The sequence below is a fragment of the Pseudomonas sp. CG7 genome (assembly GCF_023701885.1).
Lineage (GTDB): Bacteria > Pseudomonadota > Gammaproteobacteria > Pseudomonadales > Pseudomonadaceae > Aquipseudomonas > Aquipseudomonas zanjanensis.
On record NZ_JABAEE010000013.1, the window covers coordinates 25843 to 82129 of the forward strand.

General features: G+C 61.2%; 57 protein-coding genes (1 of these 57 cut by a window edge). 49 read left to right on the plus strand and 8 right to left on the minus strand.

Annotated features, from left to right (window positions below; translation table 11 throughout):
* Positions 1-1025: 1025 nt before the first annotated feature.
* Positions 1026-4223 (minus strand): ribonuclease E, encoded by a 3198-nt coding sequence (rne, locus tag HGO40_RS07730; protein WP_250962541.1) that lies wholly within the window; start codon positions 4221-4223, stop codon positions 1026-1028.
* Positions 4224-4922: 699 nt separating this feature from the next.
* Between rne and rluC the strand changes: the two genes are divergently transcribed.
* Genes rluC through HGO40_RS07745 form a run of 3 tightly spaced genes read left to right on the plus strand, consistent with a single transcriptional unit; the run spans position 4923 to position 7540 of the window.
* Complete coding sequence (rluC, locus tag HGO40_RS07735) at positions 4923-5879, plus strand: 23S rRNA pseudouridine(955/2504/2580) synthase RluC (protein WP_250962542.1); 957 nt, start codon at positions 4923-4925, stop codon at positions 5877-5879.
* Complete coding sequence (locus HGO40_RS07740; protein ID WP_186707189.1) at positions 5869-6531, plus strand: HAD-IA family hydrolase; 663 nt, start codon at positions 5869-5871, stop codon at positions 6529-6531. The genes rluC and HGO40_RS07740 overlap by 11 nt, the downstream gene beginning before the upstream one ends.
* A 19-nt stretch (positions 6532-6550) precedes the next feature.
* A complete protein-coding gene (locus HGO40_RS07745; protein WP_250962543.1) occupies positions 6551-7540 on the plus strand; it encodes a S49 family peptidase in 990 nt (329 codons plus the stop codon).
* 135 nt (positions 7541-7675) lie between these two features.
* Here the strand turns inward: HGO40_RS07745 and HGO40_RS07750 are convergent, their stop codons facing one another.
* Positions 7676-8254 carry a Maf family protein gene (locus HGO40_RS07750; protein ID WP_250962544.1) on the minus strand — a complete coding sequence of 193 codons (579 nt, stop codon included), beginning with the start codon at positions 8252-8254 and terminating at the stop codon, positions 7676-7678.
* A gap of 105 nt (positions 8255-8359) precedes the next feature.
* Between HGO40_RS07750 and HGO40_RS07755 the strand changes: the two genes are divergently transcribed.
* The 23 genes from HGO40_RS07755 to araH all read left to right on the plus strand — a co-directional run bounded on the left by HGO40_RS07755 (position 8360) and on the right by araH (position 28919).
* Positions 8360-8887, plus strand: coding sequence for a YceD family protein (locus HGO40_RS07755; protein ID WP_003204262.1), 528 nt, complete (start codon positions 8360-8362; stop codon positions 8885-8887).
* A 13-nt stretch (positions 8888-8900) separates the two neighbouring features.
* Positions 8901-9083 (plus strand): 50S ribosomal protein L32, encoded by a 183-nt coding sequence (gene rpmF / locus HGO40_RS07760; protein ID WP_003179396.1) that lies wholly within the window; start codon positions 8901-8903, stop codon positions 9081-9083.
* 4 nt (positions 9084-9087) lie between these two features.
* Positions 9088-10098 carry a phosphate acyltransferase PlsX gene (gene plsX / locus HGO40_RS07765; protein ID WP_284739030.1) on the plus strand — a complete coding sequence of 337 codons (1011 nt, stop codon included), beginning with the start codon at positions 9088-9090 and terminating at the stop codon, positions 10096-10098.
* A 124-nt stretch (positions 10099-10222) separates the two neighbouring features.
* Positions 10223-11161: an ACP S-malonyltransferase gene (gene fabD / locus HGO40_RS07770; protein WP_250962545.1), complete on the plus strand. Its 939-nt coding sequence runs from the start codon at positions 10223-10225 to the stop codon at positions 11159-11161.
* A gap of 15 nt (positions 11162-11176) precedes the next feature.
* Entirely contained in the window at positions 11177-11920 is a 744-nt protein-coding gene (gene fabG, locus HGO40_RS07775) for a 3-oxoacyl-ACP reductase FabG (protein WP_186707194.1), read from the plus strand.
* A 191-nt stretch (positions 11921-12111) separates the two neighbouring features.
* Entirely contained in the window at positions 12112-12348 is a 237-nt protein-coding gene (gene acpP / locus HGO40_RS07780; RefSeq protein ID WP_003175607.1) for an acyl carrier protein, read from the plus strand.
* Positions 12349-12456: 108 nt separating this feature from the next.
* Positions 12457-13701 (plus strand): beta-ketoacyl-ACP synthase II, encoded by a 1245-nt coding sequence (gene fabF / locus HGO40_RS07785; RefSeq protein ID WP_018613569.1) that lies wholly within the window; start codon positions 12457-12459, stop codon positions 13699-13701.
* A complete protein-coding gene (pabC, locus tag HGO40_RS07790; protein ID WP_250962546.1) occupies positions 13701-14516 on the plus strand; it encodes an aminodeoxychorismate lyase in 816 nt (271 codons plus the stop codon). The genes fabF and pabC overlap by 1 nt, the downstream gene beginning before the upstream one ends.
* A 3-nt stretch (positions 14517-14519) precedes the next feature.
* The gene (gene mltG / locus HGO40_RS07795) at positions 14520-15680 is read left to right on the plus strand and encodes an endolytic transglycosylase MltG (RefSeq protein WP_250962547.1); all 1161 of its coding nucleotides are present in this window, start codon (positions 14520-14522) and stop codon (positions 15678-15680) included.
* A 20-nt stretch (positions 15681-15700) separates the two neighbouring features.
* Positions 15701-16333: a dTMP kinase gene (gene tmk, locus HGO40_RS07800; protein WP_250962595.1), complete on the plus strand. Its 633-nt coding sequence runs from the start codon at positions 15701-15703 to the stop codon at positions 16331-16333.
* On the plus strand, positions 16326-17312 hold the full coding sequence (locus HGO40_RS07805) for a DNA polymerase III subunit delta' (protein ID WP_250962548.1): 987 nt from the start codon (positions 16326-16328) through the stop codon (positions 17310-17312). Before tmk ends, HGO40_RS07805 begins: the two co-directional genes overlap by 8 nt.
* 42 nt (positions 17313-17354) lie before the next feature.
* Positions 17355-17711: a PilZ domain-containing protein gene (locus HGO40_RS07810; protein ID WP_186707199.1), complete on the plus strand. Its 357-nt coding sequence runs from the start codon at positions 17355-17357 to the stop codon at positions 17709-17711.
* Between the two features lie 11 nt (positions 17712-17722).
* Complete coding sequence (locus HGO40_RS07815; RefSeq protein WP_250962549.1) at positions 17723-18517, plus strand: TatD family hydrolase; 795 nt, start codon at positions 17723-17725, stop codon at positions 18515-18517.
* Between the two features lie 384 nt (positions 18518-18901).
* On the plus strand, positions 18902-19540 hold the full coding sequence (locus HGO40_RS07820; RefSeq protein ID WP_186707201.1) for a TetR/AcrR family transcriptional regulator: 639 nt from the start codon (positions 18902-18904) through the stop codon (positions 19538-19540).
* 155 nt (positions 19541-19695) lie between these two features.
* Positions 19696-20664, plus strand: coding sequence for a GTP 3',8-cyclase MoaA (locus tag HGO40_RS07825; protein ID WP_003204238.1), 969 nt, complete (start codon positions 19696-19698; stop codon positions 20662-20664).
* Positions 20665-20928: 264 nt separating this feature from the next.
* Positions 20929-21534 (plus strand): DUF4823 domain-containing protein, encoded by a 606-nt coding sequence (locus tag HGO40_RS07830; protein WP_250962550.1) that lies wholly within the window; start codon positions 20929-20931, stop codon positions 21532-21534.
* 15 nt (positions 21535-21549) lie between these two features.
* Positions 21550-22110: a DUF1285 domain-containing protein gene (locus HGO40_RS07835; protein WP_250962551.1), complete on the plus strand. Its 561-nt coding sequence runs from the start codon at positions 21550-21552 to the stop codon at positions 22108-22110.
* Between the two features lie 358 nt (positions 22111-22468).
* Positions 22469-23215, plus strand: a complete 747-nt coding sequence (locus HGO40_RS07840; protein WP_250962552.1) for a FadR/GntR family transcriptional regulator — start codon at positions 22469-22471, stop codon at positions 23213-23215.
* Positions 23212-24087, plus strand: a complete 876-nt coding sequence (locus tag HGO40_RS07845; RefSeq protein ID WP_250962553.1) for an SMP-30/gluconolactonase/LRE family protein — start codon at positions 23212-23214, stop codon at positions 24085-24087. Before HGO40_RS07840 ends, HGO40_RS07845 begins: the two co-directional genes overlap by 4 nt.
* A 235-nt stretch (positions 24088-24322) precedes the next feature.
* Positions 24323-25141: an SDR family oxidoreductase gene (locus HGO40_RS07850; protein WP_186707205.1), complete on the plus strand. Its 819-nt coding sequence runs from the start codon at positions 24323-24325 to the stop codon at positions 25139-25141.
* A 174-nt stretch (positions 25142-25315) separates the two neighbouring features.
* Positions 25316-26320 carry a substrate-binding domain-containing protein gene (locus HGO40_RS07855; RefSeq protein ID WP_250962554.1) on the plus strand — a complete coding sequence of 335 codons (1005 nt, stop codon included), beginning with the start codon at positions 25316-25318 and terminating at the stop codon, positions 26318-26320.
* 75 nt (positions 26321-26395) lie between these two features.
* Positions 26396-27940 carry an L-arabinose ABC transporter ATP-binding protein AraG gene (araG, locus tag HGO40_RS07860; protein WP_250962555.1) on the plus strand — a complete coding sequence of 515 codons (1545 nt, stop codon included), beginning with the start codon at positions 26396-26398 and terminating at the stop codon, positions 27938-27940.
* Between the two features lie 10 nt (positions 27941-27950).
* Positions 27951-28919: an L-arabinose ABC transporter permease AraH gene (gene araH, locus HGO40_RS07865; protein WP_250962556.1), complete on the plus strand. Its 969-nt coding sequence runs from the start codon at positions 27951-27953 to the stop codon at positions 28917-28919.
* A gap of 283 nt (positions 28920-29202) precedes the next feature.
* On the opposite strand, the gene HGO40_RS07870 is transcribed toward araH, so the two are convergent.
* A complete protein-coding gene (locus HGO40_RS07870; RefSeq protein ID WP_250962557.1) occupies positions 29203-29583 on the minus strand; it encodes a Rho termination factor N-terminal domain-containing protein in 381 nt (126 codons plus the stop codon).
* Positions 29584-29615: 32 nt separating this feature from the next.
* Positions 29616-29963, minus strand: coding sequence for a hypothetical protein (locus tag HGO40_RS07875; RefSeq protein WP_250962558.1), 348 nt, complete (start codon positions 29961-29963; stop codon positions 29616-29618).
* A 191-nt stretch (positions 29964-30154) separates the two neighbouring features.
* On the opposite strand from HGO40_RS07875, the gene HGO40_RS07880 reads away from it, so the two are divergent.
* Positions 30155-30637, plus strand: a complete 483-nt coding sequence (locus HGO40_RS07880; RefSeq protein ID WP_030137727.1) for a GNAT family N-acetyltransferase — start codon at positions 30155-30157, stop codon at positions 30635-30637.
* Between the two features lie 3 nt (positions 30638-30640).
* On the opposite strand, the gene HGO40_RS07885 is transcribed toward HGO40_RS07880, so the two are convergent.
* Positions 30641-31273, minus strand: a complete 633-nt coding sequence (locus HGO40_RS07885; RefSeq protein WP_250962559.1) for a glutathione S-transferase family protein — start codon at positions 31271-31273, stop codon at positions 30641-30643.
* A gap of 188 nt (positions 31274-31461) precedes the next feature.
* On the opposite strand from HGO40_RS07885, the gene HGO40_RS07890 reads away from it, so the two are divergent.
* The 5 genes from HGO40_RS07890 to HGO40_RS07910 all read left to right on the plus strand — a co-directional run bounded on the left by HGO40_RS07890 (position 31462) and on the right by HGO40_RS07910 (position 36686).
* Positions 31462-32442, plus strand: a complete 981-nt coding sequence (locus HGO40_RS07890) for a 2-dehydro-3-deoxygalactonokinase (protein WP_250962560.1) — start codon at positions 31462-31464, stop codon at positions 32440-32442.
* Positions 32443-32461: 19 nt separating this feature from the next.
* Positions 32462-33082 (plus strand): 2-dehydro-3-deoxy-6-phosphogalactonate aldolase, encoded by a 621-nt coding sequence (locus tag HGO40_RS07895; RefSeq protein ID WP_250962561.1) that lies wholly within the window; start codon positions 32462-32464, stop codon positions 33080-33082.
* A gap of 49 nt (positions 33083-33131) precedes the next feature.
* Positions 33132-34280, plus strand: a complete 1149-nt coding sequence (gene dgoD, locus HGO40_RS07900) for a galactonate dehydratase (RefSeq protein ID WP_186707213.1) — start codon at positions 33132-33134, stop codon at positions 34278-34280.
* A gap of 232 nt (positions 34281-34512) precedes the next feature.
* A complete protein-coding gene (locus tag HGO40_RS07905; RefSeq protein ID WP_250962562.1) occupies positions 34513-35823 on the plus strand; it encodes an MFS transporter in 1311 nt (436 codons plus the stop codon).
* A gap of 59 nt (positions 35824-35882) precedes the next feature.
* A complete protein-coding gene (locus HGO40_RS07910) occupies positions 35883-36686 on the plus strand; it encodes an IclR family transcriptional regulator (protein ID WP_250962563.1) in 804 nt (267 codons plus the stop codon).
* Between the two features lie 6 nt (positions 36687-36692).
* Here the strand turns inward: HGO40_RS07910 and HGO40_RS07915 are convergent, their stop codons facing one another.
* Positions 36693-37745, minus strand: coding sequence for an NAD(P)-dependent alcohol dehydrogenase (locus HGO40_RS07915; RefSeq protein ID WP_186707215.1), 1053 nt, complete (start codon positions 37743-37745; stop codon positions 36693-36695).
* Positions 37746-37925: 180 nt separating this feature from the next.
* On the opposite strand from HGO40_RS07915, the gene HGO40_RS07920 reads away from it, so the two are divergent.
* Positions 37926-38816, plus strand: coding sequence for an AraC family transcriptional regulator (locus HGO40_RS07920; protein ID WP_250962564.1), 891 nt, complete (start codon positions 37926-37928; stop codon positions 38814-38816).
* A 183-nt stretch (positions 38817-38999) separates the two neighbouring features.
* Here the strand turns inward: HGO40_RS07920 and HGO40_RS07925 are convergent, their stop codons facing one another.
* Entirely contained in the window at positions 39000-40664 is a 1665-nt protein-coding gene (locus HGO40_RS07925; protein ID WP_186707217.1) for a 4Fe-4S dicluster domain-containing protein, read from the minus strand.
* A 544-nt stretch (positions 40665-41208) separates the two neighbouring features.
* On the opposite strand from HGO40_RS07925, the gene HGO40_RS07930 reads away from it, so the two are divergent.
* From HGO40_RS07930 to HGO40_RS07995, 14 genes are all read left to right on the plus strand, one after another.
* Positions 41209-41958, plus strand: a complete 750-nt coding sequence (locus HGO40_RS07930; protein WP_250962565.1) for an electron transfer flavoprotein subunit beta/FixA family protein — start codon at positions 41209-41211, stop codon at positions 41956-41958.
* A 2-nt stretch (positions 41959-41960) separates the two neighbouring features.
* Positions 41961-42890 (plus strand): electron transfer flavoprotein subunit alpha/FixB family protein, encoded by a 930-nt coding sequence (locus HGO40_RS07935; RefSeq protein WP_053123770.1) that lies wholly within the window; start codon positions 41961-41963, stop codon positions 42888-42890.
* 76 nt (positions 42891-42966) lie between these two features.
* A complete protein-coding gene (locus tag HGO40_RS07940) occupies positions 42967-43791 on the plus strand; it encodes a substrate-binding periplasmic protein (RefSeq protein ID WP_250962566.1) in 825 nt (274 codons plus the stop codon).
* A gap of 9 nt (positions 43792-43800) precedes the next feature.
* The gene (locus HGO40_RS07945; RefSeq protein ID WP_186707219.1) at positions 43801-44160 is read left to right on the plus strand and encodes a DUF4398 domain-containing protein; all 360 of its coding nucleotides are present in this window, start codon (positions 43801-43803) and stop codon (positions 44158-44160) included.
* The gene (locus tag HGO40_RS07950; RefSeq protein ID WP_250962567.1) at positions 44157-44966 is read left to right on the plus strand and encodes an OmpA family protein; all 810 of its coding nucleotides are present in this window, start codon (positions 44157-44159) and stop codon (positions 44964-44966) included. Before HGO40_RS07945 ends, HGO40_RS07950 begins: the two co-directional genes overlap by 4 nt.
* Before the next feature lie 200 nt (positions 44967-45166).
* Positions 45167-46609 carry an aminotransferase-like domain-containing protein gene (locus HGO40_RS07955; protein WP_014339472.1) on the plus strand — a complete coding sequence of 481 codons (1443 nt, stop codon included), beginning with the start codon at positions 45167-45169 and terminating at the stop codon, positions 46607-46609.
* Positions 46610-46694: 85 nt separating this feature from the next.
* Positions 46695-47171, plus strand: a complete 477-nt coding sequence (locus HGO40_RS07960; RefSeq protein ID WP_250962568.1) for a translation initiation factor 2 — start codon at positions 46695-46697, stop codon at positions 47169-47171.
* Between the two features lie 147 nt (positions 47172-47318).
* Positions 47319-47573: a YkgJ family cysteine cluster protein gene (locus HGO40_RS07965; RefSeq protein WP_250962569.1), complete on the plus strand. Its 255-nt coding sequence runs from the start codon at positions 47319-47321 to the stop codon at positions 47571-47573.
* Between the two features lie 53 nt (positions 47574-47626).
* A complete protein-coding gene (locus tag HGO40_RS07970) occupies positions 47627-48235 on the plus strand; it encodes an START domain-containing protein (protein WP_250962570.1) in 609 nt (202 codons plus the stop codon).
* 138 nt (positions 48236-48373) lie between these two features.
* Positions 48374-48610: a hypothetical protein gene (locus HGO40_RS07975; protein ID WP_186730199.1), complete on the plus strand. Its 237-nt coding sequence runs from the start codon at positions 48374-48376 to the stop codon at positions 48608-48610.
* A gap of 201 nt (positions 48611-48811) precedes the next feature.
* The gene (locus HGO40_RS07980) at positions 48812-49153 is read left to right on the plus strand and encodes a ribonuclease E inhibitor RraB (RefSeq protein WP_250962571.1); all 342 of its coding nucleotides are present in this window, start codon (positions 48812-48814) and stop codon (positions 49151-49153) included.
* A 501-nt stretch (positions 49154-49654) separates the two neighbouring features.
* The gene (locus tag HGO40_RS07985) at positions 49655-51064 is read left to right on the plus strand and encodes a circularly permuted type 2 ATP-grasp protein (protein ID WP_250962572.1); all 1410 of its coding nucleotides are present in this window, start codon (positions 49655-49657) and stop codon (positions 51062-51064) included.
* A gap of 9 nt (positions 51065-51073) precedes the next feature.
* Positions 51074-52024, plus strand: coding sequence for an alpha-E domain-containing protein (locus HGO40_RS07990; protein WP_250962573.1), 951 nt, complete (start codon positions 51074-51076; stop codon positions 52022-52024).
* On the plus strand, positions 52021-52824 hold the full coding sequence (locus tag HGO40_RS07995) for a transglutaminase family protein (protein WP_250962574.1): 804 nt from the start codon (positions 52021-52023) through the stop codon (positions 52822-52824). Before HGO40_RS07990 ends, HGO40_RS07995 begins: the two co-directional genes overlap by 4 nt.
* A 128-nt stretch (positions 52825-52952) precedes the next feature.
* Here HGO40_RS07995 and HGO40_RS08000 read toward each other — a convergent pair whose 3' ends face one another.
* Positions 52953-53765 (minus strand): c-type cytochrome, encoded by an 813-nt coding sequence (locus HGO40_RS08000; RefSeq protein WP_250962575.1) that lies wholly within the window; start codon positions 53763-53765, stop codon positions 52953-52955.
* 609 nt (positions 53766-54374) lie between these two features.
* Between HGO40_RS08000 and HGO40_RS08005 the strand changes: the two genes are divergently transcribed.
* A complete protein-coding gene (locus HGO40_RS08005; protein ID WP_250962576.1) occupies positions 54375-55580 on the plus strand; it encodes an acetyl-CoA C-acetyltransferase in 1206 nt (401 codons plus the stop codon).
* Positions 55581-55604: 24 nt separating this feature from the next.
* On the plus strand, positions 55605-56287 hold the 5' end (the start) of the coding sequence (locus HGO40_RS08010; RefSeq protein WP_250962577.1) for a 3-hydroxyacyl-CoA dehydrogenase NAD-binding domain-containing protein. Its footprint extends 1462 nt past the window's final position; the window shows 683 of its 2145 coding nt (coding positions 1-683); it begins with the start codon at positions 55605-55607; its stop codon lies off the right edge, out of view.

Consider the following 56287-nt stretch of genomic DNA (forward strand, 5'->3'; position numbering starts at 1 on the left):
TCTGGGAGCAGCACGGTCCTGTGGCGAGGGAGCTTGCTCCCGCTGGGTCGCGCAGCGGACCCCAGAAAGCGATGAGCGCTGCGCACTGGAGCGCCAGCCCGGTCAAGCGGGAGCAAGCTCCCTCGCCACAAAAGCTTCCCAGCCATCACGGCACAGATTGATCAACAGTAAACATTGTGAGCGAGCTTGCTCGGGCGCGAAAGCGGTTTGGCATTCAACATTGATGCTGGCTGAGCCGACGCTATCGCGAGCAAGCTCGGCTCCCACATTGGATCTCCAGTGGAAATAAGCCTTGTGCCGGGCCCCGGCCTCCCGTGGGAGCGAGCGAGGGTGGAGGGTCAATTTGCAGTGATGTTGGATACCCACAAGGTTTCTGGGAGCAGCACGGTCCTGTGGCGAGGGAGCTTGCTCCCGCTGGGTCGCGCAGCGGCCCCCAGAAAGCGATGAGCGCTGCGCACTGGAGCGCCAGCCCGGTCAAGCGGGAGCAAGCTCCCTCGCCACAAAAGCGTCCCAGCCATCACGGCACAGATTGATCAACAATAAACATTGCGGGAGCGAGCTTGCTCGCGAAAGCGGTTTGGCATTCAACATTGATGCAGGCTGAGCCGACGCTATCGCGAGCAAGCTCGGCTCCCACATTGGATCTCAGTGGATATAAGCCTTGTGCCGGGCCCCGGCCTCCTGTGGGAGCGAGCCTGCTCGCGATAGCGGCCTGGCATTTACCATTGATGCAAGCTGAGCCGGCGCCTTCGCGAGCAGGCTCGCTCCCACATTTTTTCCGAGTTGCTCTCAGGTATCGTGCTCGCCACGAGTCCATTGTGGGAGCGAGCTTGCTCGCGAAAGCGGTTTGGCATTCAACATTGATGCAGGCTGAGACGACGCTATCGCGAGCAAGCTCGCTCCCACATTGGAGCTTCGGCGGATATAAGTCTTGTGTCCGGCCCAGTTCCCCTGTGGATAAGTCTGCAGGCATAAAAAAGCCCCGCCTGGCGTTACCAGGCGGGGCTTTTTACTGGGCGGTGGAATCAGGCGTGAGGTTTAGGCTCGTGCTCTTTTTCCAGGGCTTCAGTGTGACGCGGTGCGATTTCTTCAGCGACGTGCTGAGGTTCGTCGAACGTCGGAGTCGATTCAACCGGGGCCTCTGCGACCGGGGCAGGGGCTGCCTCGGCGACTTCTTCCACGACTGGAGCTGGCTCGGCGGCAGGCGCTTGAGCGGCGGCAGCGGCAGCTTGTTCGGCTTCCTTCTGCAGACGCTCGGCTTCACGCTTGCGACGACGCACTTCACGTGGATCGTTCGGCGCGCGGCCATTCGCGGTCAGGGCACTGGCCGGTGCAGGCTCTTCCAGCGGGGCAGGGGCTTCGGCAACCACCGGCGCTTCGACCACTGGAGCAGGCTCGACCACTTCTGGCTCGACCGCTTTCACGGGCTCTGGTGCCGGCGCAGGCTCGACAACCGGTGCCGGTGCGGCAGGCTCGGCGGTCCAGTTGAACGCCGTCTGCTCTTCGCGGACAGGCTCGGGTGCCTTTTCCTCGGCCGGTGCTTCGACGACCGGTTCGGCAGCCACCACTGGCGTCTCGACGACCGGTGCAGGCTCGGCGGCGACTTCAGCTTCAGCTTCAGGCTGGGCTTCAGACGTCGGTGCGAGTTCCACTTCTGGCGAAGCGGTGGCTTCTACCGGGGTGGTGGCTTCGACCGCAGGCGCTTCAACCGGCGCGCTTTCCACCGCAGCGGTGGCACGTTCGGCTTGTTCGTGCGCCTGGGCTTCGGCCGGAGCGCTGATCGCGCTGCTGGCAACGGCCGCCGTCACGGCCAGGCCGGCAGCCAGGTCCGCAGCGCTTGGCGCTTCGGCGTTTTCGCTGGACTCGGACTCTTCCGAACCTTCGATCACGTTGCCGTTGGCGTCGCGTTGACGCTCACGACGGTTGCTGCGACGACGCTGGCCACGGGAGCGGCGGCGTGGACGATCACCTTCGGCGGTGTCCTGGCCGGCTTCCTGCAACTGCTCTTCGGCGTTCAGCACTTCTTCTTCGCTGGCAGCGGCGGCTGCCTGCTCAGCGCGAGGCTGGCGCTCCTCACGTGGCGGACGCGGCGCGCGTTCTTCACGAGGCGGGCGAGCCGGACGCTCTTCAGCAGTGGCAGCAGCCACGGCCGGGGCGGCATCCAGTGGCTCGCGCAGTTCGCGAACACGCTCTTCACGCTCGCCACGTGGCTTGCGATCTTCACGCGGTGCGCGCGGCTGGCGTTCTTCACGCGGCGGACGCGGTGCGCGTTCTTCGCGGGCTACGGCTGGCGCTTCCTCACGGGCTTCGCGCGGTTGGCGTTCTTCACGCGGCGCACGTGGCGCGCGCTCTTCACGCGGTGCACGTTCTTCGCGAGGCTTGCGCTCTTCGTCGCGACGACCGTTGCGGTTGCGGGTTTGCTGGCGACCGTTGCGGCGTTCTTCGTTGCGGGCCGGACGCTCGGTAGCGGCAGGCTTGGCGCCGGCGGCCGGGGCAGCAGGCTCTTCCTTGATTGCAAACAGGCTGTCCAGCGACTTCACCAGGCCTTTGAACAGGCTGGGCTCCGGGGCTGCGGCCGGGGCGGCAACCGGGGCAACCACTTCGGTCGGAACCGGAGCGTTGGCGCGGGCCGGTGCGGTCTTGACCGCGGCTTCCTGGCGAACCAGGGTGCGAGTGGCGGCGGCCGGCTGGACTTCTTCCACTTCGGCAGCGGCAGCAGCGATTTCATAGCTGGACTGGTTGGTGTGGGCTTCCGGGCTGTCATCGCGCAGGCGCTGCACTTCGAAGTGCGGCGTCTCGAGGTGATCGTTCGGCAGGATGACGATACGGGCGCGGGTGCGCAGTTCGATCTTGGTGATCGAGTTGCGTTTTTCGTTGAGCAGGAACGCGGCCACCGGGATCGGCACTTGGGCGCGAACTTCGGCGGTGCGGTCTTTCAGGGCTTCTTCTTCGATCAGGCGCAGGATCGCCAGGGACAGCGACTCGACGTCGCGGATGATGCCGGTGCCGTTGCAACGCGGGCAAACGATGCCGCTGCTTTCGCCCAAGGATGGACGCAGGCGCTGACGGGACATTTCCAGCAGGCCGAAGCGCGAGATACGACCGACCTGTACGCGGGCGCGGTCGGCTTCCAGGCATTCACGGACCTTTTCTTCCACGGCGCGCTGGTTCTTGGCCGGGGTCATGTCGATGAAGTCGATGACAATCAGGCCGCCAATGTCGCGCAGGCGCAACTGCCGGGCGATTTCCTCGGCCGCTTCTAGATTGGTCTGCAGGGCGGTTTCTTCGATGTCGCTGCCTTTGGTGGCGCGCGCCGAGTTGATGTCGATGGACACCAGGGCTTCGGTCGGGGCGATGACGCTGGAGCCGCCGGACGGCAGTTCGACGACGCGCTGGAAGGCGGTCTCGATCTGGCTTTCGATCTGGAAACGGTTGAACAGCGGAACGCTGTCTTCGTAGAGCTTGATCTTGCTGGCGTACTGCGGCATCACCTGGCGAATGAAGGTCAGGGCTTCGTCCTGGGCTTCGACGCTGTCGATCAGCACTTCGCCGATGTCCTGGCGCAGGTAATCGCGGATGGCACGGATGATCACGTTGCTTTCCTGGTAGATCAGGAACGGCGCGGAGCGATCCAGCGAGGCTTCTTTGATGGCGGTCCACAGTTGCAGCAGGTAATCGAGGTCCCACTGCATTTCTTCGCTGCTGCGACCCAGGCCTGCAGTGCGCACGATCAGGCCCATGTCGGCCGGTGCGACCAAGCCATTGAGGGCTTCACGCAGTTCGTTGCGCTCTTCGCCTTCGATGCGACGGGAGATGCCGCCGGCACGCGGGTTGTTCGGCATCAGGACCAGGTAACGGCCGGCCAGGCTGATGAAGGTGGTCAGGGCGGCGCCCTTGTTGCCACGTTCTTCTTTTTCGACCTGGACGATGACTTCCTGGCCTTCGCTCAGGACGTCCTTGATGTTGACGCGGCCTTCAGGGGCCTTCTTGAAGTATTCGCGGGAGATTTCTTTGAGGGGCAGGAAGCCGTGGCGCTCGGAGCCGAAATCGACAAAGGCAGCCTCAAGGCTTGGTTCGATGCGAGTAATCCGGCCTTTATAGATGTTGGCCTTCTTCTGCTCGCGTGCACCGGATTCGATATCCAGGTCGTAGAGGCGCTGGCCGTCTACCAGTGCAACACGCAACTCTTCGGGTTGAGTTGCGTTAATCAGCATTCTTTTCATGTAGTACCGTCGGTTTCCGGGCTGCCGGAAACGGCGTTCGGCACACACGACTTCTCACGGTCGGTGTCAGGTGCGTCCTGGAGGTGGCAAGGCCATTCCAGTGTCCAGCGAGTTCGGCCCAATGATGGCGAAGTCGCGACGGACGCGTCCTGCTTGCTGGTACTCAAGCACTCAGTCAGGAGGAGGAATCAACCGGCGTCTGTGGACGAGATGAAGCGTCTAAATATAAGCCTAGTGCTACACAGTCCGACGGTTGTACGTCTCCACCCTACACGTATCCCTGATAATTCGGGTGCTGCCGCGCGCAGAATCCGCAGCGGGTTGGCATTTACCGTGAGCTCCGGAAGGGGAGGTCACGCATCATGGCTAATTTAGGCGTTGTTTCCGAAGCTCTCGCTCGGGGTCGTTCGCAGCTGACTGCACTTTGTGAACTGGCCGTGAATGTGGCGCGCAAAGCGAGTCAAAACTCTGCTTTGCGGCGTATCTCAGGCCTCATGTCACCTGCGCTCGTTACACCTGAAAACTCTACCGTTACGTAGCGAAAGCCCCGTAGGACGGCCTCTCGTCCTCGTGAATTGCGTTGGTCAGGGCCGGTTTTTGACCGCTGGTCCACTGTCCAGCCACTTTTGGCGGCGTTCGCGACTATAGCAGCAATGATTAAGTGCTTCAATTCCATAAAAAATTGTTATGATCGCCGCCATGACAACTACTGCCCCTTCGACCCCTGGCGTTCAACTGCTCGAGGTCTCGCCGGAATATGCCGGCCAACGAATCGATAATTTCCTGCTGGCCCGGCTCAAAGGCGTGCCCAAGACCTTGATCTACCGCATTTTGCGCAAAGGCGAAGTGCGAGTGAACAAAGGTCGGATCAAGCCTGAATACAAGCTCCAGGCCGGCGACATCGTGCGCGTGCCCCCGGTTCGCGTGCCCGCACGCGATGAGCCGGTGCCCCTGGCCCAGGGATTGTTGCAACGCCTTGAAGCCTCGATCGTCTATGAAGACAAGGCCCTGATCGTAATCAACAAGCCCGCGGGCATTGCGGTCCACGGCGGCAGCGGCCTGAATTTCGGCGTGATCGAAGCCTTTCGTCAGTTGCGTCCGGACGCCAAGGAACTGGAACTGGTCCATCGCCTCGACCGCGACACCTCCGGCCTGCTGATGATTGCCAAGAAACGCAGCATGTTGCGCCACCTGCACGAGCAGTTGCGCGGCGATGGTGTCGACAAGCGCTACATGGCGCTGGTGCGTGGGCGCTGGGAGACCTCCATCAAGCAGGTCCGTGCGCCGCTGCTCAAGAGCAACCTGCGTTCCGGCGAGCGCATGGTGGAAGTCAACGAGGAGGGCAAGGAGGCGCTGACGGTGTTCAAGGTATTGCGCCGTTTCGACGACTTCGCCACCTTGGTCGAGGCCAAGCCGGTGACTGGGCGTACGCACCAGATCCGCGTCCATACCCTGCACGCCGGCCACTGCATTGCCGGTGACAGCAAATATGGCGACGACGATTTCACCAAGGAAATCCGCGACCTGGGCGGCAAGCGCCTGTTTCTCCATGCCTATATGCTCACCGTGCCGCTGCCCGATGGTGGCGAGCTGAAGTTGCAGGCCCCGGTGGATGACATGTGGGCCAAGACCGTGGAGCGGTTGAGTGCATCCTGACTACAAATTGCTGATCTTCGATTGGGACGGCACTCTGGCGAACTCTGTTGGTCGGATTGTCGAAGCGATGCATGTCGCATCGGATCGTTCCGGTTTGGCCCGGTGCGACGATTTTGCAGTGAAGGGCATCATCGGCCTGGGATTGCCGGAAGCGATTCGCAGCTTGTATCCGGATATCGATGACGATGCGCTGGTGGTTTTTCGCCAGCACTATGCCGATCACTACATTGCGCTGGAGGCTGAGCCTTCGCCGTTGTTCGAGGGCGTGGTTCATACCCTTGAAACCTTGAAAGGCGAGGGTTATCGCTTGGCGGTCGCGACCGGCAAGGCTCGTCGGGGGCTGGATCGGGTATTGAAGGCCCATGGTTGGGATGATTATTTCGATATCACTCGTGCCGCCGATGAGACGGCCAGCAAACCGCATCCGTTGATGCTCGAGCAGATACTGGCCCATTGTGGGGTGGAGCCTGCGCAGGCGTTGATGGTGGGGGATTCCTCGTTCGACCTGCAGATGGCGCGTAACGCCGGCATGGGTTCGGTGGCTGTCAGCTATGGTGCGCAGTCCATCGAGGCGCTCAAGGCGTTCGAGCCGCGACTGGCGATCGACCATTTTCCTGAATTGCACGCCTGGCTGAGCCGGCGCGCTGATTAAGTCTGTTGAGGATGCATGTATGACCGATGAATGGAAGGCACCGGCCAAAGCGAGCGCTGACAACGGTGACGAAAAAAGCTGGAAGCTGTTGGAAAAGACCCTGCTGGCCGGGGTGGAAGAGCAGCGTCGTGCGCGCCGGTGGGGGATCTTCTTCAAGTGCCTGGTCTTTATCTATCTGTTTTTCGGCTTGGCGATGATCTACCAGGCGGTTGACGGGAAAACGAGTCCGGGAGGCGGTGCAGCCTATACGGCGGTCATCGATATCGAAGGCATGATCGCCGACAAGGAAGCGGCCAGCGCGGACAACATCATCGGTAGCCTGCGAGCTGCGTTCGAAGACTCGAAAGTCAAAGGGGTGGTGCTGCGCATCAATAGCCCGGGCGGCAGTCCGGTACAGGCCGGCTACGTCTATGATGAAATCGTTCGTTTGCGTGCGGCGCACCCGGACATCAAGCTCTACGCGGTGATTGCCGATCTCGGCGCCTCCGGTGCATATTACATCGCCAGTGCGGCGGACCAGATCTACGCCGACAAGGCCAGCCTGGTGGGTTCCATTGGCGTAACGGCGGCCGGTTATGGCTTCGTCGAGACGCTGGGCAAGCTTGGGGTGGAGCGTCGGGTCTATACCGCGGGCGAGCACAAATCCTTCCTTGATCCGTTCCAGCCGCAAAAACCTGAGGAAACGGCGTTCTGGCAGGGTGTGCTCGACACCACCCATAAACAGTTCATCGCCAGCGTCAAGAAAGGGCGGGGCGAGCGTCTGAAAGACAAAGAGCATCCAGAGTTGTTCTCCGGGCTGGTCTGGTCGGGCGAGCAGGCGTTGCCGCTGGGCTTGATCGATGGCCTGGGCAGCGCAAGTTCCGTGGCTCGGGATGTGATTGGTGAGAAAGAGTTGGTGGATTTCACCGTCGAAGAGTCACCGATCGACCGCTTCTCGAAGAAGCTGGGTGCCAGTGTCGCCCAGCATCTGGCGATGTGGATGGGGTTCCAGGGGCCTACGCTGCGCTAGGCGTCTCGCGATATAGTGGGTGCAAGTTCCCCTGTGGCGAGGGAGCTTGCTCCCGTTGGGCTGCGAAGCGGCCCCAGATTTTGCGGTCGCTGCGCAACCGAACGGGAGCAAGCTCCCTCGCCACGGATTTTAGCGCTAGGGAACCTGCACGCCCTCGGCCAGCAACATATCCACAAGACGAATCAACGGCAGCCCGATCAGGCTGGTGGCGTCTGGCCCTTCGGTGCTCTGGAACAGGCTTACGCCAAGCCCCTCGGCCTTGAAGCTGCCGGCGCAGTCGTAGGGTTGTTCAGTGCGCAGGTAGCGTTCGACGCGCCCAGGATCCAGGGTGCGCATGTTGACGGTAAACGGAACGCAATCGACCTGGCAGGCGCCGGTCTGGCTGTTGAGCAGTGCGAGGCCGGTCAGGAACGTGACCCTGGTGCCGCTGGCGGCCAGCAGTTGCTCGCGAGCATTGTCGAAGGTGTGGGGTTTGCCCAGGATGCGCTCGCCGAGCACGGCGACCTGGTCTGAACCGATGATCAGGTGTGCCGGATGGCTGTCGGCCAGCGCCAGGGCTTTTTCCCGGGCCAGGCGCTTGACCAGCTCGACGGCGGGCTCGCCGGGGCGATGGCTTTCGTCGATATCGGGTGAGCTGCAGACGAACGGCAGTCCCAGGCGGGCAAGCAATTCCCGGCGATAGACCGAGCTCGAGGCAAGTAATAAAGGCAGCATGGACGTCTCCAGGAGGCAGGGGTGAATTCTAGCGAGGCACGCAAGTGACGGACAGGGCTGAATTTCCTTTGACATGGCTGGGGGCATCCCTATAATGCTGCGCCTATGTTGAATGACCCGATTCCACCTCACGTTGACCCGCGCAAATTGGCTGACCGTGGCACCACCCTTCAAGGTGAACTGCTGCTGGCCGATTTGAAGAGACTCTGCGACCCGCTTTCCGACGATGTCGGTACGGTCCAGGCCAAATTCGTTTTTGAACGAGATGAACGTAAATCTGTGGTTATCCACAGCTTTATCGACACCGAAGTCAAAATGGTTTGCCAGCGTTGTCTTGAGCTGGTCACCCTGCCGATCCACAGCGAATGCAGTTACGCCGTGGTGAAGGAGGGTGCGAATACCCAGTCGTTGCCGAAAGGTTATGACGTGCTGGAACTGGGCGAAGATCCATTGGATCTGCAGTCACTGATCGAGGAGGAGCTTCTGCTCGCCTTGCCCATTGTGCCTGCTCATCATCCGGAAGAATGCCAGCAGCCGGCGGGAGCAGATGAGCCCGAACCGAGCGAGGACGAGGTAACGCGGTCCAACCCGTTCAGTGTATTGGCGCAGTTAAAGCGTGACCCAAACGTTTAGGAGTTAATCAATTATGGCTGTTCAGCAGAACAAAAAATCCCGCTCTGCCCGTGACATGCGCCGTTCGCACGACGCTCTCGAGGCTAGCACCCTGTCCGTAGAAAAGACCACCGGTGAAGTTCACCTGCGTCACCACGTATCGCCAGAAGGCGTATACCGTGGCCGTAAAGTGATCGACAAGGGCGCCGACGAGTAATCACTTGTCCGCTCAAGTCATCGCGATTGACGCAATGGGCGGGGACTTCGGTCCCCGCAGCATTGTTCAGGCCAGCCTTGCTTGCCTGAATGCTACTCCCTCGCTGCACCTGACCCTCGTCGGTCAATCCCCTCTCCTGGAAGACATGCTCAGCGGCCAATCGGCTGTGGATCGCGCGCGCCTGACGATTGTCCCGGCGTCTGAAATCATCGCCATGGACGAAAAGCCAGCCCAGGCCCTGCGCGGCAAGCCTGACGCCTCGATGCGGGTGGCCCTTGAGCTGCTGCGCGATGGCAAGGTCCAGGCCTGTGTCAGCGCCGGCAATACCGGTGCGCTGATGGCACTGTCGCGCTACGTCCTCAAGACCTTGCCGGGTATCGACCGGCCCGCGATGGTGGCGGCGATCCCGACCCAGCGTGGGTTCTGTCAGTTGCTCGACCTGGGGGCGAACGTCGACTGCAGTGCCGAGCATTTGCTGCAATTTGCGGTGATGGGCTCGGTCGCGGCTGAAACCCTGGGCATCGTGCGTCCTCGCGTGGCGCTGTTGAATATCGGCACCGAAGACATCAAGGGCAATCAGCAGGTAAAACTGGCGGCCACATTGTTGCAGGCTGCGCGGGGTATCAACTACATCGGTTTCGTCGAGGGCGATGGCTTGTACCGTGGCGAGGCCGATGTGGTGGTCTGTGACGGCTTCGTGGGCAATATCCTGCTCAAATCCAGCGAGGGGCTGGCCACCATGATCGGCCAGCGCATCGAAACCTTGTTCAGGCAAAGCCTCGCCTCCCGGGTGGTCGGCGCCTTGGCGCTGCCGTTGATGCGCCGGCTGCAGGCGGACCTGGCGCCGGCGCGGCACAACGGAGCGAGTTTCCTCGGGCTGCAAGGTATCGTGATCAAGAGTCACGGATCGGCGGGCGTGCAGGGTTTCCAAAGTGCGATCAACCGAGCGGTGAGCGAGATCCAGGAGAACCTGCCGGAGCGCTTGCACGGTCGCCTCGAGGATTTGTTAACTTAGGCGTTTTCGTCCGACAATGCTTAAATGTGACCGGCCGGTTCAACCCGCCATCCAATGTGCAGTTTGCTAGCGCCCCCAAGGGGCGTCAATTTTTGACGACAAGATCATTAGGGGCTTTGTTTTCATGTCTGCTTCCCTCGCATTCGTCTTTCCAGGGCAGGGCTCGCAGTCCCTCGGCATGCTGGCCGAGCTGGGCGCGCAATACCCGCTGGTCCTCGAAACATTCAAAGAAGCTTCCGATGCGCTCGGCTATGACCTGTGGGCATTGACCCAGCAAGGGCCGGAAGAGCAGCTCAATCAAACCGATAAAACCCAGCCAGCCATCCTCACCGCCTCGATCGCCTTGTGGCGCTTGTGGCTGGCTGAAGGCGGCGCGCGCCCGGCGTTCGTCGCCGGTCACAGCCTGGGCGAATACAGCGCCCTGGTGGCCGCGGGCAGCCTGAGCCTGGGCGCCGCGGTGAAACTGGTGGAGCGTCGTGGCCAGTTGATGCAGGAGGCCGTTCCGGCCGGGCAGGGCGGCATGGCCGCGATCCTGGGTCTGGAAGACGCTGATGTGCTCGCTGCCTGTGCCGAAGCGGCGCAAGGCGATGTGGTCAGCGCGGTGAACTTCAACTCCCCGGGCCAGGTAGTCATCGCCGGTGCCAAGGCGGCCGTCGAGCGTGCCATCGAAGGCTGCAAGGCTCGTGGTGCCAAGCGTGCCATGCCGCTGCCGGTCAGCGTGCCGTCGCACTGTGAACTGATGCGTCCGGCCGCCGAGCGCTTGGCCGAATCCATCGCTGCCATCGACTGGCAGGCTCCGCAGATTCCCGTGGTGCAGAATGTCAGCGCCAACGTGGCGCCAGATCTCGAGACCCTCAAGCGTTATCTGCTGGAACAACTCTACAAGCCGGTTCGCTGGGTCGAATCGGTACAGGCCCTGGCAGCCAAGGGCGCGACCGAACTGGTCGAATGCGGTCCTGGCAAAGTGCTGGCAGGCCTGAACAAACGCTGCGCCGAAGGCGTGTCGACTTCCAATCTCAATACCCCAGATGCCTTCGCTGCCACCCGTGCAGCGCAGGCCTGAACAGGAGAAGCTTGCATGAGTCTGCAAGGTAAAGTTGCACTGGTGACCGGTGCAAGCCGTGGCATCGGCCAGGCCATCGCCCTGGAACTGGGTCGTCAAGGCGCCATCGTCATCGGCACCGCGACTTCCGCTTCGGGCGCCGAGCGCATCGCCGCGACCCTGAAGGAAAACGACATCCAAGGCACCGGCCTTGAGCTGAATGTCACCAGCGACGAATCCGTTGCGGCGGTGCTGGCGAGCATTCAGGCGCAGTTCGGTGCGCCGGCGATCCTGGTCAATAATGCCGGTATCACCCGCGATAACCTGATGATGCGCATGAAAGATGACGAATGGTTCGACGTGGTCGACACCAACCTGAACAGTCTGTACCGGCTGTCCAAGGGCGTTCTGCGTGGCATGACCAAGGCGCGCTGGGGTCGAATTATCAGTATCGGCTCGGTTGTGGGTGCCATGGGCAACGCAGGCCAAGTAAACTATGCTGCGGCGAAGGCCGGTCTGGAAGGTTTCAGCCGTGCGCTGGCGCGTGAAGTGGGTTCGCGCTCGATTACGGTAAACTCGGTTGCACCGGGTTTCATCGACACCGACATGACCCGTGAACTGCCGGAAGCACAGCGTGAAGCCTTGTTGACGCAGATTCCGCTGGGTCGTCTGGGGCAAGCTCAAGAAATCGCGTCCGTGGTCGCTTTTCTTGCTTCGGACGGTGCGGCATACGTGACCGGGGCTACAATCCCGGTGAACGGCGGGATGTACATGAGTTAAATGTGACGGATTGCTTCAAAAAAATGTCATACGAGCTGTCTAAAATCCGTTATAAAGCTGCAATCAATTTATAGACGGCGGGCCGCTGGGTTTGAGGAGTGAAGCTTTCGGTTGAAAAACCGAAAAGTTCTTCTATACACTTACCCACCGGCCAGCTGCCTGAATTTGTCCATTAGGAGTGAAAACAAGGTATGAGCACCATCGAAGAGCGCGTCAAGAAAATCGTTGCCGAGCAACTGGGCGTTAAAGAAGAAGAAGTTGTGAACACCGCTTCCTTCGTAGAAGACCTGGGTGCCGACTCCCTTGACACCGTTGAGCTGGTGATGGCTCTGGAAGAGGAATTCGAGACCGAGATTCCTGACGAAGAAGCTGAGAAGATCACTACTGTACAAGCTGCTATCGACTACGTTACCAGCCACCAGGCGTAATCGTATTTAGTCGTCGCTAGCTGTCATGGAAAAACCGCACTGCCGTCACGGCGTGCGGTTTTTTCTTTAGGCCTGATGCAAAGTCGTCATTAGAAAAAGGAGAGTGCTGTGTCGCGTAGACGCGTCGTAGTCACCGGTATGGGTATGTTGTCGCCACTGGGCACGGATGTGCCGAGCAGTTGGCAGGGCATTCTGGCCGGCCGCAGTGGCATTGGTCTGATCGAACACACCGACCTTTCTGCCTATTCCACCCGTTTTGGCGGCTCGGTAAAGGGCTTCAATGTCGAGGAATACCTGTCGGTCAAGGAAGCCCGCAAGCTTGACCTGTTTATTCAATACGGCCTGGCAGCCGGTTTTCAGGCGGTGCGTAACGCCGGCCTGGAAGTCACCGACGCCAACCGTGAACGCATCGGCGTGGCCATGGGCTCGGGTATTGGCGGCTTGACCAATATCGAAGAAACCAGCCGCACGCTGCACGAATCGGGGCCGCGACGGATTTCTCCGTTCTTCGTGCCGGGCTCGATCATCAACATGATTTCCGGTTTCCTGTCCATCCACCTGGGTGCCCAGGGACCCAACTACGCCATCGCCACGGCGTGCACCACCGGTACCCACTGCATCGGCATGGCCGCGCGCAACATCATGTACGACGAAGCCGACGTGATGATTGCCGGTGGCGCCGAGATGGCCGCTTGCGGCCTCGGCATGGGCGGTTTCGGCGCGTCCCGTGCACTGTCGACCCGCAACGACGAGCCCGCCCGTGCGAGCCGGCCGTGGGACAAGGGCCGTGATGGCTTCGTGTTGTCCGACGGTGCCGGTGCGTTGGTGCTCGAGGAACTGGAGCACGCCAAGGCGCGCGGCGCGACCATCTATGCCGAGCTGATCGGCTTTGGCACCAGTGGCGATGCGTACCACATGACCTCGCCACCGGCCGATGGCGCCGGTGCGGCCCGTTGCATCGCCAACGCTTTGCGTGACGCGAAGCTCAACGGCGAGCAGGTGCAGTACATCAACGCCCACGGCACGTCGACCCCGGCCGGCGACCTGGCCGAAGCCCAGGCGATCAAGACCGTGTTCGGCGAGCACGCCTACAAGCTGGCGGTCAGTTCGACCAAGTCCATGACCGGTCACCTGCTGGGTGCGGCAGGGGCGGTGGAAGCGATCTTCAGCGTATTGGCGATCAACAGCCAGACCGCGCCGCCGACCATCAACCTCGATGAGCCGGACGAAGGTTGCGACCTGGACTTCGTGCCGCACACGGCCCGCAGCATGGATATCGATGTGGTGCTGTCCAACTCCTTCGGCTTTGGCGGGACCAACGGTTCGCTGGTGTTCCGCCGGTTCGCCGGGTGATGGAAAGCTGGGTCGACGGTCAGCCGGCCGACGTCCTGTCGCTGAAAGATCGCGGCCTGGCTTACGGCGATGGGTTATTCGAAACCATCGCCGTGCACGATGGCACCCCGGTGCTGTTGGAACGCCACCTGCAGCGCCTGGAAGCGGGTTGCCAGCGGCTGGCGCTCAACGTCGACATGGGCGCATTGAGTACAGAGTTGAGCACCTACGCCGGTTGCCTGGGTGATGGCGTGCTGAAACTGATCGTGACCCGTGGCGACAGCCTGCGCGGTTATGCCGCTGATCCTTCGGTGCCGGCCAGGCGCATCCTGCAAGGGAACCCGCCGGCCACTTATCCCACCGCCCATGCCGAACAAGGCGTCCACCTGTTTCCCTGCGCCGTGCGTTTGTCCGAGCAGCCCTTGCTCGCCGGCCTCAAGCACCTCAACCGCCTGGAACAAGTACTGGCCCGTGCCGAATGGCGCGATGCGCAGTACGCCGAAGGCTTGATGTTGGACGCGTCCGGGCGGGTAATCGAAGGCGTATTCAGCACCCTGTTCCTGGTGCGCGATGGCGTTTTGTTCACGGCGGACCTGAGCCGTTGCGGTGTGGCCGGCGTGATGCGCGCGGAATTATTGTTTCAAGCAAAGTCCCAGGGCATCGCCACGCAAATCACCGACATCGGCCTCGAACAACTGCACCAGGCCGATGAAGTCTTCGTCTGCAACAGCGTATATGGCGTGTGGCCGGTACGCGGATGCGGTTCGGCGTGCTGGTCGGTTGGCCCGCTCACCCGTAAACTGCAGACCCTTGCCCGTGCGCTATTGGATGCTTGATTCGTGAGACGTAAATTCTTGCTGCTGCTGGAGACCGGCCTGGTCCTGGCAGGGCTGGTGTTGGGCGCTTCGGCCTGGAAAATTCATTCGGCGCTGCAACAGCCGCTGAACATTACCCAGGAAGAGTTGCTGGACGTGCCCAACGGAACCACCCCGACCGGAACCCTCAAGCGCCTCGAGGCCGATGGCCTGATCAAGGACGCCTTCTGGCTGCGTGTCTATTGGCGCTTCAATCTTGCCGGCCAGCCATTGCACTCCGGTGAATACCGGATGGTGCCAGGCATGACCATGGAGGGGCTGATCGGTGTCTGGAAACGCGGTGAAGTGGTGCAGTACAGCGTGACGCTGGTGGAGGGCTGGAATTTTCGCCAGGTGCGCGCCGCACTGGCCAAGGATGAAAAACTCCAGCAGACCCTTGCCAACCTGAGCGACAGCGAGGTCATGGACCGTCTGGGTCATTCGGGGGTATTTCCCGAAGGCCGGTTCTTCCCGGACACCTACCGCTTCGTGCGCGGCACATCGGATGTCGATTTGCTGAAGAAAGCCTACGACCGTCTGGAAGACGTGCTCGCCAAGGAATGGGCACAGCGTGCCGCCGATGTGCCTTACACCCTGCCGTACCAGGCGCTGATCATGGCGTCCCTGGTGGAGAAGGAAACCGGCGTACCCCAGGAGCGTGGGCAAATTGCCGGCGTCTTTGTCCGGCGCATGCGCCTGGGCATGCTGCTGCAGACCGATCCCACAGTGATCTACGGCTTGGGTGAGCGCTACACCGGCAAGCTCACCCGCGCCCATCTGAAAGAAGAAAACCCCTATAACACCTACCTGATCCCGGGCTTGCCGCCGACGCCGATTGCGATGGTGGGGCGCGAAGCGATTCATGCCGCGTTGAACCCGGCACCGGGCAACAGTCTTTATTTTGTCGCCCGTGGCGATGGCAGCCATGTGTTTTCCGATGACTTGGAATCGCACAACAACGCGGTGCGCGAGTTCCAGCTCAAGCGCCGTGCCGATTACCGCTCCAGCCCGGCGCCGGTAACGCCGGACGAGCAGGCGCCGATCCCGGCGGCATCGCCCGACACGGCACCTGAAGCGGTGCCCCATGTACCACCTCAGGTACCGGCCCCCGAGCCGGACGCCAGCGAGCCACCGAGCCCGCAATGACTTTGATTAAGGATCGCCCCGTGACTGGCTTGTTTATAACGCTGGAAGGCCCGGAAGGCGCCGGCAAGAGCACCAACCGCGAATACCTGGCCGAACGCCTGCGGGCCGCCGGCATCGAGGTGGTGTTGACCCGTGAACCGGGCGGTACGCCACTGGCCGAGCGAATTCGCGAGGTGCTGCTGGCGCCCCTCGAAGAAGTCATGAACCCTGACACTGAGCTGCTGCTGGTGTTCGCCGCCAGGGCGCAGCATCTGGCCGAGGTGATCCGCCCGGCGCTGGCCCGTGGCGCCGTGGTGCTCTGCGATCGTTTTACCGATTCGACCTATGCCTACCAGGGCGGCGGCCGGGGCTTGTCCGTGGAACGCATCGCCGCGTTGGAAAGCTTCGTCCAAGGTGAGCTGCGCCCAGACCTGACCCTGGTGTTCGACCTGCCGGTCGAAATCGGCCTGGCCCGCGCCAACGCCCGTGGCCGGCTGGATCGTTTCGAGCTTGAAGGCCAGGCTTTCTTCAATGCCGTGCGCAATGCCTTCCTGGGGCGCGCCAAGGCCGATCCGGCGCGTTACCTGCTGATCGATGCCGCGCAGCCGCTGACCCAGGTCCAGCAGTCCCTGGATAGCTTGCTGCCACGTTTGCTGGAGCGTGTCCGTGGCTGAAGCCTATCCCTGGCAAGACGGTCTCTGGCAGCAATTGGCCGGTCGTGCCCAGCATGCCCATGCCTATCTGCTGCACGGCCCGGTGGGCATCGGCAAGCGGGCACTGGCCGAGCGGTTGATGGCCAGCTTGCTGTGCCTGCGTCCGGGTGTCTCCAACGCCTGCGGCGAATGCAAGTCCTGCCTGCTGCTCAAGGCCGGCAGCCATCCCGACAATTACGTGCTGGAGCCGGAAGAGGCGGACAAGGCGATCAAAGTCGACCAGGTTCGCGACCTGGTCAGCTTCGTGGTCCAGACCTCGCAGATGGGCGGGCGCAAAGTGGTGCTGATCGAGCCGGTCGAGTCGATGAACATCAACGCCGCCAACGCCTTGCTCAAGAGCCTCGAAGAGCCTTCTGGCGATACCGTGTGGCTGCTGGTCAGCCACCAGCCGAGTCGCTTGCTGCCGACCATCAAGCGCCGTTGCGTGCAACAGGCCGGCCCGCGGCCGAGCGAGGCGATGAGCTTGCAATGGTTGGCCCAGGCCCTGCCTGACAGCAGCGACGAAGAGCGTGTCGAGCTGCTGACCCTCGCGGCTGGCTCGCCCCTGGCGGCCGTCAGCCTTCAGGCCCAGGGCGTGCGTGAACAGCGGGCCTTGGTGGTGGACGGGGTCAAGAAACTGCTCAAGCAGCAGCAATCCCCCACGCAACTGGCCGAGGGCTGGAACGCCATCCCGCTACTGCTGCTGTTTGACTGGTTCTGCGACTGGTCGAGCCTGATCCTGCGTTACCAGTTGACCGAAGACGAGGCCGGCCTGGGGCTGGCCGATATGCGCAAGGTGATCCAGTACCTGGCGCAGAAAAGCAGCCAGGATAAAATCTTGAACATCCAGGACTGGATTCTTGCCCAACGTCAGAAGGTGCTGAGCAAGGCGAACCTCAATCGAGTGCTGTTGCTCGAGGCGCTGTTGGTGCAGTGGGCGAGTTTGCCGGGGCGAAGTTGACAGGTACCGCCTAGACTCAGCTCAATCGCAGCGGAGATCAGCATGAACGAACCTGTCAGTCCCGGTCCTCGCAACGGCATCTTGTCCCTGACCATCAAGGACAAGTCGGTGCTTTATGCCGCCTACATGCCCTTCATCAAGAACGGCGGCCTGTTCATTCCGACCAACAAGAATTATCGCTTGGGCGACGAGGTGTTCATGCTCTTGAGCCTGATGGATGAGTCGGAGAAAATTCCGGTCGCCGGCAAGGTGATCTGGCTGACCCCCAAGGGCGCCCAGGGCAATCGGGCCGCCGGCGTGGGCGTGCAGTTCAGCGACGGCGACAATTCGGCCCGCAATCAGATCGAAACCCACTTGGCCGGCTCCCTGAAGTCCGACCGTCCCACCCATACGATGTAGCCTGGCCTTTTATGCTTGTAGATTCCCATTGTCACCTTGATCGTCTCGACCTCGCTGCCCATGGTGGTTCCCTGGATGCCGCGCTGGACGCGGCCCGGGAGCGGGGCGTCGGTCACTTCCTGTGCATCGGCGTCAGCGCCGACAACGCCGCCGATGTGAAGGCGCTGGCAGAGCGTTATGCCGACGTCGATTGTTCGGTCGGCATCCACCCATTGGACGTCCAGCCCGGCGCCGCGCCGGCGCTCGACTGGCTGTTGCGTGAGCTCGATCATCCACGGGTGGTCGCCATTGGCGAAACCGGCCTGGACTATCACTACGAGCCAGAAGCCGCCGACGTGCAGCCGGCGTCATTCCGGCTGCACCTGGAGGCCGCCCGGCAGACCGGCAAGCCGGTGCTCATCCACACCCGCGGCGCCCGGGCCGACACCCTGGCCTTGCTGCGTGACGCTGCATTGCCCCAGGCCGGTGTGCTGCATTGCTTCACCGAAGACTGGGACATGGCCAAGGCTGCCCTGGACATGGGCTATTACATTTCCTTGTCCGGGATTGTCACGTTCCGCAATGCCGATGCCCTGCGCGACGTTGCCAGTAAAGTGCCGACTGATCGGCTGCTGGTGGAAACCGACTCGCCTTACCTGGCGCCAATCCCCTATCGCGGCAAGCCGAACCTTCCGCAATACGTGCGGGAAGTGGCGGAGGTTCTGGCGATGTTGCGGGGCGAGTCCTACGAGCGATTTGCCGAACAGACGACGGAAAATTTTAAGCAATTGTTTCCGCTGGCTCACGTTCGATCGGCGCACGCCTGAATTTCACGCAAAAAAAACCCGGGTTCTGGGGGGGGAATCCGGGTTAAGACCATTAGGAGTAAAACAAAGGCACGCGGTCCGTTGGCACCTTTATCAGCGCGGCACTTGGGGGAGATGTCGCGCCGACAGTTCAAGTATTGATCAGTATGCCCACCCGTCCAGTCTGGCCGGGGCGGTTTTTAAACAGATTTGGAATACGCTCGCTTCGGATAAGTTCTCACTGTCGTCAAAGCTCGCCAGTACGGCCCGTTGGCAAGGGAAACGACGAGCCGGGGGGGCACGGTTTTGTGAAGAACGGTGGCCGAGAATGGATGATCCGTGCATTTTTGCGTAAGTTAGGCATAATACCCGGCTTCGAATTTTGACCCTTCAGACCTTTTTCTTATGCACAAAGAACCCCGTAAGGTCCGTGAGTTTCGCCGCCGCGAGCAGGAAATTCTCGACACCGCGCTCAAGTTGTTCCTCGACCAGGGTGAAGACAGTGTCACCGTCGAGATGATTGCGGATGCCGTGGGTATCGGCAAAGGCACGATTTATAAACATTTCAAATCCAAGGCGGAAATCTACCTGCGCCTGATGCTCGACTACGAGCGCGATTTGAACGAGCTGCTGCATTCAGCCGATGTGGACAAGGACAAGGAGGCCCTGTCCCGGGCCTACTTCGAGTTCCGCATGCGCGACCCGCAGCGCTACCGCTTGTTCGACCGCTTGGAAGAGAAGGTGGTCAAGGGCAACCAGGTGCCGGAGATGGTCGAGGAGCTGCACAAGATCCGCGCCTCCAACTTCGAACGCCTGACCCTGTTGATCAAGGGCCGGATCAGCGAAGGCAAGCTTGAGGACGTGCCGCCTTATTTCCATTACTGCGCCGCCTGGGCGTTGGTGCACGGCGCGGTGGCGCTGTATCACTCGCCGTTCTGGAGCAACGTGCTGGAAGACCAGGAAGGTTTCTTCCAGTTCCTGATGGACATTGGCGTGCGCATGGGCAACAAGCGCAAGCGCGATACCGACCACCCGAGCACCTGACTGGCCGCACGAGCCAAGACATTCAGCTGCCTTATTGCGCCATGTCCGCTTACATGGCGCAGTGCCCCAGTAATATACTCAGGCTTGGGTCTTGCGAAATCTTGATTTCTAGGTCAATTTTTGCGAGTCCGATTTTTCTCGTGCCGGAGTGATCCATGATCGTTGACCGTCAAGGCAGGCGTTTCCGTAATCTGCGGATCAGCCTGACCTCAGCCTGCAACTACGCCTGTACCTACTGCGTGCCTGACGGCAAGCGGTTGGTGGCTGCGCAGGATGAACTGTCAGCCGAAGCCATGGCGCGCGGCGTGGCCTATTTGATCGAGGCCGCCGGTATCGAGCGGCTGCGCATCACGGGCGGCGAGCCGCTGGTCAGCCCCAAGCTCGAGCGTTTCATGACGGCGGTGGGGCAGATGGGGCTGGAGGACATCAGCCTGACCACCAATGGCCAGTTGCTCGCGAAAAAACTGCCGTTGCTGGTGGATGCCGGTATCCGTCGCATCAACGTTTCCCTCGACACCCTGGACCCCGCCGCGTTTCGCAGTATCGCCCGTGGCGGCGACCTGGCGACCGTGCTCGATGGCATGGAACAGGCCCGGGCCGCCGGGATGAAGATCAAGGTCAACATGGTGCCGTTGCGCGGGCAAAACCTCGACCAGGTGATGCCGTTGCTCGAGTACTGCCTGGAACGTGGTTATGAGTTGCGTTTCATCGAGTTGATGCGCATGGGCCACCTGGCCAGCGATTCCAACGCCTTCCTGCAGCAATTCGTCAGCCTTCAACAACTGCTCAGCCTGATCGGCGACCAGTACGAATACCTGCAGGCCGACGCGCCGGTGGACGCCACGGCGGTGCGTTATGAGATACCGGGGCTGGGGCACTTTGGCGTGATCGCCAACGAAAGCGTGCCTTTTTGCCGTACCTGTTCGCGACTGCGGCTGTCCTCCACGGGCTGGCTGCACGGCTGCCTGTCGTCGAGTAACCGTCACTTCGTCGGCGATCTTCTGGACAAGCCACGCCATCAGGCCTTGCCGGCGCTTCAGCGCTTGTTGGTCAAGGCGCTGGGGGACAAGCAGGAAGTGGCGTTCTCCGGCGGTGCGACCATCATGAAAATCATTGGCGGCTGATCGGACCTTTCCTGGCTTGCGTCTGTAGGAGCTGGCGAAACCTGCGATCTTTTGACTTTTGATCTTTCGCTTGGGATTCAAGTGTCTGGGGAAAGATCGCAGCCTCGTTGCACTCGACAGCTCCTACGGGCGCAGCCCAGCGGGAGCAAGCTCCCTCGCCACAGGTATTCCAAGGCGCAACCCTAACCATCCTGCGAGCTGGCGCAAAAGCTGCATCCTACGACCATTCGCCGGTTTTCCGACACCGGTCTTTGGAGGGATAGGATGCGTAGCCTGGTTTTGCTGCTGGCCGTTTTGGTGCTTGGCGGTTGCATGAATGTCAGCGACATGGGGGAGGGTGTTCGTTATCACATGAGTGATGCCGGCCTGCTGGACCATAGCGAAAGCCGTCGTGTGAACAACCTGCGAATTCAGCCCGACTCGTTCATCTACATCGCTCAGGGCGCCTTCGCTCCGCCGGGCAGTGCCTATCCACGTCCCAATGTCGTGGCCGAAGAAGCCTTCAATGGCTTCATCGAATATTTCCCCATGGTCCGTCGTGCCCGTGTTCCCGAAGGCCTTGATCAGGCGATGGGCGAAGCCCGTGCCGCCGGTGCCCATTACCTGTTGTACACCCGGTTCGCCAAGGCCGATAACCGCATCGGCAACTCCGACGAATGGCTGGATGAGGAAGCCGTGGATCGCCTGGGTGTCGATACCGGCGTGATTCAAATCATGTTGATCGAGACCAGCACGCAGTATTTGATTGATACTGCACGGATCAAGAGGCGTGGCGGTTTACTGACGTTCCACGACAAGCAGCCCCAAGACCTCATCGCCGCGCCTCTGCGTGAATATGCCCGCAGCCTGTTGGGGATGAGCGACCAGTAACTACGAGGAGTCACCATGAGCGGACCGCAAAAAGCCAATGACTTGCTGGGGCAGATCCCCAAGACCAAAGGCCTGCCGCCGGTCCACTTGTGGAACCCCGATTTCTGCGGCGACATCGACATGCGCATCGCCCGGGACGGCACCTGGTACTACTTGGGTACGCCCATCGGACGAAAACCGATGGTCAAGCTGTTCTCCACCATCATCCGCCGCGACGGCGATGATTATTTCCTGATCACCCCTGTGGAAAAAGTCGGCATCAAGGTCGATGACGCGCCGTTCGTGGCCGTGACCCTGGAGGTGGAAGGGCAGGGGGAAGGACAATTGTTGCGCTTCACCACCAATGTCGAGGAAACCACCGAGGCCGGCGCCGCGCACCCGCTGCGGGTGGAGATCGATCCCCAGACCCAGGAACCGACGCCTTACGTGCATGTGCGCAGCAACCTCGAAGCGCTGATCCATCGCAATGTGTTCTATCAACTGGTGGAACTGGCAGTCAGTCGCGAGATCGATGGGCAGCGCTGGCTGGGTGTGTGGAGCGGCGGCGAGTTTTTCCCCATCGGCCTGGAACCCTGATCCTCGGAGCACCGAGGCGTCGCTTTCGCGAGCAGGCTCGCTCCCACAGGGTTTACCGTTGATCAATCTGTGGCGTAATGGCTGGGTAGCTTTTGTGGCGAGGGAGCTTGCTCCCGCTTGAGTGCGCAGCGCTCATCGCTTTTTTTGGGGCCGCTGTGCGACCCAGCGGGAGCAAGCTCCCTCGCCACAGGGTCGTGCAGTACCCAAAAAACCTTGTGGGTATCCAACATCACCGCAAACTGACCCTCCGCCATCGCGAGCAACCCCGCTCCCACACTGGTTTTGCAAAATTCAAATTGACACCCAATCATATGATGATTAGCGTGGGCCACCAATAAGAGTGGCCCGCGTGGTTTTCATGTCCAGCAGTTTTCACGCATCGACCGTCGATTGGCTGGGGGGCTGGATCGCCGCTGGCCAGGTCAAGCCTGGGCAAACCCTCAAGGTCGAAGCGGACTTGGGCGAGCAACTAGGCGTCAGTCGCACAGTGATTCGCGAGGCGATCAAGACCCTGGTGGCCAAAGGCATGCTGGAAGTCGGGCCGAAAGTCGGCACGCGAGTATTGCCGGTGCGCCGCTGGAACCTGTTCGACCCTCAAGTGGTGGGCTGGCTGTCACGCAGCGGCCTGCCGGAAAATTTTGTCGACGACTTGCTGGACCTGCGCCGCACCATCGAGCCGATGGCGGTGCGCTGGGCCTGTGAGCGGGCCACGGCCGATCAGGTGCAGGCGATCCGCCTGGCCTACCATGCCCTGGAACGGGCAGTGGACAGCGGCGCCGATTACAACCGCGCCGACCAGTTTTTCCATGAGTGCATCCTGGCCGCCAGCCATAATCAATTCATCGAACAAATGGTCCCAGCCCTGGGGGCGTTGCTGGCGGTGTCGTTCGAGGTGTCGGCGGCCGACCCGGATGAGTTGCGCCGCACCTTGCCCATCCACAAGGACATCGCCGACGCCATCGCCGCTCGTGACGCGGCCCGGGGTGTCTGGGCCTGCATGACCCTGATCGATAACGCTGACCTGGCGATCAAACGCTTTTACCCCAATGTCATGGCCGGTCGAACAGACGCCGCCGGGCAAGTCGGGAACGGGAGGTTTCAATGAAGTGGACGGCTGTGACGGAACACCGGGCGAAGTTGGGCGAGGGGCGCTTCTGGGATGCGCCGACCCAAGCGTTGTATTGGGTCGATATCGCTGGCAAGCAGGCACTGCGGCTGATCGGCGCCAACGTGGAGATCTGGCAGATGCCCGAGCATGTGTCCGCCTTCATACCGACCCAAAGTGGCGACGCACTGGTGACCCTGAGCAGTGGCGTCTATCGCCTCGATCTTGATTCGCCGGGCCTGGAGCCGCGCCTGACGCTGCTGTGCATGGCCGACCCCCAACTGGGTAATCGCGCCAACGAAGCCCGTTGCGATGCCCTGGGCCAACTCTGGCTCGGCACCATGCAGAACAACATCGGTGCCGACGGCGAGGACTTGCCGATCGAACAACGGTCCGGTGGCCTGTTTCGCGTCGGTGGCGACGGTCGGGTCATGCCCTTGTTGCGCGGGCTGGGCATCCCCAACACCCTGCTCTGGAGCCCCGATGGCACCACGGTGTATTTCGGCGACAGCCTGGACGGCACGGTGTATCGGCACTTTATCTATCCGGAAGGCAATCTCGCGCCGGCCGAGGTCTGGTTCGGCCCACACCCGCGTGGCGGCCCGGATGGCTCGGCGATGGATGCCAGGGGCTATATCTGGAACGCCCGCTGGGACGGCAGTTGCCTGTTGCGGCTGACGCCGGACGGGCAGGTCGACCGGGTGATCGAATTGCCCGTCAGCCGACCGACCAGTTGTGTGTTCGGCGGCGAAGACCTCAAGACGTTGTACATCACCAGCGCGGCGAGCCCCTTGGGTCATCCGCTGGACGGTGCGGTGCTGTCGATGCGTGTCGATGTGCCTGGCGTGGCCTGTACAAGGTTTGCGGGGTAATCCCAAAATATGGGATGTAAATATATATATTGAGATTATTTGGCGGCCGGGTTTATAGTCGGCTCCATCGGCAATACGCACTCACACTAAAAAAACAAAACAGGTGAAGTGATGCAACGATCTTTCCCCGTACGCCCCGGCGGCGTACGCCGGCCACTGTTCTTCCAAGCGCCTTTGCGCCGGTCATCCGTGGATGCCCGGTTTTCGTCGTGCCCGCACGCAGGAGCCTTGAGCCATGGCTGAGCCCTTGGTCTTGCCGCCCGTGCCGGAGCCACCGAAGGGCGAACGCCTGAAAGACAAGGTCGTGCTGTTGACCGGCGCCGCCCAAGGCATTGGCGAAGCCATCGTCGCGGCGTTCGCCTCGCAGCAGGCCCGACTGGTGATCAGTGACATCCAGGCGCAGAAAGTCGAGGCGGTGGCCGCCCACTGGCGTGAACGCGGTGCCGATGTGCAAGCGTTGCAGGCCGATGTGTCGAAGCAGCAAGACTTGCAGGCCATGGCCCGTCGCGCCGTCGAGCTGCACGGTCGCATCGATGTGCTGGTCAACTGCGCCGGCGTCAACGTCTTCCGCGACCCGCTGGAAATGACCGAAGAGGACTGGCGCCGCTGCTTCGCCATCGACCTGGATGGCGCCTGGTACGGTTGCAAGGCGGTGCTGCCACAAATGATCGAACAGGGCGTGGGCAGCATTATCAACATTGCCTCCGTCCATTCGTCCCACATCATTCCCGGCTGTTTCCCTTACCCGGTGGCCAAGCACGGCCTGCTCGGCCTGACTCGCGCCCTGGGCATCGAATACGCGCCCAAAGGGGTACGCGTCAATGCCATCGCTCCGGGGTACATCGAGACCCAGCTGAACGTCGACTACTGGAACGGCTTTGCCGATCCCCACGCCGAACGCCAACGTGCGCTGGATATGCACCCGCCACGGCGTGTCGGGCAACCGATCGAAGTGGCAATGACGGCCGTGTTCCTGGCCAGTGACGAAGCACCGTTTATCAATGCCTCATGCATCACCATCGATGGAGGACGTTCAGTCATGTACCACGACTGAATATTCCTGGATTGCAGTGGGAAACTTCGCCTGTAATCCAATCATCATACGATATGACTATTTAGGCCTATGCTGTGTAGCAACTTGATGTAACCGCCCAGCCTGCGCATTTCCACCGACGGTGGAGCAGACCCTGGACGTTTGGCTTTCAATAAAAAAAACAAGGAGTCAACTATGAAACATCGTCGTGGGATCCGTTCCCTGTGTCGCGCCGCCCTGGCGGTTACCGCAGTCAGCCTCAGCAGCCACTTGCTGGCGGCCGATGCGGTAAAAATTGGTTTCCTGGTCAAGCAGGCCGAGGAGCCTTGGTTCCAGACCGAGTGGGCGTTTGCCGAGAAGGCGGCCAAGGATAAAGGATTCCAATTGATCAAGATCGCCGTGCCCGACGGCGAGAAAACCCTCTCGGCCATCGACAGCCTGGCCGCCAACGGTGCCAAGGGCTTCGTGATCTGCCCGCCGGACGTGTCCCTCGGCCCAGCCATCATGGCCAAGGCCAAGCTCAACGATCTCAAGGTAATTGCCGTGGACGACCGTTTCGTCGACGCCAACGGCAAGTTCATGGAAGACGTGCCATACCTGGGCATGGCCGCTTTTGAAGTGGGCCAGAAGCAGGGCGCTGCCATGGCCGCTGAAGCGAAGAAGCGTAATTGGGAGTGGAAAGATACCTACGCGGTGATCAACACCTTCAACGAGCTGGACACCGGCAAGAAGCGCACCGACGGTTCGGTCGATGCCCTGAAGAAAGCCGGGATGCCGGAAGACCATATCCTGTTTACGGCGCTCAAGACCCTCGCCGTACCCGGCAGCATGGACTCCACCAACTCGGCGTTGGTGAAGCTGCCTAGCGCCGCGAAAAACCTGATCATTGGTGGCATGAACGACAACACCGTGCTGGGCGGCGTGCGCGCCACTGAAGCGGCCGGGTTCAAGGCAGCCAACGTGATCGGCGTCGGCATCAACGGTACCGACGCCATCGGTGAGCTGAAAAAGCCTGACAGCGGCTTCTTCGGTTCGATGCTGCCAAGCCCGCACATCGAAGGCTACAAGACCGCCGAAATGATGTACGAGTGGATCACCACCGGCAAGGAACCGCCGAAGTACACCGCCATGGACGAGGTGACCCTGATCACCCGGGAGAACTTCAAGCAGGAGCTGGAAAAGATCGGCCTGTGGAACTGACGGTCGGTTGATTCAAAAGCGGCCCTGGCCACATGAGTGGCGGGGTCGCTTGATCTTTGTAAGTTCGAGGTGGTTATGCAAGCGCAAACAGCGACACGGCAACACAACATCGGCGGCAGCTTGCGGTTCAACGGGATCGGCAAATCCTTTCCCGGCGTGCAGGCGCTGGCCAATATCAGTTTCGTCGCGCATCCGGGGCAGGTGCATGCCTTGATGGGCGAGAACGGCGCGGGCAAGTCCACGTTGCTGAAGATCCTCGGTGGCGCCTACATCCCAAGCAGTGGCGCCCTGCAGATCGGCAAACAGACGATGGCCTTCAAAGGCACCGCCGACAGCATCGCCAGCGGGGTGGCGGTGATTCACCAGGAGTTGCACCTGGTGCCGGAAATGACCGTCGCGGAAAACCTGTTTCTCGGCCATTTGCCGGCGCGTTTCGGCCTGGTCAACCGTGGTGTGCTGCGCCGGCAGGCGCTGGCGCTGCTCAAAGGCCTGGCCGACGAAATCGACCCGCAGGAAAAAGTCGGTCGCCTGTCCCTCGGCCAACGGCAATTGGTGGAAATCGCCAAGGCCTTGTCCCGTGGCGCCCACGTCATTGCCTTTGACGAACCCACCAGTAGCCTGTCGGCCCGGGAAATCGACCGTTTGATGGCGATCATCGCCCGCTTGCGAGACGAGGGCAAAGTGGTGCTGTACGTCAGCCACCGCATGGAAGAGGTGTTCCGCATCTGTGATGCGGTGACCGTGTTCAAGGACGGTCGTTATGTCCGGACCTTCGAGAACATGAGCGAGCTGACCCACGATCAGTTGGTCACCTGCATGGTCGGCCGCGATATCCAGGACATCTATGATTACCGTCCTCGGGAACGCGGCGATGTGGCGCTGCAAGTGAAGGGCCTGCTGGGGCCGGGCTTGCGCGAACCGGTGAGTTTCCAGGTGCACACGGGCGAGATCCTCGGCTTGTTCGGGTTGGGCGGCGCCGGCCGCACCGAGCTGTTTCGCTTGCTCAGTGGCCTGGAGCGCCAGAGCGAGGGCAGCCTGGTCCTGCACGGCCAGGAACTGAAACTGCGTTCGCCACGGGATGCCATTGCCGCTGGCGTGCTGCTGTGCCCGGAAGATCGCAAGAAGGAAGGCATCATCCCGTTGGGCAGCGTGGGCGAGAACATCAACATCAGCGCCCGACCGTCCCACTCGACCCTCGGCTGCCTGTTGCGCGGTGATTGGGAACGGGGCAATGCCGACAAGCAGATCAAGTCGCTGAAGGTGAAGACGCCGGCGGCCAGCCAGAAAATCATGTACCTGTCTGGCGGCAATCAGCAGAAGGCAATTCTCGGTCGCTGGCTGTCGATGCCGATGAAAGTCCTGCTGCTGGACGAACCGACCCGTGGCATCGATATCGGCGCCAAGGCGGAGATCTATCAGATTATCCACAACCTGGCGGCCGACGGCATCGCGGTGATCGTGGTGTCCAGCGACCTGATGGAAGTGATGGGCATTTCCGACCGAATTCTGGTGCTCTGCGAAGGGGCCATGCGTGGCGAACTGCCGCGCGACCAGGCCAACGAATCCAACCTGCTGCAACTGGCGCTGCCGCGCCAACGCGTTGCCGACGCGGCGAACTGAGAGGTAAATCATGACCATTCAAAACAATGCACTGCCAACGGCACGCAAACCCCTGGACCTGCGTCGTTTCCTCGACGACTGGGTCATGCTGCTGGCGGCCATCGGGATCTTCGTGCTTTGCACCCTGATGATCGACAACTTCCTGTCGCCTCTGAACATGCGCGGCCTGGGCCTGGCTATTTCCACCACTGGCATCGCGGCCTGCACCATGTTGTATTGCCTGGCGTCCGGGCACTTCGACTTGTCGGTCGGTTCGGTGATTGCCTGTGCCGGCGTCGTCGCGGCGGGGGTGATGCGCGACACCAACAGCGTGTTCCTCGGCGTCAGCGCGGCGCTGGCGATGGGGCTGATCGTCGGCCTGATCAACGGCATCGTGATCGCCAAGCTGCGGGTCAACGCCTTGATCACCACCTTGGCGACGATGCAGATCGTCCGCGGCCTGGCCTACATCTTTGCCAACGGCAAGGCGGTGGGTGTCTCCCAGGAATCGTTCTTCGTGTTCGGCAATGGCCAATTGTTCGGCGTGCCGGTGCCGATCCTGATCACCATCGTCTGCTTCCTGTTTTTCGGCTGGCTGTTGAACTACACCACTTACGGGCGCAACACCATGGCCATCGGTGGCAACCAGGAAGCGGCGTTGCTGGCGGGGGTGAACGTTGATCGCACCAAGATCATCATCTTCGCCGTGCATGGTTTGATCGGCGCCTTGGCCGGGGTGATCCTGGCGTCGCGCATGACCTCGGGCCAGCCGATGATCGGCCAGGGCTTCGAGTTGACGGTGATCTCGGCCTGCGTGCTGGGCGGGGTGTCGTTGAGCGGCGGCATCGGCATGATTCGCCACGTCATCGCCGGCGTGCTGATTCTGGCGATCATTGAAAACGCGATGAACCTGAAGAACATCGACACCTTCTACCAATACGTCATCCGCGGCTCGATCCTGTTGCTGGCGGTAGTGATTGACCGGTTGAAGCAGCGCTAGGCAGTAGGGATTACTGGCGACTGATCTGCCGCCATCGCGAGCAAGCTCGCTCCCACAGGGTTTTAGTGTCAGGCGCAGGACCTCGGCACAGCACAGACCCCATGTGGGAGCGAGCTTGCTCGCGAAGGCGTCGACACATCCAACACTTCCTTAGCTGACCCACCGCTTTCGCGAGCAAGCCCGCTCCCACAGGGTTTTAGTGTCAGGCGCAGGACCTCGGCACAACACAGACTCCATGTGGGAGCGAGCTTGCTCGCGAAGGCGTCCTCCCTGACGCCAACCATCACCCGGCCTTGCGCAACGCTTCGACCAGCTCCTGCTTGCGCATCTTCGAACGTCCGGGAATGTTTTTCGCCCGGGCTTCCTTCATCAAGCTGTCCACGGTCTGGGTCCCATGGGAGGCTTTGCTGGTGCGTGGGTGACCCTCGCGGGTCTTGGCGGCGCGGCGGGCTGATTCCTTGCGGTCGGTTTTCTTGGCCGCCGCCGGTTTTTCCTTGCCTGAACCACCGGAGCGTTCGCCGCCACCGGACTGCTTGATCACCGTCGCCCAGGCCCGAGCTTCGGCCTCGCCCTCCGACACACCTTTTTGCTCATAACTTTCTTCGATGTGCTCGGCCTTGCGTTTTTGCTTGTCGGTGTATTTGTCTTTGCTTCCACGAGGCATGGGATGTTCCTCCTCAAATGTCCGGGCAAAGGCTACTGGCTGGCGGCGCCACCTTCGGAACCCGAGCCACCGGTCGTGGTTTTCGAGCCCACTCCGGTCTCGGCGTTATCCGGTGCGGTGGAGTCCGGCGTATTCATGCCACCCTGGCGCCCGGTATCATTCCCCTGCAAGCGTGGATCGGTGCCGGTGGCCGGTGGCTGGCCATTGTTCAGGCTACCGCCACCGGTGCCGTCGGTGTTCAACTTGGGCAGGCCTTGCGTGGCAGGGGAGTTTGGCGCTTGCACGGTGTCGGTTGGCCCAGTGCCGTCAGTAGAGGCCGCGAAGGCCACCGAGGACAACAGCGCGGCGAAGGTGAATGCGGTCAGCCTTGAAGTGATCATGGGTGTCGCCTCCATTTTTCAGAATGCTTACCTGATCTTGGGCCTTGGCGGCTTGGCGTTGGTGCCTTGGGCGCGACGAATGGCAGTTTTGGGAAGAGGCGTGCGTCCGCGATCAAATAGTTGGATCGGTATGTGACGAGCGCCGCGCAGCGGCTTAGTATGGCGCTTTCAATTGGCTACAAGGCCTGTTCATGTCGATCGAGATCCGTCCTGCGCAACCCAGCGATGCGCCTCAAATCCTTGCCTTCATCACCGAATTGGCCGATTACGAAAAAGCCCGCCACGAAGTCATCGCCAGTGTGGCCGACATCGAGCGCAGCCTGTTCAGCGAAGGCGCGACGGCCCACGGGCTGATCTGCCTGCGTGACGGCGTGCCGATCGGTTTCGCGGTGTTTTTCTTCAGCTATTCCACCTGGCTGGGCAGCAACTGCCTGTACCTCGAAGACCTGTACATCACGCCGGAGCAGCGCGGTGGCGGGGCGGGGAAGACGCTGTTGCGCCACCTGGCGAAGATCGCCTGCGACAACGATTGCGGCCGCTTCGAATGGAGCGTGCTGGACTGGAACACGCCGGCCATCGATTTCTACAAATCCCTCGGCGCGCAACCCCAGGAAGAATGGGTGCGCTACCGAATGGACGGCAAGGTGCTACGGGATTTCGCTAACGGCAATTGATGCTCATGAATATGCGTTGGACGCGTATTCGGCAAATCCGGGGCGTTGTTCGAGCCGCTTGCAATAGGCGGCCACCGCCGGATAGTCCGGGCGTTCCATCGGTGTCTGGCGCCAGCGGTGTGCGGACAGACCGATAAGTACGTCCGCAAGGGAAAACGCCGTACCGGCCACGTAGGCGCCGGTGCGGTTCAACTGCTGTTCCAGCAAACCCATCTTCTCGTTCCAGCCTTTGACGCCCGCGGCGATGAGCTGTGGGTCTTGGAAGTCCGGGTGTTTGCGCACCAATCCGTAAAACGCATCGCCCCAGGAAGGATTGAGTTCCGTGGCCTGCCAGTCCATCCACTGCTCGATGCGTGCCCGTGCGGCAGGTTCGACGGGCAGCAGATCGCTGCGCCCCTGCTTGCCCACCAGATAGCGACAAATAGTGTTCGACTCCCAGAGCACACCGTTCTCATCAATGATCACCGGCACTTGGGCATTCGGGTTCAAGGCCAGGAACGCCGGGTCATGGGTCGAGGCAAAGCCGATACCCCAGTCTTCGCGTTCGTAGGCGATGTCCAGTTCCTGGCAGGTCCACAGCACTTTTCTGACATTGATCGAGGAAGTGCGGCCGAGGATTTTCAGCAATTGTCCCATCACTTTTTCCCTGAGTTGTTTAGCGTCCGACCAGAAAACTAGCAGGGTCTTGGACGGATGGCGATTGGCTTTGTGGTTGGCTTATCAGATCCCAATATATGGGAGTGATATTTATATATTGAGATTTTATCGTCCCCAGGTTTATAGTCCGTTCCACTCACTGCCAAAAAACAAAACAGGTGAAGCGGATGCAGGCGCAATTGATCGCGCTCGATTGGGGAACCACCTCATTACGGGCTTACAAACTCGCAGCCGGTGGCGAGGTGCTCGAGCAGCGTTCGCTGTCGTCGGGGATCATGCAGTTGCCCTCCGGGCCACGAACCGTGGCCGGCCGGGTCTGCATCGACGGTTTCGAGCTGGCCTTCGACGAGGCCTGCGGCGACTGGCTCGATGCTCAACCGGGCTTGCCTGTGATTGCCTGCGGCATGGTGGGCAGTGCTCAGGGCTGGCGCGAAGCGCCTTACTGCGACACACCCGCCAACGTCGCCAATCTCGGACATTCCCTACAAACCGTTCGCAGCCTACGCGGCGTCGATGTGCACATCGTGCCCGGCGTGATCCAGCGTTCACGTTTGCCCAATGTCATGCGCGGCGAAGAAACCCAAGTGCTCGGTGCCTTGCACAGCCTGCCAGACGAAGCGGTGCTGATCGGCCTGCCTGGCAGTCATTCGAAATGGGTGGAAGTGGCCGATGGCTGCATTGTGCATTTCGATACCTTCATGACTGGCGAGATCTTCGCCGTGCTCAGTGACCACAGCATTCTCGGCCGCACCCAGCAACGGGGGACGACCTTCGATGGCGTGGCGTTTGACCGTGGCGTGCAGGTGGCGCTGTCGGTGGACGGCCAGATCGGCCCGTTGTCCACCGTGTTCAGCGCCCGCCGCCTGGGCGTGACCGGCGAGCGGGCGGCCAGTGCCCAGGCGGATTCCCTCTCGGGCCTGTGGATCGGCCATGAGCTGGCGGCGCGGGCCGAGGTGCAGCGCCGGCGCCGCGACAGCCTGCACCTGCCGACGGTGGTGCTGATCGGCAACTCCCAACTCTGTGTCCGCTATCAACGGGCCCTCGACGCCTGCGGCTTCGCCCGGGTGGTCCTGGCCGAACAGGCCACCGAACGCGGTTTGTGGCAACTGGCCGTGGCGGCCGGGTTGCTCGATTCCACCGTCCCCTGAACCTGACTGGAGGTCTGACATGCTCACACAAGCACTGGCGCACAACGGGTTGATCGCGATCCTGCGTGGCTTGCGTCCCGAAGAGGCGGCGGCCATCGGCGAGGTCCTGTACAGCGCCGGATTTCGTGTCATCGAAGTGCCGCTCAATTCCCCCGAACCGTACGAAAGTATCCGCATCCTGCGCAGTACCTTGCCGGCCGATTGCCTGATCGGTGCCGGCACCGTGCTCACGCCGGAACAGGTCGGGCAGGTGAAAGCCGCTGGCGGCCAAGTGATCGTCATGCCCCACAGCGACCCGAAGGTGCTGCGTGCGGCGAAAGCGGCGGGCTTGTACCTGTCGCCCGGCGTCGCCACGCCCACCGAAGCCTTTGCCGCGCTGGCCGAAGGCGCTCATGTACTGAAGATGTTTCCCGCCGAGCAAATGGGCCCGGCGGTGGTCAAGGCCTGGCTCGCGGTGTTGCCGGCCGGGACCGTGCTGGTGCCGGTGGGCGGGATTACGCCGGACAACATGGCGGTGTTCGTCGAAGCCGGCGTCAAGGGTTTCGGCCTCGGATCCGGGCTGTTCAAGCCGGGCCTGACAGCGGATGAAGTGGCGGTACGCGCCAAGGCCTACGTGGCCGCATGGAATGCCTTGAACTGAAGATTTTTCCAGCGCCCCGTGCGCTGCATCTGACAAGAGAGACAACAAGATGAAAATTACCAAGCTGACCACGTTTATCGTTCCGCCGCGCTGGTGCTTCCTCAAAGTCGAAACCGACGAGGGCGTGACCGGTTGGGGCGAGCCCGTGGTCGAGGGCCGTGCCCACACGGTGGCGGCGGCTGTCGAGGAATTGTCCGACTACCTGATCGGCAAAGACCCACGCAACATCGAAGACATCTGGACCGTGCTCTATCGCGGCGGCTTCTACCGCGGCGGCGCCATCCACATGAGCGCCCTGGCCGGCATCGACCAGGCGTTGTGGGACATCAAGGGCAAGGCCCTGGGCGTGTCGGTCAGCGATTTGCTGGGCGGCCAGGTGCGGGACAAGATCCGTGTGTATTCGTGGATCGGCGGCGACCGGCCAGCGGACACCGCCCGCGCGGCGAAAGAGGCTGTAGGGCGGGGCTTCACCGCGGTGAAAATGAATGGCACCGAAGAGTTGCAGTTTCTCGACACCTTCGAAAAAGTCGACCTGGCCCTGGCCAACGTGGCGGCGGTGCGCGATGCGGTCGGGCCGAACGTCGGCATTGGCGTGGACTTCCACGGCCGCGTGCACAAGCCGATGGCCAAGGTGCTGATGAAGGAACTCGATCCTTACAAACTGATGTTCATCGAAGAGCCGGTGCTCAGCGAAAACTACGAAGCCCTCAAGGAGCTGGCGCCGCTGACCAGCACCCCGATTGCCCTCGGCGAACGGTTGTTCTCGCGCTGGGACTTCAAGCGCGTACTCAGCGAAGGCTACGTGGACATCATCCAGCCGGATGCGTCCCACGCCGGCGGCATCACCGAAACCCGCAAGATCGCCAACATGGCCGAGGCCTACGACGTGGCGCTGGCGCTGCACTGCCCGCTGGGTCCCATCGCCCTGGCAGCGTGCCTGCAACTGGACGCGGTCTGCTACAACGCGTTCATCCAGGAGCAGAGCCTGGGCATCCACTACAACGAGAGCAACGACCTGCTGGATTACATCAAGGATCCGCAGGTGTTCGACTACGACAAGGGCTTCGTGAAGATCCCGAATGGCCCGGGCCTGGGCATCGAGATCAACGAGGAATACGTCATCGAACGCGCAGCCATCGGCCACCGCTGGCGCAACCCGATCTGGCGCCATGCCGATGGCAGTTTTGCCGAGTGGTGAGTCACGCCTGACCCAAGATCCCTGTGGGCCTGTGGTGAATGCAAAAGCCCATGAGCGCCCCAGAGCCCCTGTGGGAGCGAGCTTGCTCGCGATGGCAATGTATCAGTCACACATGCGCCAACTGACACACCGTCATCGCGAGCAAGCTCGCTCCCACAGTTTGATCTTCGCAGGCAGGGAGATCTTCTTCGGTACGCCCGTTCCTCAATAAACATAAAAAGAGGCACCTCACATGCAAGCGCACACCCTGAGCGCGCAGGCGTCGTTGGTGACGCCTAGCCGCAAGCGTTTTTTCATCATGGTCCTGCTGTTCATCACCGTGGTGATCAATTACCTGGACCGCAGTAACCTCTCGATTGCCGCCCCCGCGCTGACCAGTGACCTGGGCATCGACCCGATCCACGTCGGGCTGATTTTCTCCGCGTTCGGCTGGACCTACGCCGCCATGCAGATTCCCGGCGGCTGGCTGGTGGACCGGGTGCCGCCGCGCATCCTCTACAGCGTGGCGTTGCTGCTGTGGTCGGTGGCGACGGTGATGCTGGGGTTCGTCTCCAGCTTCATCGCGTTGTTCGTGCTGCGCATGGCAGTCGGAGCCCTGGAAGCGCCGGCCTATCCAATCAACAGCCGCGTGGTGACGACCTGGTTTCCCGAGCGCGAGCGGGCCACGGCCATCGGTTTCTACACGTCCGGGCAATTCGTCGGGCTGGCTTTCCTGACCCCGGTATTGGCCTGGCTGCAACACACCTTCGGTTGGCACATGGTGTTTGTCGCCACAGGCGCGGTGGGCATTCTCTGGGCAGTGATCTGGTACGCGGTGTATCGCGAGCCGCGGGACTTCAAAGGCGCCAACGCCGCCGAAATCGAGCTGATCCGCGAAGGCGGCGGGCTGGTGGACATCCAGGCCGAGGCTGCCAAGGTCAAGGCCAAGTTCAGCTGGGCCGACCTGCGGACCGTCCTGACCCAACGCAAGTTGTGGGGCATTTACCTGGGGCAGTTCTGCCTCAACTCCACGCTGTGGTTTTTCCTGACGTGGTTTCCAACCTACCTGGTGAAATATCGCGGCATGGACTTCATCAAGTCTGGCTTGCTGGCGTCGTTGCCGTTCCTCGCGGCGTTTGTCGGCGTGCTGTGCTCCGGGTTCTTCTCCGATTGGCTGATTCGCCGCGGCGCCACGGTGGGCTTTGCCCGCAAACTGCCGATCATTGGTGGGCTTTTGATTTCCACGGCGATCATTGGTGCCAACTATGTCGAATCGACGCCGCTGGTGATCGCCTTCCTGGCCCTGGCGTTCTTCGGCAATGGCCTGGCGTCGATCACGTGGTCGCTGGTTTCCACCTTGGCACCGGCGCGATTGCTCGGGTTGACCGGCGGGGTGCGCAACTTCATCGGTAACCTGGCGGCCATCGCCACGCCGATTGTCATTGGCTTCCTCGCCAGCGGCGATTCGTTTGCCCCGGCCATTACCTATATCGCTGTCCTGGCATTGGCTGGCGCGCTGTCCTACATCCTGCTGGTCGGGAAGGTCGAGCGCATCGAGTTGTAGTCCGACGGGGCGGGCGACCATAATGCCGCCCGTTCCCCGCTCACTGTTGAAGGTCGGCTATGCAGCAAGACGATCCAAAAATCACCAAGGACGCCGCGCCTACCGGCACGCAGACATTGCTGCGTGGCCTGGGCGTGGTCCAGGCGGTCGCCAGTGGCGCCCGCGACTTGAAGGAAATCGCCCGGCTGATCGGCACCACCCGCAGCACCACCCATCGCCTGGCCAGTTGCCTGGTGGACGAACGTTACCTGCGCGTGGTGCCGCAAGTGGGTTACCTGCTGGGTCCGAAGTTGATCGAACTGGGTTTCCAGGCCCGGGAAGAGCTGCCCCTAGTGAGCCTGGCGGGGCCGTACCTGGACGAGCTGTCGGCGCTGACCGGGGACACCGTTCACTTGGCGATTCGCGAGGGCGACGAAGTCTTGTACCTGCTGAAGAATCCGGGGCGCAACGGCCCGGAAATGCGCTCGCGGGTAGGCCATCGCATGCCGCTGGCGCGCACCGGGATCGGCAAGGCGCTGATGCTCGATGATTCTCAGGAACAATGGAAGCGGCTGTATGAAATCAGCCTGCCGGCGGGAGGGAAGAATCAGTTCTGGCCCCAGCATCAGGAGCAATCCTGGGAACAGTTCCAGCATCGGATGGTGGAATACGTGGCGGGGGGCTATGCGTTCGACCTGGAAGACAACGAGCCGTCGATTCGTTGTGTGGCGGCGCCGATTCGAGACGCGGGCAAGCGCATCGTCGCTGGTATCAGCATCGCCAGCACCGTGCCGTACATGCCGCTGGAAAAGATGGCCGAGCTGATTCCCCTGGTCAAAGGGGTCACAGCCCGGCTGTCGGCGGAGCTGGGCGCCAAGGTCTGACGAGCGTCAGGCCTTGAGCGTCGCCATGTCGATGACGAAGCGGTACTTCACATCCCCGGCGATCATGCGGCTGTAGGCCTCGTTGATCTGGCGGATGTCGAGCATTTCAATGTCGCAACTGATGTTGTGCTCGGCGCAGAAATCCAGCATTTCCTGGGTTTCTGCGATACCGCCGATCAGCGAGCCGGCCAGCACTCGGCGCCCCATGATCAGTTTTGCCGCGTGTACCGGTGGGTCGACCGGCTCGACCAGGCCCACGATGATGTGTACACCGTCGAAATGCAGCGTGTCGAGGTAGGGATTGAGGTCGTGCTGCACCGGAATGGTGTCCAGCAGGAAATTGAAACGTCCGGCGGCAGCCGCCATCTGTTCGGCGTCGGTGGACACGATCACATGGTCCGCGCCCTGACGACGGGCCTCTTCAGCCTTGCTCGCCGAGCGGGTGAACAACGTCACTTCTGCGCCCATGGCCTTGGCGAACTTGATGCCCATGTGGCCCAGGCCGCCCATGCCCAGCACGCCGACCTTGTCGCCAGCCTTCACGCCGTAGTGTTTGAGGGGCGAATAAGTGGTGATGCCGGCGCACAGCAGCGGCGCGGCGCTGGCCGGGTCGAGTGTTTGCGGGATGCGCAGCACAAAGTGCTCGCTGACCACGATGCTGTCGGAATAACCGCCCATGGTGTGGCCACCGCTGACGCGGTCCGGGCTGGCGTAGGTCTGGGTCATGCCTTCGAAGCAGTATTGCTCCAAGTCCGCCCGGCACGCTTCGCACTCGCGGCAGGAGTCGACCATGCAGCCCACACCGACCAAGTCGCCGACTTTGTGAGCGGTAACATTCGCACCGACGGCGGTGACTTTTCCGATGATTTCATGGCCGGGCATCAGCGGGTAGACGGCAATGCCCCATTCATTGCGGGCCTGGTGGATGTCGGAGTGGCAGACCCCGCAGTAGAGAATATCGATCGCCACATCGTCGGCTCGCGGGCTGCGACGCTCGAACTTCATGGGGGCGAGGGGAGTGGTTGCCGATTGGGCGGCATATCCGATGGCTGTGTACATGATGGACCTCGCTAAGCAGTGAACGGTGAGGGAATCCATTCTGGGAGTCATGGCGGCAGGCGGCGATGGCGATTCCTCCGCCTGTCATGCCTAATCCTCCGGCATTGGCCAGGATTTGATTCCATGTGACGCCAGACCTGCGATGATGGTTTCATCCCATTTTCCGTGAAGTTTTCGACCATGTTGTTGACCCGCCATCTCGATGCCAATGCCACGCTGGTTTCACTGATCGAACCCTTGGCGACCCGCGACGGTTTTGTCCCTACACCGCTGCCCGGCGTGCATGCTTTGCGCGCCAGCCAGGACGTCGCTCGTGGCCCGCAGCTCTACGAGCCGAGCCTGGTGATCATCGCCCAAGGCAGCAAACTGGCCTACCTGGGGCCACGCACAATGGAATATGGCGCCGGGCATTATCTGATCCAGGCCTTGCCGGTGCCGTTCGAATGCGAAACCTACGCCATGCCCAATGCTCCGCTGTATGGCGTTTCCGTTGCGATCGACCGGGCGATGTTGGGGGAGTTGGTGCTTTCCATGGGATTGATGCCAGGGCGGAATCTACCGCCCCAGACACCGGAATCCATGACCTGCGCAGTGCTCGATGACGCCATGCGTGGGTGTGTCGAGCGCTTGTTGCGCTGCCTGCACGATCCGCTGGAATGCCAGGTCATGGGCCAGGCACGATTGCGGGAGTTGCTGTTCGTCGCGTTGCGCGGTCCCCAGGCTGATGTGCTGCGGGCGCTGGTGGAGCAGCAAGGCCAGTTTGCCCGGATTGCCGCGGCCCTGAGCCATCTGCATGCGCATTTCACCGAGCCACTGAACGTCGAGACCTTGGCCAGTTGCGCGAACATGAGCGCTTCGACCTTCCATGAGCATTTCAAGCGCAGCACCTTGCTGTCGCCGGTGCAGTACCTCAAGCGGTTGCGCCTGCTCAAGGCTCAGCGCCTGCTGATGTGCGAGGGCATGAGTGTGGCCCACGTCGCGCACCAGGTGGGGTATCAGAGCCCGTCGCAATTCAGTCGCGAATACAAGCGCTACTTCGAGCGCAATCCCGGGGAAGAGCGCGCGGCCTGACCTTTTGAATGTCCCTTGTGGGAGCGAGCTTGCTCGCGATAGCGGTGTATCAGTCGACATCTTTGTTGAATGAACAATAGCTATCGCGAGCAAGCTCGCTCCCACATGGGGTTGCGGTGTTTTTTGAATCGGGGGCAACAAAAAGGCCCCCATTGCGGGAGCCTCGATGTTCGGCGTGTCGGCTTACATGTTCGGGTAAGTCGGCCCGCCAGCGCCTTCCGGCGATACCCAGGTGATGTTCTGCGCAGGGTCCTTGATGTCGCAGGTCTTGCAGTGGACGCAGTTCTGGGCGTTGATCTGGAAGCGCTTCTCGCCGTCTTCCTTGGTCACCACTTCGTACACGCCAGCCGGGCAGTAGCGCTGGGCCGGTTCGTCGTACAGCGGCAGGTTCTTGCTGATCGGGATGCTCGGGTCGGTCAGCTTCAGGTGGCAGGGTTGTTCTTCTTCGTGGTTGGTACCGGAGATGAACACCGAGCTGAGTTTGTCGAAGCTGATCTTGCCGTCCGGTTTCGGGTAGTCGATCTTCTTGCAATCGGCTGCCAGTTTCAGGCACGCATAGTCGGGCTTGTTGTCATGCAGGGTGAACGGAATCTTGCCACCGAAAATGTTCTGGTCGAGCCAGTTGAAACCGCCACCGATGATTGCGCCGTATTTGTGGATCGCCGCACCGAAGTTGCGGCTGGCGAACAGTTCTTCGTACAGCCAGCTGTTCTTGAAGCTGTCGACGTAGGCGGTCAGTTCATCGCCGCCTTCGGACTCGGCGAACAGGCGATCGGCCACGGCCTCGGCGGCGAGCATGCCGGATTTCATGGCGGTGTGGCTGCCCTTGATCTTGGCGAAGTTCAGGGTGCCGAGGTCGCAACCGATCAGTGCGCCGCCCTTGAAGACCATTTTCGGCAGCGAGTTCAGGCCGCCCTTGCAGATGGCACGGGCGCCGTAGCTGACGCGTTTGCCGCCTTCCAGGTACTGCTTGAGCACCGGGTGGTGCTTGAGGCGCTGGAACTCGTCGAACGGCGACAGGAAGGTGTTGCTGTAGGACAGGTCGATAATCAGGCCGACCACCACCTGGTTGTTTTCCAGGTGATAGAGGAAGGATCCGCCGGTGTTCTCGGTGCCCATGATGTCCAGCGGCCAGCCAGCAGTGTGCACCACCAGGCCGGGTTGATGCTTGGCCGGGTCGATTTCCCAGATTTCCTTCAAGCCGATGCCGTAGTGCTGGGCGTCGGCCTCGCTGTCCAGGTTGAAGCGCTTGATCAGTTGCTTGCCGATGTGACCACGGCAGCCTTCGGCGAATAGCGTGTATTTGCCACGCAATTCCATGCCGGGGGTGTAGAGGCCTTCCTTTGGATTGCCTTCGCGGTCGACACCCAAGTCGCCGGTGATGATTCCGCGAACCACGCCGTTTTCGTCGAACAGCGCTTCCTGGGCGGCGAAGCCCGGGTAGATTTCCACGCCCAGGTTCTCGGCTTGCTGGGCCAGCCAGCGGCACAGGTTGCCCAGGGAAATAATATAGTTGCCTTCGTTGTGCATGGTCTTGGGCACAAAGAAGTCAGGGATTTTGCTCGCGGCCTCGGCGTTTCTCAGGACATAAATGTCATCGCGTACGACGGGCGTGTTCAACGGTGCGCCGAGTTCTTTCCAGTCCGGGAACAGCTCATTCAAGGCGCGGGGCTCGAACACCGCGCCGGAGAGGATGTGCGCGCCGACTTCGGAACCTTTTTCGACCACGCAGACGCTGATTTCCTTACCGGCTTCGGCGGCCTTCTGTTTCAGTCGGCAAGCGGCAGACAGGCCAGCGGGGCCGGCACCGACGATGACCACGTCGAATTCCATGTATTCGCGTTCCACAGGCTATCTCCTACTCAAGGCTCACAGTTTTTCTAATTGGAGGTTTGGCGTTGCATCCGTTGTTTCCTTCGCGAAAAGCGACGAAAGAGGCAATGGATGAAACGCGGGTCTCTCTTAAGCGGCGCATTATATCTACACCACTCTCAGGGTCCAATACAAACGTTTGTTTGAAATTGCCGCAGCCCAGATAAATCACTGACGTACGGCTTATGACTGACCATTTTGCCGTATTGACCGGAATAGGCGTTCCGGTCAAGATACGGGCGGTTTTGCGCTCGCCGTAGGCTGACTGTTGGTTCCAAGAGCACCTCTAAAGACAGGGCGAAGGCAGCACAAAGTGACGTATTGCGCGGTTCCCAGGCGCAGTTTACACGCCGCGATAATGAATGACTCATTGGTCATCACTGACGAATGGTCTTCACTCCCGTGAGCTGGGTCATGTGTGGTTCATGCCGGCGTTTTTAGAGGTGCCCTTGCGCCCATGAGCATCAACCGCCAGGTTCGCCTAGGCGACTTTTTTTCACCGGAGAGTAACGAGGAATCCATGAAGGTTCTTGTAGCTGTCAAACGAGTGGTCGACTATAACGTCAAGGTTCGCGTCAAGGCGGACAACTCCGGCGTCGACCTCGCCAACGTCAAGATGTCGATGAACCCCTTCTGCGAAATCGCCGTGGAAGAAGCCGTCCGCCTGAAAGAGAAAGGCGTGGCAACGGAAATCGTCGTCGTCTCCATCGGCCCGACCACCGCCCAGGAACAACTGCGCACCGCGCTGGCCCTGGGTGCCGATCGCGCCATCCTCGTCGAATCCGCCGAAGACCTGACCTCCCTGGCCGTGGCCAAGCTGCTCAAGGCCGTCGTTGACAAGGAACAGCCATCGCTGGTGATCCTCGGCAAACAGGCCATCGACAGCGACAACAACCAGACCGGCCAGATGCTCGCGGCATTGAGCGGCTACGGTCAGGGCACCTTCGCTTCGAAAGTCGAATTGTCCGGCGACAGCGTTGCCGTGACCCGCGAGATCGACGGCGGCGCGCAGACCGTTTCCCTGAAACTGCCGGCCATCGTCACCACCGACCTGCGTTTGATCGAGCCGCGTTATGCGTCGTTGCCAAACATCATGAAAGCCAAGAAGAAGCCGCTTGAAGTGCTGACTCCGGATGCTTTGGGTGTTTCCACCGCCTCCACCAACAAGACCGTCAAAGTCGAAGCGCCGGCTGCACGCAGCGCGGGCATCAAGGTCAAGTCGGTGGCTGAACTGGTCGAGAAACTGAAAAACGAAGCGAAGGTAATCTGACTATGACTATCTTGGTAATCGCCGAACACGATAACAAGGCGCTGGCTCCGGCCACGCTGAACACCGTTGCAGCCGCTGCCAAAATTGGTGGTGACGTGCACGTCCTGGTGGCCGGGCAGGGCGCAAGCGCCGTTGCCGAAGCCGCTGCGAAAATCGCTGGCGTGGCAAAAGTGCTGTCGGCCGACAACGCCGCCTACGCTCACCAGTTGCCGGAAAACGTTGCTCCATTGGTTGCCGAGCTGGGCAAGGGCTACAGCCACATCCTGGCTGCCGCCACCTCGAACGGCAAGAACATCCTGCCGCGCGTTGCTGCCGCGCTGGACGTCGACCAGATCTCCGAGATCATCTCGGTAGAAAGCGCTGACACCTTCAAGCGTCCGATCTACGCCGGCAACGCCATTGCCACCGTGCAATCGACCGCAGCGATCAAGGTCATCACCGTCCGTGCCACCGGTTTCGACCCGGTTGCCGCCGAAGGTGGCTCGGCTGCGGTTGAAGCCGTAGGCGCTGCTCACGACGCCGGCATCTCCAGCTTCGTCAACGAAGAACTGGCCAAGTCCGACCGTCCTGAACTGACCGCTGCCAAGATCGTCGTTTCCGGCGGTCGCGGCATGCAGAACGGTGACAACTTCAAGCACCTGTACGCCCTGGCCGACAAGCTGGGCGCCGCCGTCGGTGCTTCCCGCGCCGCGGTCGACGCCGGTTTCGTGCCGAACGACATGCAGGTCGGCCAGACCGGCAAGATCGTTGCGCCACAGCTGTACATCGCCGTCGGTATCTCTGGCGCGATCCAGCACCTGGCCGGCATGAAAGATTCCAAGGTGATCGTTGCGATCAACAAGGATGAAGAAGCGCCGATCTTCCAGGTGGCTGACTACGGCTTGGTAGCGGACTTGTTCGAAGCCATCCCCGAGCTGGAGAAGCTGGTCTAATCCGGCGTCTTCACTTATAAAGAGCCCGGCCCTTTGGCCGGGCTTTTTATTTTCCGCATCAGAGGAGCTTATCGCCATGGATCTGCGCCGCTTGACCGGCTGGTGGTTGCTGTGGGCGTTGGCGTTCGTGCCGGGCCTGTCTTTCGCCGCCGGCAAATGTGAACGACTGATCGCCACCGGCAGCCCGGACGCACCGCCTTACCTCTGGCAAGACCCTCAAGACCCCAAGCACCTGATCGGTGCCGGTGCCGATCTGCTGGCGCACGTCGGGGCGGAGCTGGGGATCAAAATCGAACTGCTGTATGCCGGCAAGCGCGCCCAGGCGCTGGACGAAGTGCGCAGTGGGCGCATGGACCTGCTCACCGACGCTCCGCTGACCGCCACCGGGCTTGATGCGCTGGATTACGTTCATCCGCCCTTGCTGGAAAACGATTACCTGGTCTGGACACGCAAGGACTCGAGCCTCGACATCACCCAGCCCGAAGATCTTCACGGTCACTCCGGCGCCTTGTCGGAAAAGTCTCGCATGACCCAGGAATTTGGCGTCTTTGCCGAGCAGAAACTATCCCTCGTGCGCACGCCCAACCTGACCCAGGCCTTTCAGAAATTGCTGTTGGGAGAGGTGGAATATGTCCTGGCAGGGCGCTATTCGGGCCTGGCGATGGCGCAGACACTGGGGATGGCCAGCGACCTGCAAGCCGCATCGCAACCGGTGGATAAGCCCGGGCTGTTCCTCGCGGTTTCCCATAACTCCGCCTGCAATGACCCATGGTTACGCGGACAGCTGGCGCAAAAGATGACAGAATTGGCCGCGTCCGGTCTGACGGAGGCTGTGTTGCAGCGCAATCTCGAGCGTTGGAACACACAGTTGCAGCCACCTGTCAGTGCCCCCAAACAGTAGGGAACATTAGTGACTATTCGACCTCTTTTCGCTGCCCTGGCCGTTCTGGCTCTGGCGGGCTGCGCAGCCGATCCGGCGCCGAATGAACAGATCCGCCTGACCGAACAGGCATTGAAGCAAGCCCGGGCCGTTGGCGCCACCGTCGACGAAGTGCCCGAATTGAAACTGGCTGAAGAAAAATTCGCCCGCGCCAAATCCAACATGGCAGACGAATCCTACAAGAAGGCGCGCATGCGGGCCGAACAGGCTGAACTCGACGCCCGACTGGCCGAAGCTAAGGTGCTGACCCTCAAGAGCCAGGAGCAACTGAACGTGCTCGACACCCGCATCAAGCGCTTGCGCAAACAATTGAGGGAGGATGCCCAATGAAGCACTCCCACGTATTGGGCGGCCTGGTCCTCGCCAGCCTTGCCAGCTTGTATGGCTGCGCCGGCCAGCGCAGCGAAGCGGCGCTCGAACAGGCCAGCACCGATTTCCAGAAGGTCAAGGAAGACGCCAACGTATTGCGTGCCGCGCCCCGGGATGTGATCCGCGCTGGCGAGTCCCTGGCCCGTGCCGATCGCCTGTCCAGCTACTGGGGCAGCGGTGAGGATGTGCAGCATTACGCCTACCTGAGCCAGCGCTACAGTGCGATCGCCCGAGAGCACAGCAACCAGGTGCTCAACGAAGAGCGTGCGGCGAAGCTCGAACTGGAGCGCCAGCGCCTGCAATTGGCCTTGCGTGAGTCCAAATTGTTGAGCGTGCAGCAGCAGGGCAAATGGCTCGAAGAACAGATCATGGCGATGGCGACCACCCAGACTGATCGCGGCTTGGTGATGACCTTGGGTGACGTGCTGTTCGACACCGGCGAAGCGGAACTGAAAAACTCGGCCAACCGGGTCGTGCTCAAGATCGTGCAGTTCTTGCAGCTCAATCCCAAGCGCGTGGTGCGTATCGAGGGGTACACCGACAGCACCGGCGGCAAGCAGGAAAACCTCAAGCTGTCCCGCGACCGCGCACAGTCGGTGGCAGATGTGCTGGTGGACTTGGGGATTGATGAAAAGCGCATCCAGGTCGAAGGCTACGGTGATGAGTATCCGGTAGACGTCAACGCTTCCGAGCGTGGCCGGGCACAGAACCGTCGCGTTGAAATTGTGTTCTCCGACGAAAAAGGCCAGCTCGGCGCCGCCCGCTAAGGGCTGCGTCACTGGAAAACCCGGCCCCTGTAAAAGGCGCCGGGTTTTTTTGGCCCTGCAATCGATGCAGGATGAGTACAGTTAGAGCTGTCACTCCACTGTACTGTCGAGTAATCTGGCAACTGTCCCAGTACACTTCTAAACTGTTCCGGTATTGTTTCCGACAAGAATAAAATGCCCGTGAAATCGAGTGCTGCGTCATGACCAACCTCCTGCTCTATCAACGTATTGCTCAACAGCTGGCTGAAGACATCCGGCGCGGTGTGTATCAGCCTGGTGAACGTGTGCCTTCGGTGCGCAAGATGAGCTCGCAGCTCAACGTCAGCCACGCCACGGTGCTGCAGGCCTATGCAAACCTTGAAGACCAGGGGTTGATTCGCGCACGGCCGCAATCGGGCTACTACGTTCACCAGACGCCGGCCCTGACCGCACCGACGCCGGACATTGCCCGGGTTGAGCGTCCGGGGCTGGTGACGCGCAGCAGCATCATCCAGCAGGTATTGGTCGAGTCGCGCCGCGAAGGGGTATTCCCCCTGGGCGCGGCGGTGCCGAGCGTCGACTACCTGCCGGTTCGGGCCTTGCATCAGCAATTGGCCAAGGTCACGCGTTTCCACAGCCCGCGGGCGTTCAGCTACATGTTCAGCCCGGGCTTCGAGCCGTTGCGGCGTCAAGTGGCGATTCGCATGCGCGATGCCGGTGTCGTGGTGGACCCTTCCGAAGTCGTGATTACCCATGGCTGTGTCGATGCGTTGCAGATGTCCTTGCGGGTGCTGACGCGGCCGGGGGACTTGATCGCCGCCGAGTCGCCGACCTACTACGGCTTGCTGCAACTGGCGGATCTGTTGGGGCTCAAGGTCATCGAGATTCCCAGCGACCCGGTTACCGGTATGAGCCTGGAGGCCTTGCAGTTGGCGGCCAACCAGTGGTCGATCAAGGCCTTGGTGCTGACCACGCGCCTGAGCAATCCCCTCGGCGGCACCATGCCCGAAGAGCGACAAAAGCAGTTGCTGCGCCTGGCGTCGGACTTCGATATCCAGATCGTCGAGGACGATATCTATGGCGAGCTGATGTTCGAGCAGGGCCGCACCAAGGCCCTCAAGGCCTACGACCGGCTGGATCGGGTCATCTATTGTTCGAGTTTTTCCAAGACATTGTCACCGGGCGTGCGCATCGGCTGGATGATCGCGGGGAAATTCCAGCAGGAAATACAGCGGCTCCAGACCTTCAGCACTCACTCGGCGTGCAGCGTCACGCAAATGGGCATTGCCGCGTACCTGGAAAACGGCGGCTATGACCGACATTTGCGCTATATCCGCCAGGAGTACCGCAAGAACCTCAGCGCTTTCCAGCTGGCGGTGCAACAGTATTTCCCCGAAGGCACGCAAATGAGCCGTCCCACTGGCGGGTTCATCCTGTGGGTCAGTCTACCGGGGCGGGTCAATACCCAGGAATTGCATGTGCGGGCGTTGCAACAAGGCATCAGCATCGCCCCAGGGCTTATTTTCAGCAACACCGAGCAGTTCAACCACTGCATTCGCTTGAACTGCGGCACACCCTGGAACCGCGAGGCAGAGCGGGCCCTGATGACGCTGGGGTTGTTGGCGACGCAATTGTGCCAAGAGACGGCCAACGGGTTCCTATAGAAATCAGCGGCTTAGCTTGATGTGCTTGTCAGCGCCTGATTATCAGGCGAGCATGGGGATCTCTGCCGTCAGTGCCGTTGTGTCTATGAAAGCCATTGTTCCTGTTGCCTGGGTTTTGATCGGCCTGTTGAGTGCCTTCCAAATGGGAGGCATTGCCGTGGCGGCTTCGACGCAGGAAAAACCGGCCGCCAGTGCCACGAAAGACGGGCCGAAAAAAAACACAGCGGCCAAGAAGCCTTCCCCTAAAAAGGCGACTGCGGCGAAGAAAAAGCGCGCGCCCATCGCCTCCAAGAGCAAATCCGCCCGTGAAGTCGCCAAGACCCTATTGCCGCCGGCCAAGCTGGACTTGAGCCTGCCCCATGACATGGTCGAGGAACTGCAGCCACCGGGTAAAGTGCAGCCGCCCAAGCGTGAACCGCTCTTGCCGTCAATGTTTGGAGATAAGCCCGGACCGTTCCAGCTCAATGGCCGGCTGTTGAGCAATGAAATGCAACTGCCGCTGCGCAATCAGGAGCGTAATGAGGTGGAAGGTGCGGCGCTGGAGTTTGAATTCAAGCAGTAGGCCTCTCACAGGCGTGCCGCTCGTCACTGACCGTTCGGTCATCTCGCCAAGGGCAAAAAAACACGCAGGCGGGAATTTAAAACGGGTGTTTTAGCCGTTACTCTGTGTTCTGTTACTCATCATTACTGTCGCGAGGATGTGGTTGTCGTGAAATGCCGTGAAGGCTGTGGTGCCTGTTGCATCGCCCCCTCTATCAGTTCGCCTATCCCTGGGATGCCCCTAGGCAAGCCTGCGGGAGAACGGTGCGTGCAATTGTCCGTCGATAACCTGTGCCAGATCTTCGGCCAGTCGGAGCGTCCGGCGGTATGCTCGGCGTTCGAAGCCGACATCGAGGTGTGCGGCGACAGCAGTGAAGAGGCCATCCGCTTGATCGGTTGGTGGGAGCAAGTCACGGCAGCGTGATGGGTCAATGAACGGATCCGAAATAAACGAACTTGGACAATAAGGAAAACACTATGGGTTCGCTGCATCGTATGGCTGTGTTGTGTGGGTTGACCGTATTGCTGGCAACGGCCACCGCTCAGGCAGAAGACTGGCAGGTTGCCAAGGAGAAGGACGGCATCAAGGTTTCCCTCAGTGAAGTAGCGGGCTCCGAGTACAAGGCTTATCGTGGCGTGACAGTGATGAAAACCTCCATGGCCAAGCTGCGCAGCTTGCAAGAGGACGTAGCGGGCGCCTGCGCCTGGATTCATGAGTGCAAGAGCCAGAAACTGCTCAAGCACGAAGGCAATCAGAGCTGGACCTACACCCAGTTCAACACGCCATGGCCGGTGACGCCCCGGGACTCGGTGCTGGAAGTCACGACCGAGGAGGGCACCGATGGCAGCCTGACCCGCAAGCTCAAGGGCTTACCTGAGTACTTGCCTGAGGAGAAGGGTTTTGTGCGTGTGACCAAGGTCGACGGTTTCTGGAAGTTCACCCCCAAGGGCGCAGACCAGGTCGAAGTGATCTATCAGGTCCATACCGAGCCGGGTGGTAGCGTACCGTCCATGGTGGCCAACAAGTTCGTGGTGGATGCGCCGTTTAATACATTGAAAGCGTTGAAAGAGCGCGCTGAAAAATAAACAGTATTCGCTGATGAAGAGACCGCCCCCGAGGCGGTCTTTTCATGTGTGCCGTCCGAACTTCCAGCGGAACGATTGTCCCGCCGCCAATGTCGAGATAGAGGTAAGCCAGGTCCTGAATTGATCAAGGAGACACTGATGCAAAAGTGGGAAATCACTTTCATTGACGATCACGGTGAAACCACCGTCGAGCAGTTCGACTATGACCAGAAGCCCACCATGGAGCAGGCTGCCCAACTGATTCGCGAAAGGTTGCTTCCAGTGCTCAACAAGCTGGATATGAACGACTTGGAGAACCGCACCGAAGACCCGACGGTCAAGAATCTCAAGTCCCAGAACAGTATCGAAATCGTCAGCATTACACCAATTTCATGAAACCTTGCCTGGTCTCGCTTGGCAGTGGCCATCACTTGCGGCTACTCTGCAATTGAGATCAGCGAAAGGATCGCCAAGGTCCGGTCTTGTCAGCTACATGCTTGTGTCCCGACGGTCATTTGATGCCGTATCGCTTGCAGCCTGCGGGCTTCACGCACGGGAAGACGGAAAGTCTATCCATCGGTTTTAGGAGGACGTTTCATGAGCACAGCCTATCAAGAAGACATCAGCACCAGCGTATTGCGCCGCATGAAAGAAGGCGGTTTCGATTTTTCCCGATTCCATCCCATTGAGTTCTACGCCATTTTCCCGGACGAGGAGCGGGCGCGCAGGGCGGCAGGTCAATTTCGGGGAGAATCGTTGAACGCGCAGATCAGTGCACGGGACGACGGGGCGTGGTCATTGGAACTGAGCCGGGTGATGTACGCCACTTACGATGATATTGGCGACGTCGAGCAAGACTTCGAGGCCGTCGTCGAACCTTTGGGTGGCGTGATCGAAGGGTGGGGCGTCAAGCAAGAGCTCCGGCGCCTGCAGGCCTGACAATCAGTTACCGCAACCACAGCAACGGCTGACCTTTGTGTCGGCCGTTTTCATGTCTGCGACTAGCCGGGACCTTTGTGGGAGCCGAGCTTGCTCGCGATGACGGTGGGCCAGCTTGCATCAATGTTGAATGTGCCGACGCCATCGCGAGCAAGCTCGGCTCCCACAGGGGAGCTCACCGATAATCCATTGTGGGAGCGAGCTTGCTCGCGATGGCGGCCGCAAACCAACATCACTTTCCCGCTGACTCACCACCATCCTCTCCTCCAGGTTTTGTACCTAACTGTATCGAGACCAAGCCGCGTCGTTTTTCCGTGACTATGCTCATGAAAGCGACGCCCCTGCGTCGCAATGAAGCGGGGGGCAGCGGGTTGGGGGGATTTGCCGCACCATAAAAGTGCGCGGCCTGAGAATGGAGAATCCAACCCGGTGATCATAAAGCGTTTATGCCGATGGCACGGGGCTTGCGAAGCTTGCTGCCAGGGTGACAAGGAGTACGGCATGATCCGCAGCGGTTTTGATGAAATGTACGACGCCGACGGCCAGGTCCGGCCGCACTACCAGGCGTTTGCCCGCTGGTTGGCCGACACGCCTGACGAACTGCTGGCGCAACGCAGGCGCGAAGCCGACCTGTTGTGTCATCGTGCCGGCATTACGTTCACGCTCTACGGTGACGAACAGGGGACCGAGCGCCTGATTCCGTTCGACACGATCCCGCGCAGCATTCCGGCCAGCGAATGGCGGGAGGTGGAGCGCGGCTGCATCCAGCGGGTCAAGGCGCTGAACATGTTCCTGGCCGACCTCTACCACGAACAACGGATCATCCGCGCCGGCATCATTCCCGCCGAGCAGGTGCTGGCCAACGAGCAATATCAACTGGCGATGCAGGGGCTGGACCTGCACCGTGACATCTATGCGCACATTTGCGGTGTCGATCTGGTGCGCGACGGTGACGGTACGTACTACGTGCTCGAAGACAATCTTCGTACGCCCAGCGGTGTCAGCTACATGCTCGAAGACCGCAAGATGATGATGCGCCTGTTTCCCGAACTGTTCGCCGCCCAGCGCATCGCTCCCATTGACCATTATCCGAACCTGCTGCTCGACCCCCTGAAAAGCTCCAGCCCACTGGACGACCCCAGCGTCGTGGTGCTGACGCCGGGGCGTTTCAACAGCGCGTTCTTCGAGCACGCGTTCCTCGCCCGGGAAATGGGCGTGGAATTGGTGGAAGGCGCCGACCTGTTCGTCCGGGATGACAAAGTGTTCATGCGCACCACCGACGGCCCGAAAGCGGTGGATGTAATCTACCGTCGCCTCGACGATGCGTTCCTCGATCCCCTGGCCTTCAATCCAGATTCAATGCTCGGCGTGCCGGGGCTGTTGTCCTCCTATCGCTCCGGCAATGTGGTGCTGGCCAATGCCATCGGCACAGGTGTAGCGGATGACAAATCGGTGTACCCGTTCGTCACCGACATGATCCGTTTTTACCTGGACGAAGAGCCGATCCTGAAGAACGTTCCTACCTGGCAGTGCCGTAATCCCGCTGAGCTTTCCCACGTACTGGCGAATCTTCCCGACCTGGTGGGCAAGGAAACCCAGGGTTCCGGCGGTTATGGAATGCTGGTGGGGCCAGCCGCGACCACGGCGCAGATCGATGCCTTTCGCGAGCGGATCAAGGCCAAGCCGCACGCCTACATCGCCCAGCCGACGTTGTCGCTCTCGACCTGCCCGACCTTTGTCGAAAACGGCATCGCCCCGCGCCACATCGACTTGCGTCCGTTCGTGCTGGCCGGCCGCGAGACCCGCGTGGTCCCTGGCGGGCTGACACGGGTGGCGCTGCGCGAGGGCTCCCTGGTGGTGAATTCATCCCAGGGCGGTGGTACCAAGGACACTTGGGTGGTCGAGGATTGAGGAACTGCCATGCTGAGTAGAACCGCCTCGGACCTGTACTGGATGTCGCGCTACCTGGAGCGGGCGGAGAACCTCGCGCGGATGCTCGACGTGAGCTATTCATTGTCGTTGATGCCCCAGGACGGGCGTGGCGACGGCCTGCACGAGCTGGCCATGCCATTGCTGATCACCGGCACGCTGGACGATTACCGGGAGCGACACGGCGATCTGCACGCCGAGCGCCTGCTGCATTTCTTTGCCCTGGAAGCGGCCAATCCAGCCAGCATCTACAGTTGCCTGGGCTCCGCGCGAGCCAGTGCCCACGCGGTACGTGGGCGAATCACCGCCGACATGTGGGAAAACATCAATGCCACCTGGTTGGAAATTCGCGGTATCGCCGAGCAAGGTTTGAATCGCTACGGCATGAGCCGTTTCTGCGAGTGGATCAAGGAGCGCTCGCACCTGTTTCGCGGCGCAACCTACGGCACCATCATGCGTAACGACGCGTTCCGGTTCATTCGCCTGGGGACCTTTATCGAAAGGGCCGACAACACCCTGCGTTTGCTCGATGCCCGTTACGAAATGGCCGGTGACCAAGCCGACGCGGTCAGCGACGGCACGGCCCATGCGTACTACCAATGGAGCGCCTTGTTGCGGGCCTTGTCGTCCTTCGAGGCCTACACCGAGATCTACCGTGAAGCCCCGGGCGCTCGCCATGTGGCGGAGTTGCTGCTGTTGCGCGCCGACGTGCCGCGCTCGCTGCGCGCCTGCACTGAAGAAATCAACCAGATCCTCGCCAGCCTGCCGGGCACTAACGGCCGGCAGGCACAACGGCTGGCGGCGGAAATGGACGCACGCCTGCGCTACACCGGTATCAACGAAATCCTCGACGGGGGCCTGCATGCCTGGCTCACCGATTTCATTCCACTGGTCCGTGAACTGGGCAATGCCATTCACAGTTCCTACCTGGAGGTCATATGAGACTCTCGATCAGCCACGAAACGGCCTACCACTATGAAGACCAGGTTCGCGCCAGCATCCAATATCTGCGCCTGACGCCCCACGACAGCGAACGCCAGCACGTGCTGAGCTGGCAGCTTGATTTGCCACGGCCTGTGCGGGCGCAACTGGATCCGTTCGGAAACATCCTGCACGTACTGACCCTGGATGAGCCCCACGAAACGGTGATCATCGGCGCCCGCGGGCAGGTGGATATCGATCCGTCGCGCGAAGCCGAACATGAAAGCCAGTCGGCGCTGCCGTTCCTGCGCTTCACCCGGCTGACCGAGGCGGACGAGGCTCTTCGAACCTTCGCCGCGCAGCAATGCCAGCAGCGTCGCGATCGTACGGCGCTGATCGACCTGATGCAGGGGCTGAACCAGCACATGATCTATACCCCTGGCACGACGGCGATCGAGACCAGTGCGGCCCAGGCTTTTGCCGGTCGTAGCGGGGTGTGCCAGGACCATACCCACGCCTTCCTGGCGTGCGCCCGTAGCCTGGGCGTGCCGGCGCGTTATGTGTCGGGGTATCTGTTCAACGAAGAAAGCGAACACCTGGCGAGTCATGCCTGGGCAGAAGCCTGGTTGGACGACGCCTGGTACAGCTTTGACGTGACCAACCAACTGGCCCGTCCGGAGCGGCACCTGAAACTGGCCGTGGGCCTGGATTACCTGGACGCCTGCCCGGTGCGAGGCATGCGCCGCGGCGGCGGTTGCGAGCAGATGCACGCCAAGCTGGTCGTGACAGCGGCGCCGGTGATCACGGTGCAACAACAATGATCATTTAGTGAGCGAGCTTTTGTGGCGAGGGAGCTTGCTCCCGCTCGAGTGCGAAGCGCTCGCAAGCCTTATAAGGGGCTGCTACGCTGCCCAGCGGGAGCAAGCTCCCTCGCCACAAAAAAGCGATCTCACGGGGCCAATGGCTGCTTGCGTCCCGCCATATGCTTCAAATAACCCACCAGCAACTCCAGCTCTGGGTCCGGCAGAACTGTTGTGGAGAACCCGGGCATTTTTCCCTGTGGCCAGCGTCGCAGGCCTTGCGGGTCGCGGATGTAGCGCTTGAGGAAATCCCCGGAGAAGTATTCGGTGGGATTGAACGGAATGTTCAAGTCAGGACCGAACTGCGCATCGCCGGCGCCATTGAGCCGATGACACGCCAGGCAGTTTTTCTGGAACAGTGCGAAACCCTTGTTGATCGGGTCATCCTTGGCCAGCCCGGACGCCGGCAGCAGGGCCGGGAAGCGCTCAGCCACGGCCGACAGACGCTTGATGCTCGCCACCGCGTAGGGCCATTGTTCCGGGCTGATCCGACCCGCCTGCGGGTCGGTCCAGACCAGATAAAAAGGCCCGGCCCTGGACTTGCCTGCTCCCAGCGACGGCCAAGGCGTGGCCGGGTCCTCGATCGCCAGCCAGGCCCGGGCTCCGCTCTTGTCGAGGAGTGGCGCCGCGGGCATTTCGGCAGCGAATCCGTCCAGGGCAACGGCTTGCAGATGGTCGTCCGGCTGGATACCCGTCAGGAGTGAAGTCAGCGGCACGGCTCGATAACTCATGGGTTTCTTGTAGGAAACGTCCTCGGCAATCTGGACCGTTCGCACATCCGGGTGCTTGAGCAGTTCTTCGGTTTGCCAGGTGCGCGTGCTCGCGCCCAACTCCAGCACCAGTTGCGCGGCATAAAGGGGCGTGCTGAGCAGCAACGCCCCGAACACAATGAGAGCTTTCAAGTCGATCGCCTTCCATGTCGAGGGGAGCCGCAAAGGTTGGCACAGCCATCGCAGCCCGAACAGTGAACCCATCACATTTTTTGGCGATACAACGCATTGGATGATGCAGGTGCCCACGCGCAGGGTTTAGCCAATCACCTTGGTGATATTCGGCAAAATCAACAGCAGCGTCGTGGCAAAGAGAATGAGTCCGGCTTGGCGAACTTTCGATTGTTTGAACATGGCTGACCCGCCTTTTTGTTATTTCCTAAAAACCAGCCTGCATATCCATGATGGCTGGCGGTGCACTTCCTGTTCCGACAAGCGCCTCGGCAAAACCCGACGACTTACTTGTACAAGGATTACATTAGGGGCCGCGGCCGCCTTGGCTTAGATCCAATTCGTATCAGCTTTGAGCAAGTAGCGATAAAAATGATATGAGGCGTATTGCCACCTTCCTGCTGGCCCTTTTGCTAGACAGCTTGCCCTCCTGAAACGGTTAACCCGATAGCTCGCTACCGTTCGTCTGAGCGTGGTCGTCAACGTCATTGAGCGCTGTGGTCATTGAATCCAGCGCCGCTGGGCTTATGGTTGAGGCATCGCATTACGCCCGTGGTTTCGAGGATGGTCATGACCCAAGCTTTGATTTTCGACGCATTACGCACGCCTCGCGGCAAGGGCAAGGCCGATGGTGCCTTGCACAGCGTCAAGCCGGTGAACCTGATGGGCGGCCTGCTCAGTGCCTTGCAGCAGCGTATGGACCTGGACACCAGCCAGGTCGACGACATCGTGCTCGGGTGCGTGACGCCGGTGGGCGAGCAGGGCGCCGATATCGCCAAGACGGCTGCGCTGGTGGCCGAGTGGGATGTCAGCGTGGCCGGCGTGCAACTCAATCGGTTTTGCGCCTCGGGCCTGGAAGCGGTGAACCTGGCGGCCATGAAAGTGCGTTCCGGGTTCGAAGACCTGGTGGTGGCCGGCGGTGTCGAATCCATGTCCCGGGTGCCCATGGGCAGCGATGGCGGTGCGTGGGCGCTGGACCCACAGTCAAACCTGCACGGCCACTTCATTCCCCAGGGTATCGGCGCCGACCTGATCGCCACCCTGGAAGGCTTCAGCCGCGAGGATGTCGACGGTTACGCACTGCATTCCCAGCAAAAAGCCGCGCGCGCCCGGGCCGATGGTTCGTTCGATAAATCCCTGGTCGCCGTGCGGGACCAGAATGGCATCGTGCTGCTGGACCACGACGAATTCATCCGCGCCGACTCCACGCTCGACGGCCTGGGCAAGCTCAAGCCGAGTTTCGAAGCCATGGGCCAGATGGGTTTCGATGGCACGGCGCTGAGGGTGTATAGCCATGTCGAGCGAATCAATCATGTGCACACGCCGGGCAACAGTTCCGGCATCGTCGACGGTGCGGCGCTGATGTTGATCGGTTCCGAAGCCAAGGGGCGCGCCATGGGCCTGCAACCCAGGGCGCGAATCGTCGCCACGGCCGTCACCAGCACCGACCCGCCCATCATGCTCACCGGCCCGGCACCGGCCACCCGCAAGGCCCTGGCCAAGGCCGGGCGGCGGGTGGAGGACATCGACCTGTTCGAAGTCAACGAAGCCTTCGCCTCGGTGGTGCTCAAATTCATCCGGGACATGGCCATCGATCCCGCCAAGGTCAACGTCAATGGTGGTTCCATCGCCCTGGGACATCCCTTGGGAGCCACCGGCTGCGCAATCCTGGGCACGTTGCTCGACGAGTTGGAAGCGCGTCGCCTGCGCTATGGCCTGGCGACCCTCTGTGTCGGCGGCGGCATGGGCATTGCCACCGTCATCGAGCGCCTCTGAGCCCGACTTCAAGGAACACCTTTCATGACCGATGCCATCCGTTACGAAACCGGCCAGGACCGGATCGTCGTCCTGACCCTGGACATGCCGGGCCAGAGCGCCAACACCATGAATGCGCGTTACCGCGAGGCCATGGCCGCTTGCGTCGCCCGTTTGAAGGCTGAAAAGGACTCGATTGCCGGTGTGATCATCACCTCGGCCAAGCACACGTTTTTTGCCGGTGGTGACCTCAACGAGCTGGTCAAGGTCGGCAAGCCCGAGGCCAAGGCTTTTTATGACAGGGTCCTGCTGCTCAAGGCGCAACTGCGTGCCTTGGAAACCCTGGGCAAGCCCGTGGTGGCGGCCATCAATGGCGCGGCCCTTGGCGGTGGTTGGGAGATCTGCCTGGCCTGCCATCATCGTGTGGCGCTGGACCTGCCATCGGTGCAGCTCGGCTTGCCGGAGGTCACCCTCGGCCTGTTGCCGGGCGGCGGCGGGGTGGTGCGGATGGTGCGCCTGCTCGGCTTGGAAAAGGCCTTGCCCTACCTGCTCGAGGGCAAGAAGGTCAATGCGCAACAAGCGCTGCAGGCGGGTTTGATCGATGAGCTGGCGAAGGATCGTGACGAACTGCTGGCCAAGGCCCGGGCCTGGATTCTCGCCAACCCCAGCGTCGTGCAACCCTGGGACGCAAAGGGCTATCGACTGCCGGGCGGCACGCCGTCCGACCC

What these genes read in the sequence shown, in the direction of transcription:
- pabC (WP_250962546.1), top strand. Translation starts at nt 13,701, where the DNA reads ATGGAAAGCTGGGTCGACGGTCAGCCGGCCGACGTCCTGTCGCTGAAA.
- HGO40_RS07935 (WP_053123770.1), top strand. Translation starts at nt 41,961, where the DNA reads ATGACTATCTTGGTAATCGCCGAACACGATAACAAGGCGCTGGCTCCG.
- HGO40_RS07985 (WP_250962572.1), top strand. Translation starts at nt 49,655, where the DNA reads ATGATCCGCAGCGGTTTTGATGAAATGTACGACGCCGACGGCCAGGTC.
- HGO40_RS07855 (WP_250962554.1), top strand. Translation starts at nt 25,316, where the DNA reads ATGAAACATCGTCGTGGGATCCGTTCCCTGTGTCGCGCCGCCCTGGCG.
- dgoD (WP_186707213.1), top strand. Translation starts at nt 33,132, where the DNA reads ATGAAAATTACCAAGCTGACCACGTTTATCGTTCCGCCGCGCTGGTGC.
- HGO40_RS07905 (WP_250962562.1), top strand. Translation starts at nt 34,513, where the DNA reads ATGCAAGCGCACACCCTGAGCGCGCAGGCGTCGTTGGTGACGCCTAGC.
- HGO40_RS07815 (WP_250962549.1), top strand. Translation starts at nt 17,723, where the DNA reads ATGCTTGTAGATTCCCATTGTCACCTTGATCGTCTCGACCTCGCTGCC.
- fabG (WP_186707194.1), top strand. Translation starts at nt 11,177, where the DNA reads ATGAGTCTGCAAGGTAAAGTTGCACTGGTGACCGGTGCAAGCCGTGGC.
- HGO40_RS07990 (WP_250962573.1), top strand. Translation starts at nt 51,074, where the DNA reads ATGCTGAGTAGAACCGCCTCGGACCTGTACTGGATGTCGCGCTACCTG.
- rluC (WP_250962542.1), top strand. Translation starts at nt 4,923, where the DNA reads ATGACAACTACTGCCCCTTCGACCCCTGGCGTTCAACTGCTCGAGGTC.
- HGO40_RS07810 (WP_186707199.1), top strand. Translation starts at nt 17,355, where the DNA reads ATGAACGAACCTGTCAGTCCCGGTCCTCGCAACGGCATCTTGTCCCTG.
- araG (WP_250962555.1), top strand. Translation starts at nt 26,396, where the DNA reads ATGCAAGCGCAAACAGCGACACGGCAACACAACATCGGCGGCAGCTTG.
- HGO40_RS07975 (WP_186730199.1), top strand. Translation starts at nt 48,374, where the DNA reads ATGCAAAAGTGGGAAATCACTTTCATTGACGATCACGGTGAAACCACC.
- HGO40_RS07885 (WP_250962559.1), bottom strand. Translation starts at nt 31,273, where the DNA reads ATGGGACAATTGCTGAAAATCCTCGGCCGCACTTCCTCGATCAATGTC.
- HGO40_RS07980 (WP_250962571.1), top strand. Translation starts at nt 48,812, where the DNA reads ATGAGCACAGCCTATCAAGAAGACATCAGCACCAGCGTATTGCGCCGC.
- HGO40_RS07915 (WP_186707215.1), bottom strand. Translation starts at nt 37,745, where the DNA reads ATGTACACAGCCATCGGATATGCCGCCCAATCGGCAACCACTCCCCTC.
- HGO40_RS07995 (WP_250962574.1), top strand. Translation starts at nt 52,021, where the DNA reads ATGAGACTCTCGATCAGCCACGAAACGGCCTACCACTATGAAGACCAG.
- HGO40_RS07950 (WP_250962567.1), top strand. Translation starts at nt 44,157, where the DNA reads ATGAAGCACTCCCACGTATTGGGCGGCCTGGTCCTCGCCAGCCTTGCC.
- HGO40_RS08005 (WP_250962576.1), top strand. Translation starts at nt 54,375, where the DNA reads ATGACCCAAGCTTTGATTTTCGACGCATTACGCACGCCTCGCGGCAAG.
- HGO40_RS07875 (WP_250962558.1), bottom strand. Translation starts at nt 29,963, where the DNA reads ATGATCACTTCAAGGCTGACCGCATTCACCTTCGCCGCGCTGTTGTCC.
- rne (WP_250962541.1), bottom strand. Translation starts at nt 4,223, where the DNA reads ATGAAAAGAATGCTGATTAACGCAACTCAACCCGAAGAGTTGCGTGTT.
- araH (WP_250962556.1), top strand. Translation starts at nt 27,951, where the DNA reads ATGACCATTCAAAACAATGCACTGCCAACGGCACGCAAACCCCTGGAC.
- HGO40_RS07970 (WP_250962570.1), top strand. Translation starts at nt 47,627, where the DNA reads ATGGGTTCGCTGCATCGTATGGCTGTGTTGTGTGGGTTGACCGTATTG.
- HGO40_RS07920 (WP_250962564.1), top strand. Translation starts at nt 37,926, where the DNA reads ATGTTGTTGACCCGCCATCTCGATGCCAATGCCACGCTGGTTTCACTG.
- HGO40_RS07955 (WP_014339472.1), top strand. Translation starts at nt 45,167, where the DNA reads ATGACCAACCTCCTGCTCTATCAACGTATTGCTCAACAGCTGGCTGAA.
- HGO40_RS07745 (WP_250962543.1), top strand. Translation starts at nt 6,551, where the DNA reads ATGACCGATGAATGGAAGGCACCGGCCAAAGCGAGCGCTGACAACGGT.
- HGO40_RS07895 (WP_250962561.1), top strand. Translation starts at nt 32,462, where the DNA reads ATGCTCACACAAGCACTGGCGCACAACGGGTTGATCGCGATCCTGCGT.
- HGO40_RS07930 (WP_250962565.1), top strand. Translation starts at nt 41,209, where the DNA reads ATGAAGGTTCTTGTAGCTGTCAAACGAGTGGTCGACTATAACGTCAAG.
- HGO40_RS07830 (WP_250962550.1), top strand. Translation starts at nt 20,929, where the DNA reads ATGCGTAGCCTGGTTTTGCTGCTGGCCGTTTTGGTGCTTGGCGGTTGC.
- HGO40_RS07870 (WP_250962557.1), bottom strand. Translation starts at nt 29,583, where the DNA reads ATGCCTCGTGGAAGCAAAGACAAATACACCGACAAGCAAAAACGCAAG.
- HGO40_RS07835 (WP_250962551.1), top strand. Translation starts at nt 21,550, where the DNA reads ATGAGCGGACCGCAAAAAGCCAATGACTTGCTGGGGCAGATCCCCAAG.
- HGO40_RS07825 (WP_003204238.1), top strand. Translation starts at nt 19,696, where the DNA reads ATGATCGTTGACCGTCAAGGCAGGCGTTTCCGTAATCTGCGGATCAGC.
- rpmF (WP_003179396.1), top strand. Translation starts at nt 8,901, where the DNA reads ATGGCTGTTCAGCAGAACAAAAAATCCCGCTCTGCCCGTGACATGCGC.
- HGO40_RS07840 (WP_250962552.1), top strand. Translation starts at nt 22,469, where the DNA reads ATGTCCAGCAGTTTTCACGCATCGACCGTCGATTGGCTGGGGGGCTGG.
- HGO40_RS07750 (WP_250962544.1), bottom strand. Translation starts at nt 8,254, where the DNA reads ATGCTGCCTTTATTACTTGCCTCGAGCTCGGTCTATCGCCGGGAATTG.
- HGO40_RS07910 (WP_250962563.1), top strand. Translation starts at nt 35,883, where the DNA reads ATGCAGCAAGACGATCCAAAAATCACCAAGGACGCCGCGCCTACCGGC.
- fabD (WP_250962545.1), top strand. Translation starts at nt 10,223, where the DNA reads ATGTCTGCTTCCCTCGCATTCGTCTTTCCAGGGCAGGGCTCGCAGTCC.
- HGO40_RS07850 (WP_186707205.1), top strand. Translation starts at nt 24,323, where the DNA reads ATGGCTGAGCCCTTGGTCTTGCCGCCCGTGCCGGAGCCACCGAAGGGC.
- HGO40_RS07755 (WP_003204262.1), top strand. Translation starts at nt 8,360, where the DNA reads ATGTTGAATGACCCGATTCCACCTCACGTTGACCCGCGCAAATTGGCT.
- HGO40_RS07820 (WP_186707201.1), top strand. Translation starts at nt 18,902, where the DNA reads ATGCACAAAGAACCCCGTAAGGTCCGTGAGTTTCGCCGCCGCGAGCAG.
- HGO40_RS07880 (WP_030137727.1), top strand. Translation starts at nt 30,155, where the DNA reads ATGTCGATCGAGATCCGTCCTGCGCAACCCAGCGATGCGCCTCAAATC.
- acpP (WP_003175607.1), top strand. Translation starts at nt 12,112, where the DNA reads ATGAGCACCATCGAAGAGCGCGTCAAGAAAATCGTTGCCGAGCAACTG.
- HGO40_RS07960 (WP_250962568.1), top strand. Translation starts at nt 46,695, where the DNA reads ATGAAAGCCATTGTTCCTGTTGCCTGGGTTTTGATCGGCCTGTTGAGT.
- HGO40_RS07940 (WP_250962566.1), top strand. Translation starts at nt 42,967, where the DNA reads ATGGATCTGCGCCGCTTGACCGGCTGGTGGTTGCTGTGGGCGTTGGCG.
- HGO40_RS07890 (WP_250962560.1), top strand. Translation starts at nt 31,462, where the DNA reads ATGCAGGCGCAATTGATCGCGCTCGATTGGGGAACCACCTCATTACGG.
- HGO40_RS07845 (WP_250962553.1), top strand. Translation starts at nt 23,212, where the DNA reads ATGAAGTGGACGGCTGTGACGGAACACCGGGCGAAGTTGGGCGAGGGG.